The organism is Marininema mesophilum (assembly GCF_900106775.1).
Lineage (GTDB): Bacteria > Bacillota > Bacilli > Thermoactinomycetales > DSM-45169 > Marininema > Marininema mesophilum.
This window is the reverse complement of sequence record NZ_FNNQ01000020.1, coordinates 1-42834: the sequence shown is the minus strand read 5'-3', so window position 1 is coordinate 42834 and position 42834 is coordinate 1. Positions and strand designations below refer to the sequence as shown.

The 42834-nt window shown below is 42.6% G+C and carries 36 protein-coding genes and 2 pseudogenes; 30 read left to right on the top strand and 8 right to left on the bottom strand.

What is annotated here, in order from left to right; all coding sequences use genetic code 11:
- The coding region (locus BLV90_RS14945; protein ID WP_143035061.1) for a zinc ribbon domain-containing protein at positions 1–129 on the top strand (129 nt) is incomplete at its 5' end.
- Positions 130–306: 177 nt separating this feature from the next.
- On the opposite strand, the gene BLV90_RS14940 is transcribed toward BLV90_RS14945, so the two are convergent.
- Both BLV90_RS14940 and BLV90_RS14935 read right to left on the bottom strand, forming a co-directional pair.
- Positions 307–984 carry a 4'-phosphopantetheinyl transferase family protein gene (locus tag BLV90_RS14940; protein WP_091742794.1) on the bottom strand — a complete coding sequence of 226 codons (678 nt, stop codon included), beginning with the start codon at positions 982–984 and terminating at the stop codon, positions 307–309.
- Between the two features lie 238 nt (positions 985–1222).
- Positions 1223–2095, bottom strand: coding sequence for a Cof-type HAD-IIB family hydrolase (locus BLV90_RS14935; protein ID WP_177168114.1), 873 nt, complete (start codon positions 2093–2095; stop codon positions 1223–1225).
- A 232-nt stretch (positions 2096–2327) separates the two neighbouring features.
- On the opposite strand from BLV90_RS14935, the gene BLV90_RS14930 reads away from it, so the two are divergent.
- The 15 genes from BLV90_RS14930 to BLV90_RS14860 all read left to right on the top strand — a co-directional run bounded on the left by BLV90_RS14930 (position 2328) and on the right by BLV90_RS14860 (position 18538).
- Positions 2328–2894, top strand: a complete 567-nt coding sequence (locus BLV90_RS14930) for a uracil-DNA glycosylase (protein WP_245726383.1) — start codon at positions 2328–2330, stop codon at positions 2892–2894.
- Positions 2895–2943: 49 nt separating this feature from the next.
- The gene (locus BLV90_RS14925; protein WP_091742789.1) at positions 2944–4641 is read left to right on the top strand and encodes an ABC-ATPase domain-containing protein; all 1698 of its coding nucleotides are present in this window, start codon (positions 2944–2946) and stop codon (positions 4639–4641) included.
- A gap of 69 nt (positions 4642–4710) precedes the next feature.
- Positions 4711–5142 carry a ribonuclease HI gene (gene rnhA / locus BLV90_RS14920; protein ID WP_177168113.1) on the top strand — a complete coding sequence of 144 codons (432 nt, stop codon included), beginning with the start codon at positions 4711–4713 and terminating at the stop codon, positions 5140–5142.
- Between the two features lie 136 nt (positions 5143–5278).
- Positions 5279–6418, top strand: a complete 1140-nt coding sequence (gene queG / locus BLV90_RS14915) for a tRNA epoxyqueuosine(34) reductase QueG (RefSeq protein WP_091742785.1) — start codon at positions 5279–5281, stop codon at positions 6416–6418.
- A gap of 23 nt (positions 6419–6441) precedes the next feature.
- Positions 6442–6984, top strand: a complete 543-nt coding sequence (locus tag BLV90_RS14910; RefSeq protein ID WP_091742783.1) for a methylated-DNA--[protein]-cysteine S-methyltransferase — start codon at positions 6442–6444, stop codon at positions 6982–6984.
- Between the two features lie 217 nt (positions 6985–7201).
- Complete coding sequence (locus BLV90_RS14905; RefSeq protein WP_091742781.1) at positions 7202–8959, top strand: ABC transporter transmembrane domain-containing protein; 1758 nt, start codon at positions 7202–7204, stop codon at positions 8957–8959.
- On the top strand, positions 8956–10701 hold the full coding sequence (locus BLV90_RS14900; RefSeq protein ID WP_091742778.1) for an ABC transporter ATP-binding protein: 1746 nt from the start codon (positions 8956–8958) through the stop codon (positions 10699–10701). The genes BLV90_RS14905 and BLV90_RS14900 overlap by 4 nt, the downstream gene beginning before the upstream one ends.
- Positions 10702–10759: 58 nt before the next feature.
- Positions 10760–11308: a GNAT family N-acetyltransferase gene (locus BLV90_RS14895; RefSeq protein ID WP_177168112.1), complete on the top strand. Its 549-nt coding sequence runs from the start codon at positions 10760–10762 to the stop codon at positions 11306–11308.
- A gap of 155 nt (positions 11309–11463) precedes the next feature.
- Positions 11464–12069 (top strand): trimeric intracellular cation channel family protein, encoded by a 606-nt coding sequence (locus BLV90_RS14890; RefSeq protein WP_091742774.1) that lies wholly within the window; start codon positions 11464–11466, stop codon positions 12067–12069.
- Between the two features lie 120 nt (positions 12070–12189).
- On the top strand, positions 12190–13131 hold the full coding sequence (locus tag BLV90_RS14885; protein WP_245726382.1) for an amidase domain-containing protein: 942 nt from the start codon (positions 12190–12192) through the stop codon (positions 13129–13131).
- A gap of 128 nt (positions 13132–13259) precedes the next feature.
- On the top strand, positions 13260–14624 hold the full coding sequence (locus BLV90_RS14880; protein ID WP_091742798.1) for a cytochrome ubiquinol oxidase subunit I: 1365 nt from the start codon (positions 13260–13262) through the stop codon (positions 14622–14624).
- Positions 14621–15643, top strand: coding sequence for a cytochrome d ubiquinol oxidase subunit II (locus BLV90_RS14875; RefSeq protein ID WP_091742770.1), 1023 nt, complete (start codon positions 14621–14623; stop codon positions 15641–15643). Before BLV90_RS14880 ends, BLV90_RS14875 begins: the two co-directional genes overlap by 4 nt.
- A gap of 822 nt (positions 15644–16465) precedes the next feature.
- Entirely contained in the window at positions 16466–17149 is a 684-nt protein-coding gene (locus tag BLV90_RS14870; RefSeq protein ID WP_091742768.1) for an AzlC family ABC transporter permease, read from the top strand.
- A complete protein-coding gene (locus BLV90_RS14865; RefSeq protein ID WP_091742766.1) occupies positions 17146–17454 on the top strand; it encodes an AzlD domain-containing protein in 309 nt (102 codons plus the stop codon). The genes BLV90_RS14870 and BLV90_RS14865 overlap by 4 nt, the downstream gene beginning before the upstream one ends.
- 454 nt (positions 17455–17908) lie before the next feature.
- Positions 17909–18538, top strand: coding sequence for a DUF2238 domain-containing protein (locus tag BLV90_RS14860; RefSeq protein ID WP_091742764.1), 630 nt, complete (start codon positions 17909–17911; stop codon positions 18536–18538).
- Positions 18539–18741: 203 nt separating this feature from the next.
- Here the strand turns inward: BLV90_RS14860 and BLV90_RS14855 are convergent, their stop codons facing one another.
- Positions 18742–19536 (bottom strand): alpha/beta hydrolase family protein, encoded by a 795-nt coding sequence (locus tag BLV90_RS14855; RefSeq protein ID WP_245726381.1) that lies wholly within the window; start codon positions 19534–19536, stop codon positions 18742–18744.
- Positions 19537–20399: 863 nt separating this feature from the next.
- On the opposite strand from BLV90_RS14855, the gene BLV90_RS14845 reads away from it, so the two are divergent.
- Together BLV90_RS14845 and BLV90_RS16895 are read left to right on the top strand one after the other, a co-directional pair.
- Positions 20400–21908: an FG-GAP-like repeat-containing protein gene (locus tag BLV90_RS14845; RefSeq protein WP_091742762.1), complete on the top strand. Its 1509-nt coding sequence runs from the start codon at positions 20400–20402 to the stop codon at positions 21906–21908.
- Between the two features lie 148 nt (positions 21909–22056).
- Positions 22057–22269, top strand: a pseudogene (locus tag BLV90_RS16895) (P27 family phage terminase small subunit); the annotation flags it as partial.
- On the opposite strand, the gene BLV90_RS14835 reads toward BLV90_RS16895, so the two are convergent.
- Positions 22259–22762, bottom strand: a complete 504-nt coding sequence (locus tag BLV90_RS14835) for a hypothetical protein (protein ID WP_091742761.1) — start codon at positions 22760–22762, stop codon at positions 22259–22261. The pseudogene BLV90_RS16895 and the gene BLV90_RS14835 overlap by 11 nt on opposite strands.
- 318 nt (positions 22763–23080) lie before the next feature.
- Here BLV90_RS14835 and BLV90_RS14830 point away from each other — a divergent pair, with 318 nt between their 5' ends.
- Complete coding sequence (locus BLV90_RS14830) at positions 23081–23569, top strand: phage terminase small subunit P27 family (protein WP_091742760.1); 489 nt, start codon at positions 23081–23083, stop codon at positions 23567–23569.
- Between the two features lie 410 nt (positions 23570–23979).
- Positions 23980–24648 (top strand): hypothetical protein, encoded by a 669-nt coding sequence (locus BLV90_RS14825; RefSeq protein WP_091742759.1) that lies wholly within the window; start codon positions 23980–23982, stop codon positions 24646–24648.
- A gap of 359 nt (positions 24649–25007) precedes the next feature.
- Here BLV90_RS14825 and dacB read toward each other — a convergent pair whose 3' ends face one another.
- From dacB to BLV90_RS14805, 3 genes and pseudogenes are all read right to left on the bottom strand, one after another.
- The gene (gene dacB / locus BLV90_RS14820; RefSeq protein ID WP_177168111.1) at positions 25008–27968 is read right to left on the bottom strand and encodes a D-alanyl-D-alanine carboxypeptidase/D-alanyl-D-alanine endopeptidase; all 2961 of its coding nucleotides are present in this window, start codon (positions 27966–27968) and stop codon (positions 25008–25010) included.
- 930 nt (positions 27969–28898) lie between these two features.
- Entirely contained in the window at positions 28899–29264 is a 366-nt protein-coding gene (locus tag BLV90_RS14815; RefSeq protein WP_091742757.1) for a hypothetical protein, read from the bottom strand.
- Positions 29265–30112: 848 nt separating this feature from the next.
- Positions 30113–30616: pseudogene (locus BLV90_RS14805) on the bottom strand (DUF444 family protein); the annotation flags it as partial.
- Between the two features lie 207 nt (positions 30617–30823).
- Here BLV90_RS14805 and BLV90_RS16575 point away from each other — a divergent pair.
- From BLV90_RS16575 to BLV90_RS14755, 10 genes are all read left to right on the top strand, one after another.
- On the top strand, positions 30824–30997 hold the full coding sequence (locus tag BLV90_RS16575) for a hypothetical protein (protein WP_425433906.1): 174 nt from the start codon (positions 30824–30826) through the stop codon (positions 30995–30997).
- 824 nt (positions 30998–31821) lie between these two features.
- The gene (locus tag BLV90_RS14795; RefSeq protein WP_091742755.1) at positions 31822–33150 is read left to right on the top strand and encodes a SidA/IucD/PvdA family monooxygenase; all 1329 of its coding nucleotides are present in this window, start codon (positions 31822–31824) and stop codon (positions 33148–33150) included.
- Positions 33147–34460: an aspartate aminotransferase family protein gene (locus BLV90_RS14790; protein WP_091742754.1), complete on the top strand. Its 1314-nt coding sequence runs from the start codon at positions 33147–33149 to the stop codon at positions 34458–34460. The genes BLV90_RS14795 and BLV90_RS14790 overlap by 4 nt, the downstream gene beginning before the upstream one ends.
- The gene (locus tag BLV90_RS14785) at positions 34417–35607 is read left to right on the top strand and encodes an NAD(P)/FAD-dependent oxidoreductase (protein WP_177168110.1); all 1191 of its coding nucleotides are present in this window, start codon (positions 34417–34419) and stop codon (positions 35605–35607) included. The genes BLV90_RS14790 and BLV90_RS14785 overlap by 44 nt, the downstream gene beginning before the upstream one ends.
- 16 nt (positions 35608–35623) lie before the next feature.
- Entirely contained in the window at positions 35624–36703 is a 1080-nt protein-coding gene (locus BLV90_RS14780) for an SIS domain-containing protein (RefSeq protein ID WP_091742752.1), read from the top strand.
- Entirely contained in the window at positions 36696–37772 is a 1077-nt protein-coding gene (locus BLV90_RS14775; protein WP_091742750.1) for a branched-chain amino acid ABC transporter substrate-binding protein, read from the top strand. The genes BLV90_RS14780 and BLV90_RS14775 overlap by 8 nt, the downstream gene beginning before the upstream one ends.
- Before the next feature lie 16 nt (positions 37773–37788).
- On the top strand, positions 37789–38574 hold the full coding sequence (locus BLV90_RS14770; RefSeq protein WP_177168109.1) for a cupin domain-containing protein: 786 nt from the start codon (positions 37789–37791) through the stop codon (positions 38572–38574).
- A 22-nt stretch (positions 38575–38596) separates the two neighbouring features.
- Positions 38597–40210 (top strand): class I tRNA ligase family protein, encoded by a 1614-nt coding sequence (locus BLV90_RS14765; protein WP_177168108.1) that lies wholly within the window; start codon positions 38597–38599, stop codon positions 40208–40210.
- Between the two features lie 15 nt (positions 40211–40225).
- Positions 40226–41251 (top strand): amino acid kinase family protein, encoded by a 1026-nt coding sequence (locus BLV90_RS14760; RefSeq protein ID WP_091742744.1) that lies wholly within the window; start codon positions 40226–40228, stop codon positions 41249–41251.
- Between the two features lie 289 nt (positions 41252–41540).
- The gene (locus tag BLV90_RS14755) at positions 41541–41807 is read left to right on the top strand and encodes a LysR family transcriptional regulator (RefSeq protein ID WP_091742742.1); all 267 of its coding nucleotides are present in this window, start codon (positions 41541–41543) and stop codon (positions 41805–41807) included.
- A 132-nt stretch (positions 41808–41939) separates the two neighbouring features.
- On the opposite strand, the gene BLV90_RS14750 is transcribed toward BLV90_RS14755, so the two are convergent.
- The gene (locus tag BLV90_RS14750) at positions 41940–42491 is read right to left on the bottom strand and encodes a bifunctional transcriptional activator/DNA repair enzyme AdaA (protein ID WP_245726384.1); all 552 of its coding nucleotides are present in this window, start codon (positions 42489–42491) and stop codon (positions 41940–41942) included.
- Positions 42492–42834 lie beyond the last annotated feature (343 nt).

The window sequence follows — 42834 nt, the reverse complement described above, 5'->3', positions numbered from 1 at the left end:
GTGAAGAACCTGAATCTTCGCTCATGGATATGCCCTACGTGCCACTCTCACCATGACCGAGACATCAATGCATCCAAGAACATCTTGCAAGAAGGACTAAAGATTTTTGCGGTTGGGCAGACCGTTTAAGCTTGGAGTATATCCTGTCAGTAGACGGGAGTTCCCAAGAATCCCACTGCTTCAGCTGTGGGAGTGTCAACATGAAGGAACTATATATGAAGGGGATTTTCAAGAATGGCTATCTATCAATGGTACGTCAAATCCTGATGTGGCTTTTGAGAAAATGCTGAACATCACTGATGTCAATTAATCAAGTAATTCTCCCCACAAAACTTCTTGGATACACCAGTTCGGCTCAATAGCTGTTTCTTTGATTGCACAGGATAGTAGGAAGCCTTCCGTAGGTGTGTCTGTGAAATAGGTGAAGGCATTATCATGATTCCTATCCACGGGCACCGAGAAAGAGAGAGGTGGAAGGGAAAAACCCTTCCCAATCGCTTTCATCACGGCCTCCTTCCGTGTCCAAATCAGATAGAAGGCTTCTTTCTGATGCTGTAGGTCCTTCTGATTCTGTATATAGGAGATCTCTTGGTCAACAAATACCGTTTTCATCACCTCAAGATGGTCCTCTTCGGTACCTTCTACATCAATGCCCACTTCCACTCCTTTAGTGACAACACAAGCTAAGAGGCCTTTTGTGTGAGAGAGATTAAAGTGTATGGCTGGCTCGCTATTTTGTATGAGAAAAAGTTTACCATATTCGTTTTTACTAAAGGCTATTTCATGAGGGGAGACTCTTAATTTTTTAGCCAGTACACCTTTTAGCAATAAACGGCCTAGTAAAAACTCCACCTTCTTATGGTCCACTTTATATCGATGAAAAACGCACTTTTCTTCTTCATCTAAGATAGACAAATAGGGGGTAAGTCTAGGTATAGGTATCTGAGGGATCTTTACATAAAACACATGGATTGGATGTTCCATATCGTTGATCCTTTCATGGGAGGGTAGATGGATGAGTATTTCACCTATGTTCTATAGTATATTTGGTATTTTATCATGAAGGGAAGTGGTAGATCGTCCACACGCCACACTTTTTCGGCTAAACGATAGCTATAATATATGAAAATAAAAATTGAAGTAACTACTCACTTTTGCCCCATGTTTTTAAAAACACAAAAAGGAGAAGCGATATTCGCTTCTCCCTTCGTGTGCGAGGATATTATCGTTCGCTTGCAATGTTTACAGGTGTTGATAGGAGATGGTTGTTGATGAAATAGGATAGCCCTGCTTCATCGTTGCTCAATGTGATATGATCCGCCGCTTGGAGAAGGCTGGGGTGTGCATTAGCCATGGCTGCTGATGTGCCAGCAACCTTTGTCATGGAAAGATCATTCATATGATCGCCAATGACAGCTGCGGAACGAGGTGGGAGGCCGAGGGATTCGGCAAGTGCTACGACGGCTGCTCCTTTGGAGACGCCGACAGGCAAGATCTCAAAGAAATTATCAGAGGACTGAACCACTTCCAGAGAAAAGGGAGTAGAGTCTGCCCATTTGTGTAAGTCCTTCATCCAACGATTTTCTCCTACTACGCAGATCTTGATCCAAGGAACGGTAGGGAGATCGGCAAAGGATGCTAGATTTTCCAATGGCATGAGGTCCTCTGTATCAAAGTCAGATTGGAGCACTGCCTGGACGATAGGACTTAATCCAGTAGAGTAGATACGATCTGTCGTGTAAACAAGGAGATCCATGGACGGAACGATCGAAGTCAATTGAGAAATAATTTCTGTGACGACCGTTTGTTCAAGGGTGGCGACGGGTGTGAGCTGGTCGGTTTTTGGATGGTATAGCATCCCGCCATTACAAAGAATAACAGGTAGCTGGATATCCAAAAATTCGATAAGTCGCTTAGCTTCTGCATAACTCCGACCCGTCGCGAGGGTAAATAGCCCTCCTTGACGGCGAAATTCTTCAATGCTTTTTAGGTTCGCATCAGGAACCTTTAGATTTGCATCATGAATCAGTTGGTCTGATGAAATTAGTGTTCCATCAATATCGGAAACGAACAGTGGATATGTGAGTTGATTCATACGTATCATCTCCTTTGTCATTTCCATCTCCATGGTTGTTGAGTGCATTGAACGAGTAGAGTGATCTCTCAACAAGGGTTCACCATGATAGAAATATATCCACGCATAATAACATACTTTGCAGTATAAAATCAATAGAATTGAGAGCCTTAGTGGCAGTCATGGAAGGGGAGGCTCTGCTATGAGATAATAAAGTAAGCTGACAGGAATTGATAGAGAGGGGAGTTCCCAGTTGGAATTGGAAGTAGTGCATCGACGTCACCAGGATTGTACACGATGTGCTTTACATAAAGGGAGAAGCCGGATTGTCCTTGGTGAGGGGAATCCCCATTCACCATTGTTGTTCGTCGGAGAAGGACCAGGTGCAGACGAAGATCGGCAAGGAAGGCCCTTTGTCGGTAAAGCGGGTCAATTGTTAGATCGGATGCTCTCAGCTGCAGAGATTCCACGGGAAGAAATTTTCATTACCAATATTGTCAAATGTCGCCCTCCAGGGAATCGAACGCCACACGAGGAGGAAATGGAGACATGCAAAAGAATCCTCCGGGAGCAATTTGTCTCCATTCAGCCGCGATTGATTGTAACACTTGGTTCTGCACCAACACGGGCAATCATCGATCCCAAGGCCAGAATTACCCGGGTGCGAGGGCAGTGGTTTGAGCGGAAGGGAGTTCGTATGCTCCCTACCTTCCATCCAGCCTATTTATTGCGGAATCCTGCGGGTAAGCGAGAAGCTTGGGAGGACTTTAAGCGAATTCGAAATGCCTATTTGGAGGTCATGAGTAACATGAGAAATTAAGTGCTTAATTTTGTTAGCGAGAGAAGTTGATGATGGAGGAGGGTCCCTTGTGGATCAACTTAAAAAGACCATAAGTCGTATCGATGGGCGGGGATATAAGGCATATAAAGAGATCCAGGGTGAGTATGACTTTCCCGGATTTCGTTTATTTTTTGACTATGTGCAGGGGGATCCCTTTGCATCTCCTTCAAGAATCCGCGTGCGGGTTCCGCAATCACAAGTAGGGTACCCGGAAGCGTGGTTTAAAGAACCTCATCGACGGGTTGCCCTTGAGGATTGGATTGCGCGGGTTTGGGCTGAGAACACACGTCGATATTCTTTTTCTGGGTATAGTGGAACAGGGAAGAGTGGGCTGATTGCTGTCGACTCTCCAGGGCAGGAAATCCTGCCCCGTACAGCTGTGGTTGTAACGAAGAGTTTTGTAGAAGTACGGTTAACGATTGGCTTACCTGCGAGAGGGCGACAAGTTCTTGGTCAAAAGGCTGAGGAAATGCTGTGTCGCTTTATCCCCGAACTGGTGGAGGGTGGAATTCCCCTGCAAAAGTTAGATCCAGAGGCAGTAGAAGAGAGAATGCGTCTCGTGGATAATCAACAGGCTATTCGACAACATATCGAGAAAAACAATTGGGTTGCTTTTATAGCCGATGGGGCCGTACTTCCACGGGTGAGTGGAATTAGTGACCGACCTTTGAGAGAATCGGTGGTGCCCTTTTATGCTCCCGATTCGATGGCAATTACACTGGAAGTACCTCATGGCAGACCGATTCGCGGGATGGTCGTAGAGAGTGGAATCACGCTTATCGTTGGTGGTGGCTACCATGGGAAGAGTACATTGTTACAGGCCTTAGAGCGGGGGGTGTATGATCATGTAGCGGGAGATGGTCGGGAGTATGTGATCACGACAGCGAATGCGCTGAAAGTTCGTGCTGAGGATGGACGACGGGTAGAGAAGGTAAACATCTCCCCGTTTATTAACAATCTCCCCTTTCATAAAGATACGTTGCGCTTTTCAACAGAGGATGCTAGTGGTAGCACTTCTCAAGCAACCAATATCATAGAAGGGCTCGAGGGGAAAGCTACCTCTCTATTGATTGATGAGGATACGAGTGCGACCAATTTTATGATTCGGGATGGCCGAATGCAGAGGCTAGTAGCTAAAGGAAAAGAGCCGATCACACCCTTTATCGATAAAGTACGTCAATTATACGAGGAGTGGGAAGTTTCCTCGGTGCTTGTTCTCGGTGGGTCGGGAGATTATTTTGAAGTGGCTGATCGGGTAATTATGATGGATGAATATCGTCCTGTGGATGTTACCGAGGATGCAAAAAGGATCGCTGAACACCATATGAATGAGCGCATCGAAGAGGGCGGTACTTCCTTTGGTGAGCTGAGTTCTCGAGTTCCCCTTACCCAGGGGTTAGATCCTAGTAAAGGCAGGAGGGAAAAGGTAGATGCAAAGGGGCTATCAACCATCCTTTTTGGAACGACCACGGTGGATCTGTCTGGTTTAGAACAGTTGGTGGATTCTTCCCAGACACGGGCCTTAGCGGAATTACTGAGGAATTTGAGGAAAGAAGCAGATGGCCGAAAACTGATGGAGATCATTGATGTTCTTTATGATCAGATCGACTTGCATGGATTGGACATCCTCTCTTCCTTCAAGGGACACCCAGGGGATCTGGCTCTTCCACGGAAGTTGGAGCTAGTAGGAGCCATTAATCGGCTTCGTACCCTGCGAGTGAAATGAGGAGATTGGTAGATGGTAGATGGTAGATGGTAGATGGTACATACCCATTTTTTGAGAGGAAGTGAATCAGTGAAAGAGGTGACGATTTATACGGATGGAGCTTGTTCAGGGAATCCTGGTCCAGGAGGGTGGGCCGCTGTTTTGATGTATGGGGAATTAAAAAAGGAGATGACAGGTGGGGAGAAACATACGACGAATAACCGGATGGAGTTGCAAGCGGCCCTCTCCTCGTTACAAGCATTGAAAAGGCCATGTAAAGTGAAGCTTCACACGGACAGTGCCTACTTACAAAACTGTTTTAAACAACGTTGGTATGTGAACTGGGAGAAGAACGGATGGAAAAATAGTCGTAAAGAACCTGTAGAAAATAAAGATTTATGGCAACAACTGTTACAAGAAACTCGTCGGCATGATGTGGAGTTTATTAAAGTAAAAGGGCACGCCGATGATAAGTGGAATAATCGTTGTGATGAATTGGCGCGTGGTGCTGTACCACAATAAATCTACATTTGTCCATTCATGGGAAAGATGACAGAAGGATAACATGGAAATAACAATCCCGTGTCGATCTCAGCGGATGAGACGTGGGCATGTTATGATAGTAATCAACGGAATAGGTGGGAAGGGAGGTGAGAGAATGGCACCTGAATCATTGAAGGAGTTATTGATCGCAGAGGCACATAACATGGGGATTGATAAAATTGGATTTGCCTCAGCGGACCCTTTCACGGAACTAAAAGAACGTCTTATCAGGCACCGTGAGGCGGGTTATGAGTCAGGCTTTGAGGAACCCGATCTGGATAAACGGATTGATCCAGCAAAAAGTTTAGTTGGAGCAAAGACGATTATTGCCATTGCTCTCGCCTACCCATCCCAGATGGGAAATTTGCCAACGTCGAGTCCAGGGGAATACAGGGGATTGTTTTGTCGAGCTTCTTGGGGAGCCGACTATCATCTTGTGCTGAGACAGAGACTGGAGGCATTGAAAGCGAAGTTACTGGAAATGAAGCCGGAAGCGAATTGTGAGGTGATGGTGGATACTGGAGCGCTTTCAGATCGTGCTGTAGCAGAGCGTGCAGGGATCGGTTGGAGTGGGAAAAACACGTCGATTATCACTGAGGAGTATGGGTCCTGGGTTTATCTGGGAGAGATGATTACCGATGTATGGATTCCTCCAGATACCCCCGTAACAGCAGGATGTGGGGATTGCAATGCTTGTATTGACGCCTGTCCAACAGGGGCTTTAGTCGGTCCTGGACAGCTTAATTCCCAGGCATGTCTCGCCTACTTGACCCAGACCAAGGGCTTCCTGGCGAAGGAATATCGAGATCAATTGGGTACTTACCTATACGGATTTGAAACCTGTCAGGTGGTTTGTCCGTATAACCGTAATAAGCAACCATCCAAACATAAAGAATTCCAACCCGACCCTGAGCAGGTGAAACCCTTACTAAAACCCTTACTTACCATGAGTAATCGTCAATTTCGTGAACGATTTGGTACCATGGCGGGATCCTGGCGAGGGAAAAAGCCAATCCAGCGCAATGCGATTATTGCCCTAGGAAGGGTAAGGGATCATACAGCCGTTCCGGATCTCACTCATTTGTTGAAGAATGATCCACGGCCGGTAATTCGAGGAACGGCTGCCTGGGCTCTTGGGAGAATTGGTGGAGATGTTGTCTTAACGGCGTTAAAGCAGGCACTCTCGACGGAAACCGATGAAGCTGTGCGAGAGGAAATTCGGGATGCTTTGGCAGATCATGAGCAAGTCGTTTAGTTTGCTAACAGGGGGCGGCAGGGATGGTCTCAGAAGGTTCACGTGTACTCGCATGGAGTGAGATAGAAAGCCCAGTAGGTCCAATCCTGTTGACAGCAACAAAGAAGGGCCTATGCCGCTTGGATTTTTCCAGTGAGGAACAGGCCCGGCTAGGGATCGATCTTTGGGCGAGAAGATGGATTGGATCTGTACAGATTGAAAAAAATGATCTGGCACTCCTTTCTTTTGCGAAGCAGTTGCAGGAGTATTTTAAAGGAGGAAATCCTCACTTTGAGATTCCTTTAGATCTGTACGGAACGTCCTTTCAAAAACTAGTATGGGAACAGCTACAAACGATCCCTTATGGGGAGTTGCGCTCCTATAAAGATATGGCCGCGGCGATGGGTGCGCCTAAAGCCGTTCGTGCAGTGGGTGGAGCGAATAACAAAAATCCAGTATCCATCGTCGTGCCATGTCATCGAGTCATTGGCTCCAACGGGTCGTTAGTTGGATATGGTTCTGGCTTAAAAATTAAAGAATTCTTGCTCACACTTGAAGGTGCGTCACCTTTTAAAGCGGAGGCGTGAAGTGAGGTAGGTTTGCACTTTTTCATATTTTTTCGTTTTTTTAATCGTGGACAGCAGTAGGCTGTTCACTTTTTTTATGTAAAATTCATGAATGAAATTTTCCTTTTTAGGAGAATCGACATGATATCATGATATAATGTTAAAAATCTACAATATAGGGATGTAGACGCAAATACAGTGAGCATCCTTTTTTCCTGGGTGATGGAGGGGTGAATGAGTGAGCGTTTTTAAGGATTTATGGTGGTATTTTCGTCAAGAGAAGAAGAACTATATCGCAGGTGTTTTTTTTCTATTGGTTGTCGGATTGCTTGAACTTTATCCCCCCTATGTTGTGCGTCTGGTCGTGGATGAGATAAAACAACAAACCCTGACCTCAGAGAAGCTATTACAGTGGTTAGGGGTTTTGGCTCTGACAGCCTTGCTGCTTTATGTACTGCGCTTTGTTTGGCGGGTGTTTATCTTTGGTGCATCATACCGCCTTGCGCAATTATTACGCCGGCGTTTATTAAATCATTGGAGTCGAATGTCACCTCAGTTTTTCCATCGTCATCGCACAGGGGATTTGATGGCTCATGCTACCAATGATGTACAGGCGGTACAAGCAACTGCAGGTGAAGGTGTACTTACGCTTGTGGACTCGATCGTGTTTGGCGGCTTAGTGGTTGCTATGATGGCGATTTCTCTAAGTTGGAAACTAACCTTGATCGCTTTATTGCCAATGCCGATCTTGGCCTTGGCAATCACTTACTATGGAAAATGGATGCATGAACGATTTCGTACAGCCCAGGCGGCTTTTTCAGATATTAATGATAAAGTTCAGGAGAATATCTCTGGCGTACGCGTAGTCAAATCCTTTGGGCGGGAGGAGAGGGAGAAGGCTTCCTTTATGACTCTTTCAGAGGACGTCACGCGTAAGAACCTGGCTGTTGCCAAAGTACAGTCTCTATTCGGACCAACGATTTCTCTCATCGCAGGGATTGCTTTCTTTTTAGCCATCGTTTTTGGCAGTCGATATGTCATCCGTGGGGAGATGACGATTGGGCAGTTGACGCAGTTTACCATTTATTTAGGTTTGTTGATCTGGCCGATGCTCGCCTTTGGTTTTTTGTTTAACATCCTGCAACGGGGGCGTGCTTCCTATGCCCGTATTCGCACTCTTTTAGCAGTGAAAGAGGATGTCCAGGAAAATAAGGGGGCTATCTCCACCCCTGCAACCGGGGATATCCAATTGAATATCCACTCCTTTACCTACACAGAGGCGAATGTACCCGTGTTACGTGATGTGAATGTATTCGTGAAGAAGGGTGAAACCCTAGGCATCGTCGGGCGCACAGGGAGTGGGAAATCGACCCTTTTTAAATTGCTCATGCGAGAAATGGACATGGTGGATGGGGAGATTCAAATCGGAGGGAAGTCCCTTACAGACTACCAGCTATCTGCTCTACGTTTTGCCTTTGGGTATGTTCCCCAGGACCCCTTTCTCTTTTCAACCACGATTGCTAAAAATATTGCCTTTGCCGACCCGAAGGCAAGTCAGGAAGAAATCGAAGCCGCGGCCCGACTGGCATGTGTCCATGAGGATATTCTCGCTTTCGAAAAGGGATATGAGACGGTGGTCGGTGAACGGGGAGTCACCCTTTCAGGTGGGCAGAAGCAGCGGATCTCCATCGCACGTGCGTTATTGATGGATCCTGAGATTTTGATCCTTGATGATTCCCTCTCAGCCGTCGATGCACGTACAGAGGAAGCAATTCTAACGGAATTGCGTCGTGAAAGAGAAGGGAAAACAACCCTTATTGCCGCTCATCGGTTCTCAGGAGTCGAACATGCGGAGCAAATTATTGTATTGGAAGATGGTCAGATTCAGGAAAAGGGCACCCATAAGCAACTTTTGGCCAATTCAGGTTGGTATGCATGGATGTATCGGCAACAACAGCTGGAATCTTTGATCGTAAAAGGAGGTGGGGGAGGATGATCACAAGACGGTTACTACGGTACCTCATACCCCATCGTAAGGCCTTGATTGGTGCATTTTTTTTCCTTTTTATCGCAACAGCAGCGGAGATGACAGGCCCTTTATTAATTAAAGTATTTATTGATGACTATCTCGTTCCCGAACGATTTCCTTCCACTCCGTTGATTTTTCTTGGGGCAAGTTACCTGGGTCTTCATCTGATCGCAGTCGTTTTGCAATACTTACAACAATATTCTTTTTATCGCATTGCCCTTGCGGTGATTCAACAATTGCGCATGGATGTATTTGGAAAGGTGCAATACCTAGGCTTGGCTTTTTTTGATCGGGTTGCGGATGGTTCTCTCGTCTCTCGCATTACGAATGATACCGAAGCAATTAAAGAACTGTTTGTCAATGTGATGTCTACATTTATTAAGAATAGTGTACTGATCATAGGCGTAGTGATTGCAATGTTTTTACTCGATACAAAATTGGCAATGATTTCGTTCATTCTCTTGCCCCTCCTTTTTGGTTTGATGCAGGCGTATCGCTTTCTTAGTTTCAAAGTATATCGGGTGGTACGAGAAACCTTGAGCGAGATGAATGCAAGGCTGTCAGAATCGATCCAGGGAATGGGTGTTGTACAGGCATGGAGACAGGAGAAACGATTCGCAGATGAATTTGACGAGGTTAATGAACAACATGTTCAAGCCAATGTGAAAAATATGAAATTAAACAGTCTTCTATTGCGTCCTGCGGTGGACATTCTCAGTATTGCTACGCTGATCGTCATCCTTACCTATTTTGGTATTGGGGTAGGGGATAGTGCCGTACAGATCGGTGTCCTCTATGCCATGATCAATCTATTGGGCAGGTTGTTTGAGCCAGTCAATCAGATCATGATGCAGCTTTCGTTCTTACAACAGGCAATTGTTTCAGCAGGTAGAGTGTTTGAATTACTCGATGAAAAAGAGTTGGCTCCTAGTAAAGAAGGAGAGGGTAATCCTGAGATCCAAGAGGGTCGCATCACCTTTGAACATGTCACTTTTTCCTATGATGGAAAAACAAACGTATTAAAAGACATCTCCTTCGTTGTAGAACCAGGGCAGACCGTTGCCTTAGTTGGCCATACAGGGAGTGGGAAAAGTACGATCAATAATCTACTGATGCGCTTTTATTCCTTACAACAAGGGAGGATAACCATAGATGGCAACCCCCTTGAAACATTTGTAGATCAAGAATTACGGAAGCAAGTGGGATTAGTACCACAGGATCCTTTTCTCTTTGTTGGTACCATAAGAGACAATATTCGGCAGGGTAATGACGCACTCACAGATGAAGTGGTGCAGGGCGCGGCAGAACTTGTCCAAGCAGATAGTTTTATTGAAAAATTACCTGGGGGAATGAATGAGCCTGTGGTGGAGAGAGGGGCTACTTTTTCTAGCGGACAACGTCAACTGCTTGCCTTTGCGCGGACCATGGCACAATCCCCAAAGATCCTGATCCTCGATGAGGCGACAGCCCATGTAGATACCGAGACAGAGGAAAAGATCCAAGAAGCACTCTATCGTATGCGTCAGGGACGAACGACACTGGCAATCGCCCACCGTTTATCTACGATTCAGGATGCCGATCTGATTCTTGTCCTTCACCAAGGGGAGATTGTTGAACGAGGAACTCATCAGGAACTCCTTACCCGACAAGGTTTGTATCACAAAATGTATTTGCTTCAACAAGGATTGAAAGAAGAAGTCAACGTATAGTAGTCAAATCTGATGATTATATATGGAAAACGGAAGTCGGAAAAGAAGGAGTGAGGGAATGGAAGATCAAGCGATTCATCAGGAGTCAAAGCAACAATTTACGATTCGCAAGCTGAAACCTACGGATGCGGCTGCATACCGTGAGATTCGTCTACGTAGTCTACGGGAACACCCCGAAGCCTTTGCAAGTGATGTGGAAGATAGTGAGGCTTATAATGAAGATCTGAGCCGATTTGCTGATCAGTTACAAGAGAGACCCGGCCAGTTTCTACTAGGGGCCATTGCGCAGGATGGATTGCTTAAAGGTATCGCTGGATTGGTTCAGTATGACAAGAAAAAGCTGATGCATAAAGGGATGCTGTGGGGGATGTATGTGGCTCCAGAGATACGAGGGCATGGGATGGGCCGCCGTTTAGTAGATAGCGTAATAGAGGAAGCGCGGCAAATAGCTAATCTAGAGCAAATCTATCTATGTGTTGTATCAGACAATCATGTGGCGAAGGGGTTATATGAAAGGATTGGCTTTACCACTTTCGGGCGTGAACCCCATGCGATGAAGCTTGGGGGTCAGTACTTAGATGAAGAGCATATGGTGCTGTTTTTGTAAGGTGCAAAAAGGACCTATTTTACAATAGGTCCTTTTGATAATTATGGATATTAAAAATGCCTCGAGGGGCTTGGAAAGTGACCAAGATCCTTTTATAATGGAACGATATCTGGATAGATGACTGTTTTGTATGGATAGAGAAAGGGGGGAGCAGAATGGTTTGGGATTCCCTTAATGTGATTGGTGTGATTGCTTTTGCCGCCAGTGGAGCGTTAACCGCTCTGGAAGAAAAGTATGATTTATTTGGCGTATGGGTGTTGGGATTTGTGGCGGCTTTCGGCGGGGGCGTCATTCGTAATCTCCTGATCGGGGAGCCTATTCTCTCCCTTTGGGAGCAGAAGACACTCCTTTATACTGCTTTTGGAGTGAGTACGCTGTTATTTGTTTTGCCTACTTCCTGGTTGTTACGGGGAAAAGGCACATGGGTTCTTTTTGATGCCATTGGCCTTGGGGCTTTTTCAATACAAGGAGCATTGACTGCAGCAGAGAAGGGGCTACCTTTAATCGCTGTGGCAATCGCAGCGATTTTAACAGGAATCGGTGGTGGAGTGACGCGCGACGTTTTAGCAGGAAGGAAGCCACTCGTATTTCGTAAAGAGATCTATGCGACTTGGGCTTTACTGGCTGGAGTAGTTATTCAGGCAGGGGTATTGGTTCAAGAATGGCAATTGTACCTCCTGTTTACTCTTATCGTTATTTTGCGAATGGTCTCTTTGCGTTTTCACTGGCATTTTCCACAGCGCCCCTTTTTAAAAACATAAATAAACGCTTTCCCCCGATGGATAGTTTCGTCGGGGGTTTTCTTTAGGTGAATACACTGGCATTGTTCTTTCATATGATGTGAAAGAGACATGATCAGGGACGGGGGAGGTGTGCCCGCAGTGGATCGTCCTTGGAGACAACCAGTGCTTACTTGGTTTCGAGGCCAAAATCAGGTGTGGGTAGAGGGGGATTCCGATCGCCTATTTTCCTGGGTATTAGACGGGGACGCGGATTGGGTTGTGCGGGAGCGTAGGAGATGGCAACGGGTACGAGAACAACAGCACCTACGAAAGATTCGACCCATTAAAGGGGAAACGAGAGTTCGCATTTTAAGCGAAGGGCAAGAACAAGATGGGCATGTTGTAGTCAACGTGGCTGTTCATCAACGATTTTTTTATCTGATGAAGGATACAGTGTGCGATCAAGAGGAATTACAGGGCTATTGCCTTCATTTGTTGGAGGGGAACGATGGTTGGGCGATATTGGATTGCTCTCTGATCGAGGAAATGGATACGGAGCGCGATAAGGTCTGGTCGTGTTATCAGCCTCATCCAGAAGAGAATGTGGTGAGGGGAGGTTATAACCGAATGCAGGCCGTGCAATATGCAGAAACTTGGTGGAATGGAGCCAATCCTAGATATCGTAAGTTTGAGGACGATTGCACTAATTTTATTTCCCAATGTCTTCATGCAGGTGGCATCTCAATGGATTACGGTAGCCGCCGTGATTCGGGATGGTGGTATCGAGGAAGTAGAGAAAATTGGAGTTATAGTTGGGCAGTAGCCCATGGGTTGGTCAACTGGTTAAGTAGAAGTAGTCGATCACCAGCAGAAATAAAGCAAGATGCCATGCAATTAAGTCAAGGAGACATTATCTGCTATGACTGGGACGGAGACGGTCGCTGGTCGCATAATACCATTGTAACGGCGATAGACGCCTCAGGTATGCCTCTAGTCAATGCCCATACGGTGAATAGTCGTCAACGCTACTGGGATTATAGAGATTCTCACGCATGGACTCCCAAAATAAAGTACCGTTTCTTTCATATAGCAGGAAACTAATAGTCAACTAATTTTGAATAAATAGTGTTTAGCTTTGAAAAAGTGGGGTAGAGTCGTCAATAACCGTATAGTTTAGATGCTATTCGTCCATCTTAAAGTAGACATCCTGTATGGAAAAGGTGAATCCATTGGACGAACTGATGACGGCTCGCGCTCTATTTGGTAGCTCGTTAGGGTTTCATATTCTTTTTGCAACACTGGGTGTGGGAATCCCATTGATGATTTTTATGGCAGAGCTTCTCTTCCAAGTGACGAAAGATCCGGACTATACGTTGATGGCTAAACGGTGGACGAAAGCTCAGGCCATCTTGCTTGGCGTGGCGATTCCATCGGGTACTATTGTTGCTGTTCAACTATCTTTATTGTGGCCTAACTTTATGGAGTGGGTCGGTCAAATCATCGCTCTACCCTTTCAGGTAGAGTTATTTGCCTTCTTTTTAGAAGCGCTCTTTATGTCCATCTATGTTTACGCTGCGGATCGACTTTCTCCTTCCCTGCGAATTTTAAGTGTCTTCTTTGTTGCTTTGGGTGGTAGTCTATCTGGGGCATTGATTACCTCTGCCAATGCGTGGATGAACACTCCGACAGGCTTTGAACTAGCAAAGGATGGATCGATCATCAACGTGCGTCCTTGGGAAGCCTTCTTTAACCCAAGTTTTCCTGCGGCGGCGATTCATGTACTATTATCTGCCTATATGACAGGGGCCTTTGTTATAGCAAGTATAGCAGCCTTGCGGATGTTAAAAAGAAAAGAGAAGGACGCCCCCTATCGTTATCATCGTAAGGCATTGTTATTATCGCTTGCGATTGGCCTTGTGGTGTCGATAGGAACTGCCCTAAATGGGCATTGGGCAGCTCAAGTACTCCATGAAAAACAGCCTGAGAAATTAGCAGCGGCGGAGGGGCTTTTTGAAACGCAGTCCCGTGCACCACTCTCCATTGGGGGTGTAACGGATAACGAGGAGGGGAAGCTGAAAGGGGCTATTGAAATTCCTGGGATGCTCAGTTTTCTAGCGGGCAATCGTTTTGATACAGTCGTCAAAGGGCTCAACGATTTTCCGCGGGATACATGGCCACCTTTTTATACGCACACTCTTTTTAACTTAATGGTGGGAATCGGTACTCTTTTGATTCTTTTTGCAGGCCTAGCATGGCTTATTCGTTGGAGAAGAGGGAAGGACCATTTACCTCGTTGGTTACTTCGTTTGTTGATAGTAGGAGGGCCTCTCTCCTTGTTATCGATTGAGTTTGGCTGGGTATTTACCTGTAGTGGTAGACAACCTTGGACCGTGTACAATCTTCAACGTACATCCGAAGCAGTAACAGATGCAACGGGTATCATGACGTGGTTTGTCCTATTTATCGCCATCTATGTGTTCTTGCTTATTTCTACTGTTTGGATTATGCGTGGGTACTTTCGAAAACGTCCTTTGGAGCAGGAGATGTTAAATGCTCATGCTACCCAGAGTAAGAAAGGAGAGGGTCTTCATTGAATGACGCGCTCCTTGCTGCTTCGATTATCTGGTTGTTCGTTTTCATGTATGCGATTCTAGGGTCGGTAGACTTTGGGGCTGGATTTTGGGGGATGGTGTATAGTCAAAAGGATGATCGAGCAGGGGCATTAGCGAACCGTTTTCTTTCTCCAACGTGGGAGGTAACCAATGTATTTTTGGTCATGTTGGTGGTCACCTTGGTTGCTTTTTTCCCATCCGCATTAACAGGGTTGTCCCTAGCGCTTCTTATACCTGGCTCTTTGGTGTTACTCTTACTCATTATTCGAAGCACCTTTATGGTTTTTGCCTACTCTGCACAACGATTTCAGCGAGCATTGTCGGTGGTCTCAGGTGTTACAGGATTGCTAATCCCTGCACTGCTCGTATTGGTTCTCCCTGTGGTGGCAGGTGGATTTACCGATCCTAAAAATGGTCAGCTCCTCGCGGACAAGCTCTTAACTAGTCCGATAACCTATGCCTATCTAGCCTTTGGGCTAACTAGTGAGCTTTTTTTATCAGCGGCATTTCTCGCGGATTACTCCCGGGAAGCAGATGATGATGAGGCCTATGCAGTATTTCGCCGTTTTGCTCTTCTCTTTGGTCCGCTATCGTTATTAATTGGTGTCGTAGCAGTCCCCTTAATGGGGGCAGAGGCCAGTTGGTTACGATTAAATATTGAGGAGAACCGCTGGTGGTTTTTCGCCTCCGCTGTGATATTTTTCATTGGATACAGTGCATATTGGTGGCCCACGAAAAGGAAAGATCATAAAAAAGGAGTGCCACGGGCGGCTTTTACTGCGTTCATCCTCCAGTTTTTCCTTGCATCCGCCGCTTATGGGATGTCTCATCTACCCTACTTGTTGTATCCGACATACACGTTAGAGGAAAGCGTAACCAATCATAACACCTTTGTTTCACTCCTGTATTCATATGGAATTGGATTGGCTATCTTGGTACCGGGATTTTATCTTTTTTGGCGGTTATTCCTGAAGGATAAACGGTATTTGAGTCAGGAGTAAAAGAGCCTGGGTTTCTGAGATTATCCCCTTTGAGTAAACAGTGTTTAAGAAGAGCACTAAGTTTACTTGGAGGGGTTTTTTCATGGAAGATCATTTTGGGATCTCTTAAAAAAAGTAGCCCTTAAACAAGGGGCTACTTACAATTTAAAATTCCTTAAAGGTTGATACTATACTGTTTTAGACAATTTTCGCTAATTTGATTGTGGGATTTGTAATAGGATAGGCGGTGGGTGTGATGTAAATGGTTATTTTTGATGGACTAATATCATTGATTAATTAAATGGTTATTCATCGAATGGAGAAATGAATATCCGACGATTTTATTGTGATGGGTGATTGATAAGACTGTATTTGTTAACGCTAATGAATAATTAAATATGGTAAAGATAATTGACAGGCCATTGATATAGATGGCCAATTCCACCCCCCTTTGAAGTTAATTATAACTAAGTGAAATGGATGCTTGCCTCAGCCACAGTGTAATAGTATCACAATCCTTACAAAAAGTGTATTTTAAAAGTTCGACTTTTTACGACTTGTTTCGACATGCACAATCGACCAAAATGAGCCATTTCGATGGACATTTTTAAAAGTATGGGTATAGGTTTCTTTTTGCTGGACGGGATTGGGTATAGATGATAGGGTGGTAGGTTTCTTTGTTAAAGGGCGCATATAGTTCTGTCAATTTTCTATAGATCGATGGTTATAAAAAGAAAGCGGGTTGTTCCTATTGTCTTTCTTTTATTCCTGTATTATCATTCTTAAAATATATCAAAGCATGCAGGGGCGCATTTCTTTGCCTTTAAGAAAGGAGCTTAATAAGTGGAGTTAAAAAAACATTCATTTAAAACGGGAGTGCTGGCTGCTATCCCGATTGCAGTTGGTTATATTCCTGTAGCCGTGACATTTGGAGTCATTGCGCAACAATCAGGGGTAGCACTAATTCATTCCGTATTAATGTCTGGACTCGTGTTTGCAGGAGCGAGTCAATTTATGGCAATTAATATGATTATAGCAGGTACAGGGGCTCTTGAGATTATCTTAGCCAGTTTCATTTTGAATTTTAGAATGTTTGTGATGAGTATTTCTTTGCAAGATAAATTTCGTAGTGTACCGATTTTTCATAGGGTGATGTTGTCTTCTGGAATTACGGATGAAACCTTTGCTGTTGCTTCCTTACGAGAGGAAAAATCCGATCCATTTTTTTACTCAGGCCTATTTCTTACTGCTTATTTATCGTGGGTAACTGGAACGATTCTCGGTGGAGTCATGTCCAATGCCATTCCTGCAACGATTAGTGAGAGTATGTCTATTTCTCTTTATGCGATGTTTATCGGATTGCTCATTCCTGCTGTTCGTAGGTCTTGGAAATTATGCCTCGTTGCTCTTTTTGGTATGGGCTTGAATACTATTTTTAGTTCATTTTTTAGCAGTGGTTGGGCGATAGTTTTGGCAACCCTAGGGGGCGGATTGTTGGGTATCCCATTTACCAGGAGGACGTCATGACACAACAATTAATATTTCTTATCTTGGGGATATCTTTGGTTACGATGATTCCGCGATGGATACCTGTCTGGATTGTCGATCGATTCACTCCATCCAGCTGGGTAAAGGACTGGCTTGATAATGTACCATATGCCGCTTTAGGGGCCATGATATTCCCAGGGATTTTGTCTGTACAAAAGGGACAACCCTTCATTGGATTGATAGGGGGAATTGTTGCTGTAGGGATCGCCTATTTCCGGCTTCATATACTCTTTGTGATTCCAGGTGCTATCTTAACCGTTTTATTATTGAAAAACTTTTTGTGACTCAAAAACATGGCGATTCTATGCAAACTGATGAAAAGGAAAGATGGCCCAAAATTCTACCCCCTATAAATAAAGACCGCTGTCTAATAACTGGACAGTGGTCTTTATTTGGGGCAAAGGATGTGGTTTCCGCTTTCGGCAAATCGTTGCCATACGTATTTTAAAGGAACACCCCCCTTTCAATTACTAAAGAAAAGGGGGGTGTTAATGGTCTAGAAAGCCTCTGGAAAGGAGGTCTTTCCGTGAAAGTCATATTGCCTGTTTTTCGAAATTATTCAAGATGGGTACCTCGGATCATGTTGAAGTTATTACCTCATCACGTATAAGAGATTTCCCAAATACGAACAATAAACCTGTTCCGAATAATCCGGTGTAAAAAGAACGAAGTATATCAAAAAAATAATTTATTGCTGTGGTCGATCAAGTTTTATAAATATAGGTGAAGAGGGTATATATGATGAAAGAAAAAAGGTGGATGGTACTATATATTATTATGTTAGTTGTTTTCATTATCGTATTTATTTGGTCTGGAATCCATCCAAAGAGTCGTGCGACTTGGTATGTTGAATCAGGTCCAGCGGTCTTGGGATTTGTGATCCTTTGTTGGACATTTAAACGCTTTTCTTTTACACCACTATTCTATATCCTTGCTTTTATTAGCGGGTTGATCATGCTTATTGCCAGCCATTATACCTATGAAAGTGCACCACTATTTAATAATATTAAAGGTTTATTTAACCTATCTCGAAATTACTGTGATCGATTTGGACATGTTTTTCAAGGTGTAGTTGCTGGTGCTTTCTTTAGAGAAATATTCATCCGATTAGATGTTGTGAAGAAAAAGTTCTTACCATATATCGTCATTGGTTTAAGCTTAGCAGGTTCGGCCACTTATGAGATTATGGAGTTTCTTGTTGGTTATTTTCAGCAAGCTAGGAGCATGGAAGACATGTTGGGATATCAAGGAGATCAGTGGGATACACAATGGGATATGATTTGTGCTTTGAGCGGCAGTATCCTGTTTCTTTTATTCTTTCACAACATCCATGACAATCAAATTAAACAAATAACCAGGCAAAAATAAGTTTCCATCTAATAACAAACATGCCCCTTAAATTGCGGTAGACTATATCGCCCAGAAAAATGGCGCAACGACCCCGAGCTTATGGCAAGTGGTCAGGTTATTCAACCAGATGCACAGATGCGAAAAATGGGGGAAAGCTTCCTAAAGCTGATGATCGTAAAGTTATGACTAATACGCAAATTCCTTTATGCAATTATATATATTTAAACATCTAATAAAGATTCCAGTGAATCAATCACTGATTTCCATGATGATGCCTCTGGATCAATAATCTTAAAATGTTCCATATCGGGAAGTAGTAATAAACGAACGTTATCATCCTGCTCAATAGCCCTTCGATGATATTCAACACTCAATTCGACTGGTACATGGTCATCTAGCTCACCATGAATTAAAATTTGATTGACATTCATGGGTAACAGTTCAATTGGCGATGCCAATTTATACCGATCAGGTACTTCTTGAGGAGCTCCGCCAATAAAAGATGCTACTAGACTACGATCCATCCCCCTTTCAGAATGAATCTCCCACATCCTTTTCAAGTCCGAAACCCCTGCCAAACTTATTACATTCTTTATTGGTACAAGTAGAGTTTTTTTGAACTCATCACTTTGAGCTTTGTTTCGGGAAGCCAACCAAAGAGCCAAGTGGCCTCCTGCGGAATTTCCAAGAACAACTAAACGAGAAAGGTCTAATTGATAGCGATCCTCAAGTTTAGATAAGTGATTTATGGCATCTATCACATCGTCAAATGTTCCTGTCCACCCCCCTCCACTTTCTCCGACTCGACGATATTCAATATTCCAAGTAGCATAGCCACGACGAGTTAGTGCTATAGCCAGAGGATCAGTTAATTCAAGCCCATATTTTGATTGCCAAAAACCACCATGAATCATAATAATTATTGGACTTCGTCCAAACGACTTTGGAATACGCAGGACTCCAAATTGTGACGGGTGATCTCCATAAGGTAGACGGAATGAAGAAATATCTTTCAATGTAAAATCTCCTTTTCTTACTTATCTTTATCAAAGGATATCATTTGTTTTACACATATATATTATTACCCCAAAGCTGTTAGACATAGTCCCTCTTCAAATTATCGTCTGTTTAACATATGGGCGGCCATTTGCTTCTTTTATAATGCCAAGGTTGTTAACTGCGCTAGCCCCTGTAATCACCCTGGATGCCCTAGGTTAGCGCAGCGGCATTATTGTGAGGAGCATCCGAAACAGGAAGCTCACAGATACGAGCAGAGTAGTGGTCTTGCTGTACAAAGAGGATATGGATCTAGGTGGAGGAAGGTCAGGGCTACATATTTCAAGCGTAGTCCATTGTGCAAGGGCGTGCGAGAAGGATGGGCGTGATACCAGCTTCAGTGGTGGATCATATTACACCGCATAAGAGTGATGCTGGCCTACTCTGGGATACAGATAACTGGCAAGAGGTGCCATGATCGGAAAACAGCAAAAGAGGATGGACGATGGGGAAGAGTTTGAGAGAGGGGGGATCGAATCTCTGGGAGGGACGGCCCATAGACCGGTGGGAATCTTCTGCTTATAAAATTCGTTTTATTTCATAAAGGGGGGTGACAATCCTCCTACCTGGCTTTCATAAGTAGAATCTACTTACGGCAATGGAAGCTGCGTCACGTATTTAAACTCGTTGCCATAAGATAGGCATAGTTCACAAAGTCTAGATCAAAACCAACTGAATGAAACCCCGAACTTTGGACAGGAGACAGTCCAGTACGAAGAATGAATCATAACTAATCTCCACATTTTTAGTCTCCTCATGTCCAAAGTCTGAAGGGGTTTAATAATAAGAATCACGCACAAATTAGCCAATAGGAGGTAGGGAAATGGTATGTCCATCCTTTAGTGCTCAAACTACCTTTGCTGTGGGAAATGGTCCGGAAGGGATAACTAGCGCAGATTTTAATGGAGATGGGTTTCCTGATTTGGCGGTTGCCAACCTGGCCGATGATACGGTTAGTGTTTTATTAGGCACTGGAACCGGATCCTTTGGAGCTCAAACCACCTTTGCTGCGGGAGATGTTTCGAGAGGGATTACTAGCGCAGATTTTAATGGTAATGGGACCCCTGATTTGGCAGTGGTTAATTCTAATGATAATACGGTTAGTGTATTATTAGGCACTGGAACCGGATCCTTTGGAGCTCAAACCACCTTTGCTGTGGGAGTTGATCCAAGAGGGATAACTAGCGCAGATTTTGATGGTAATGGGACTCTTGATTTGGCGGTTACCAATCGGGTTGATAATACGGTTAGTGTATTATTAGGCACTGGAACCGGATCCTTTGGGGCTCAAACCACCTTTGCTGTGGGAGGTACACCGCAAGCGGTAACTAGCGCAGATTTTAATGGAGATGGGTTCCCTGATTTGGCGGTTACCAATTTTGCTGATAATACGGTTAGTGTTTTATTAAATAATGGGCTTGGTTCCTTTCAGCCCCAAGTCACTTTTGCAGTGGGAGTTCTTCCAGAAGAGATAACCAGCGCAGATATTAATGGAGATGGGTTTCCTGATTTGGCGGTTACCAATCTTGTCGATAATACAGTGTCTGTATTATTAAATGATGGACTTGGTTCCTTTCAGCCCCAAGCCACCTTTCCTGTGGGAACTACACCATTCGGAATAAATAGCGCAGATTTTAACTGCGATGGGTTCCCTGATTTGGCGGTTACCAGTATTGTTGATAGTACAGTGTCTGTATTATTAAATGATGGACTTGGTTCCTTTCAGCCTCAAGCCACCTTTCCTGTGGGAACTGCACCAATAGGGATTACTAGCGCTGATTTTAATCAAGATGGCATCCCCGATTTAGCTGTCACCAATATAGCCAATGGTAACGTATCTATTCTATTGGACAGCTGTGTTACTGCACTTACCTGCACGGATATTACCCTTGACAATGATCCAGGAACCTGCGGGGCCACCGTGCCCTTCCCTACGCCACAATGTTCCAACGTCTCCACAGTAAGTGACCCAGCGACAGTCCCTGTTGGAACGCCCACCTTAGTCACGAGTACCGCAACCAGCAATGTGGATCCCACCAATATCGAAGCTTGTACCTTTACCGTTACCGTCAATGACACCGAACCCCCTGTCATCTCGGGGTTGAGAGATATCGACGTTGAAGCCAACAACGCTATCGGCACGATTGTTACCTATCCAGACCCTACGGTGACAGATAACTGTCCTGGCACGATCACAATTTCCTGCAATCCTGCCTCCGGATCCTTCTTTCCCATTGGGTCGACCCTGGTTACCTGTACCGCTATTGACTCCAATGGCAATTCAGCTACGGGTACCTTTACCGTTACGGTGTTCCCCTTTGAAGAAGAATAGAGAGTTAGCCAAAAAAACGAGCCTAGTCGGGGTATTACACTGCCCCGACTTTTTCTTGTACTTATCTAGATAGCTATAGGAGGTGATGAGCATGGGGAGAAAAGCCAAGCCTATCGGGCTCCATATTGTTGAAGGGAATGGATCTCGCCTCACTAAAAAGAAGCAGCTCCACGAGCAAATGAAGTCGCTCGCGGTGGAGTTTGGCTTAACTCCCAGCTCCCGAGCTCGTCTTGCCATGCCGCAGAAGAAAAAATGGAAAGGATTAAAAAAACAGGCTGTCGAGTTTTCTCGACAGCCTGAGTGGATGATGCTACTAACTCGTTACTATGAATTTATTTCTTGGCAACGGTTCATTTGCTAACAGGTTTAAGAGTGGTTCCTGTGTGGTTTCTATCACTTTTTTTAATGATTGCATTGCCATTTTTATCTTTAGTAATGTCTACAGCTTTTTTGCTACCGGGTTTAGCAGGTTTAGCAGGTTTAGTAGGTTTAACAGGTTTAGCAGGGGTTCCTGTGTGGTTTCTATCACTTTTTTTAATGGTTGCATTGCCATTTTTATCTTTAGTAATGTCTACAGCTTTTTTGCTAACAGGTTTAACAGAGGTTCCTGTGTGGCTTTTATCATGTTTAATGGTTACATTGCCATTTTTATCTTTAGCAATGGCTACAGGTTTTTTGCTACCTGATTTAGCAGGGGTACTGTTGCTTGGTGCTTTAACAGCGTGTTTAGTAGGGAGACTTTTGTCTGCTTTAGTAGCATCATTTCCATCACTTGCAAAGGCTGCTGAGGTAGAGACAGTGACAACGAGCGCAAAGGCAGCTGCAAAGGGTAGAACACGGCGTAATTTTTGCATGAACAATCACTCCTTAGTTGTTGTATAGCTTCATTGTAAGAGAACGAATGGTTGAGAAACAGAGACAGAAGAAAGGGGAATGTCCAGTTTTCTGATTGCTAGTCGATCTTCAATCTCCCTCTCTGTTAGCTAGTTCTCCCATCAATGATGGCTGCTGACTGAGTGTTAGCCTAAAAATCGGGCGGAGAGAATAATGAATGTCACAATACAATCAAAGCCATGATCAGGAATAGCTCATTGCGGTTTCGTGACTTAGAACCCAATGAGTTTATCATAATATCCTCTCCTGCCATTTATACAGTATGGGGGGTGACAAGCATGGGGAGAAAAGCCAAGCCTATTGGGCTTCATATCGTTGAAGGGAATGGGTCGCGCCTCACTAAAAAGGAGATCCAATCCCGTCAGGAAGCAGAAGAAGCACTGTCTCCTGGCACGGATCACATCCGACCACCCCCTTGGCTGGGGAAGGTCGGTAAGAAAGAGTTTAAGCGACTGGCTGAGGAGCTTAAAAAACTCAACCTCATGACGAATGTGGACGTCAATGCGCTAGCCGCTTATTGTGACGCTTATGCCGATTACATGGGTTGCACGAAATTGATTGAAGAAGAGGGGCTCATGGTGGAGTACACGAACAACTCCGCCGAAACGAATCGAGTCCCTCACCCTCTCCTCACCAAAAAGAAGCAACTCCACGAGCAAATGAAGTCACTCGCGGTGGAGTTCGGCTTAACTCCTAGCTCTCGAGCTCGTCTTGCCATGCCGCAGAAGAAAAAAGAGGTGGATTCGTTTGGGGAGATGTTTGACTAATGGATGCGGTGACTCAATATGCCAACCAAGTGGTAGCGAAGGAGATTGTAGCAGGGAAATGAGTTAGACTGGCCTGCGAGCGGCACCTTAGGGATCTGGATCGGCAAGATACGGATGATGATTTCCCCTATCTATTCGACGAATCCCGCGCTGAGCGAGTTTTTTCGTTCATCCGCTTCTGCAAATACACAAAAGGGAAGTTGGCTGGTACAGGAGTATTTTTGGCTGGGTACATCAAGAAACAGGGCCACGCGATTTCCGAAAAGCTTATGTTCAAGACTGCCTCATTAATGGGTAATTAACCCTTTTATTGTGTAAACATGGACAATCAGCCCCCCTCCTGTCACTTTTTAGAAGTAATTCAACGCACTATAATAAGCACATACCAACATTTTAGGAGTGAATATTACATGAAGAGTTTTCGTCGTTTTTTACCTTATGCGACCGCCTTTGCGCTCTTTTTCACAGTCGCGACCCCGGCAGCCTTTGCAAGTGGAAATGACCATGTCGGAACAGCCAAAGCAAAGGAGGCTACCCGCGTAGTCCAAACAGAAAGAACTTTTCAAGTCGATAGAACAACTCAAGCACAAAGAGATTGGCAAGTTGACCGAACAACTCAAGCACAAAGAGATTGGCAAGTTGACCGAACAACTCAAGCACAAAGAGATTGGCAAGTTGACCGAACAACCCAAACGCAAAGAGATTGGCAAGTTCATAGAACAGTTCCAGCAAAAAGAGCTTTCCACATAACTCCGGCTAAAAGAGCTGCCTCCATCGACGGAACAGCCCAAGGAAAAGGAACTTTCAACCTTGCTTTCAAGAATCCTGGACAAAAAGCAAAGGGAAAATGGACAATTAATATAGCCAAAAAGCCTTACAAACCAGCCCTTTATCAGCACACTTCCAAAAGAGTGATTGGTAATGAGTATTATCATTTCGCTTCTACAAAGCAACTATCTCCTGGAAAATACACGGTATACGGAGGATTCCATGGAACCGTTGATGGAAAGAAGACTAGCACAGGAGTCGTATTTAAGATCCTAGTGACTAAAGATCACAAAGTAAAGAGAATAAATTAACGTGCTTCTTACTAACTAACTAAGATCGATAGATAACAAAAAAGCTCCCTTCAATAATGGTTTTCCTTCAGAAAATAAAAAGTTAGTAATATCCAGTTAGGACGTTTAGGGTGTGGAGAAAGGACCTTCGAAAAGGTCCTTTCTCTTATTTTAATGTGGAACACAATTCGATCTATAGGAGTGATGAGAGGAAAATAGAGCGAAGAGCATTTCCCTTTCTCGTCTTGAAGGAAGTGAGATGGACAAGCAAAAACGCCCACCGGTGGCATCCGGTGAGCGCAAAATAACGCTAAGCCTCGCAAAACTAGCACAAAGATTACACCATAACCTGGTTCGAGCGTTATCCCGAAGACTGGGGATCATGACTCTAAAAGAGAAGGATAAAACTTCAATTTGCACGTTGATCGCAATAGCTCAGAGGTTGATAATAGAGACGAATCGTTGAATGGCGTTCCTACTTTTTTTGGATATGAATCTCCGTTCTTAGAGTAACTTGCCAACGCTGCCCCAATCTTATCCTGAAGAGATGTCAATGACTCGGAAGTGTATCCGTTCATCAGGATGGAATAGGCAAGCCATTCATTGTCCTTGGTACGCACATATCCCGAAAGGCCACTGAGATGGGTAAGTGTACCCGTTTTCCCACGTAGGTTGTTAGCAGCAGGCGTATCATTCATGCGATAAGTGAGAGAGCCATCCTTTCCAGCTATAGGCAAGTTTTGATAAAACGTATCAAAATAAGGTGTCTTCTTTTGTGCCGCAAGTAGAGAAACTATTTGCTCAGGTGAGATAAAGTCATAGCGGCTCAGCCCATTTCCATCTTCAAGTCGATATGTTCCTGGAAGTTGGATACGCTGAAGATAGCTCTTTACAACAGCCAATCCAGCAGCCGCCGACCCTTTTCCTCGTTTCTCCAAGCCAAGGGTTTTTAAAATCATCTGTGCATAAAAATTATCACTCTTCTTAAGGAGGTGTCTGGCCACCTCAGACAGTGGAGGTGACTGATAAACAGCTAATGCTTTTTTTCCTTGAGGGGCTTCCTTTTCGACAACAGGAGAAGAATCAGTCACTTCGATTCCTTCTCGGGCAAGGGTTTCTTTTAACACCGTCCCCGCATAGAGTTGAGGTTTTTCCACTGGGATATTAGTGTAATCCCCTTTGAAATCAAGCGGGACACTGCCACTGAGACGGTAGTTGTTTGTTCCGCGCTCGCGTTCAATATTAAAGGTATTTACTGAACCAGCGGCTCCCGTCGTTACATCCGATTTCACTTGGATACTCTTTGTTTTTGGAGTGACGGTCCAGCGTGCAGGGTCCCCTTCCTTTTTTCCTGGTAAATAATCAAAACGAACGATACCACGGTTTAAACTGAGAGCTGTGATCTGAGGTTGAAATTCATCATTTTCACTGTCCTGTGGCCATCCTTTACCATATACCTCATCCGAGAAAGCCGTAGAATCAACGGCGACATTCCCTTCAATCCGCTTAATCCCCTTTTCTTTGAGATCTTTGACCATTCCTTCAATCGTAGGACCAGCTTGTTCTTTTAACGACCCCCCTGTCGTTAGCGTGGGGTCCCCATATCCTTTGAGGGTGAGATCTCCGTTTAGCGTACCATTGCCCACATCACCCTTTGCCAGTAATTCCGTACGAAAACGATAATCTACCCCTAAAGCATCAAAGGCTGTAGTTGACGTTAAGAGTTTGGTATTGGAAGCAGGTGTTAAGTTTGTCGATCCATCCTTTGCATACATCTTTTCCCCTGTATCGAGAGAGCGAACAACCATGCTTGTCTGTACCCCTTCATATCCTTTACTCTCCACCAAGGGGTCCAATATTCCAGAGAGCGGATATGTTTTCTTTTCAGGCGGAGATTTGGAATCTGGTACATTGGGATAAGAGGCGATGGCTGCTGCCATTTGATCCTCCAGGACATCAGCAACCGACTGGTTTTTCACTCCATTCACCATAACGGAAAAAGCAACTTTGTCTTTCACAATTCCTGTCAGTCCACTAATACCCGACTCATCCACTGGGTAGGCTTGCAATCGCCCCTCTGCGGGTGTGTCATTCATACGACCCTTTAATGCTCCTTCTCCTGCTGTTGCTAACAGAGGAGTCACTTGTTTCTGAGCCTGTTGCATCAAGCTCGCCAAGTGCTCTGGAGACATCACACTCATTCGAGAGAGTCCCGATCCATCCTTCGGCTGAAAGGTACTGATATTCTCGACTTTCGCTTTTTCATCCGCATATTTGCTTAGGACCTCGAGTCCATTTGTATCACTTCCAACCTCCCCTGCCTCGACTGCTAATTGTCTAAGAAGCATCTCGGATATAAAGCTACTTTTCTTATTCTTCATTTTCGATACTATATTATTAATAGGAGGGGATTTCTGCTCCAGAAGCGGTTTCTCCTTAGGTGCATCGCCTCTTTTAACTTGGGAACCGGATGCAAACTGAATGCCAACGTGTTTCATCCGCTCTTGAAAAACATCTCCCGCGAACAATGAGGGATCATTTACCGTGCGCTTGAAATGAATTGGTGATTGCCCTGTTTTGATCTTCCCTTTGACGACGAGTTCATTTTTAGCTCTTGTACGGCTAACAGTCAACGACCCACCATCTGCTGAAGTAGATGCTTGATTAATGACCTTGAATTCTTGCGAAGCAGGAGAAACTTTCACTTTAGGCTGTTCACCCAATTGACCTGGCTCCACCGTGACATCTACTGTATTACCATTAACGGACAGAGCTCCGATAGGTGCAAAAGCCGGATAGGATTCTCGATCCCACATCCAATTAGTCCCGAGACGCTTTGGGTCAAATCGTGTGTCATCTACGAGGACATCCCCTTTAACACTCCGAATACCCTTCTTTTTAAGATCACGAGTCAGCTTGTCCACATCAGCTAAAGCTAGAGTAGGATCTCCTCCGCCTTTTATTATCACATCGCCTTGCAAAACTCCCTGCTCAACTTTTCCACGGGCATGTAATTCCGTAGAAAAACGGTGAGTGCTCGGCCACTTGTCTAGAGAAGCGCTAGCAGTCCACAGCTGGGATACTGAACCGGGTACCAATGTTTTCTTAGGGTGATAAGAGGCTAACTCAGTCCCATTTTGCAGTGAACTCACGTTATAAGCAACAGACATCCCTGCGGCATTCTTTTTTTCTTTATACTCATTCATAATCTCCTGTAAGCGCTGTTCCAGTGCTCTCTCTTGAGAAGGATCACCTTCTGCTTTTGTTGTAGGAGCAGGAAAAAGCCCCATCATTAACCCTACGATCACCAACAAAGAACACCAAGTTTTCCATTTTAACATAAGCAACCCCCTCTGAATCAGTTGATTAGAGATGGACGGATACTTTTTCATTGCATAAAAGTGTAAGCCACTTCTTCACTATATTAAAGTGAATATCAATGGTATTATTGTAAAATATAGGATATCAATGAGCGGAATTAGGAAATAGATATCGCAAATCCGCCATGAAACCAATAAAAAAGAGATCTCCTTTTTGATCGATCAAGGCACAAGGGGATCTACTATCCTTTACCTCTGTAATAATAAACTTCCAAGCTGGCCTTCCTTAGGGAGAGTGGTGTCTGCAATACTTTTACGATTACATAAACGGTGAGCAAGAAGGAGTGAGGGACTCTAGAGAACGCTGTTCAAACAGGGATGTTGCTGAGCTGATGCAAATAGGGATACAGAAAAAAATCGAGGATAACTGAAGAAATCCGAAGAGGTATACGTGAATGAAGTGATTAAAGGGGCGGCCTAAAACTGAGTAAGGTGGTAGTGGTTTCTCTGATGAAGGGGGCTATGTAGCGTATCGGGATATTAAAAAGAAGTAACCCGCTCCCCAGGAAAGGTGTGCGGGTTACTTCTCGCAAGCTGTGGCCGTTCGTTTAAGGTAGTACCACTGGCGGTAGGGGTGCCTCTCTGCCGCCTTACTGTTTCTATCCAAAGGATACTATGGATATGTGCCCAGCAAGAAAGGGTACATGCCGGATAATGGGGACGTTTTTAATATATAATGGAAAAAGTACATACCAGAAAAATAAACCTGACTAAGAGTCGGGTGTATTTTTGTTCCATAGAATATCTCTAATGGTTCCATCTGCTGCTTCCTTTGTAAATACTTAGACTGTACTATAGAGAAGTCGATATGCCATTTTCATTTATTCACACTTAAACGCTCGATCCAGGAAAAAGGGATACCACGAATGGATACCTCCTATATCAAGGACATTAGTATACATTATGATATGCAATAACGGTAAATTTCCCTATAACTTGATCACCAGCAGTAACAGCATGAACGTTAATACAGTTAACAGCGGGTATTACGAAACTTTTTGTTGTTCCTGCGATAATTTCGCTACCAGGAGGCGTTAAAATTACGTTTCCGGCTGGAGTCATGGCAGCTACAACAACAGGTGTGGATTCCGTAAGAGCATAGACACTCAAGGTTATCGGTACAAACAGTCCGAGTGAACCCGTATTGGTAAGGGTTTTCCATATGAAATTATCTGTGTTGAGGGTAGTGGAGTAATTACCGCATACCTCTTCTTGAAACCTAACCGGATCTGGACAGGTTGCTTGTGAACAACACATCATGAATTCCTCCTTTGATATTAACGAATCATAATTTGAAAGAGAAGAGGTTATCAAACATGATTGTTGTGGCAGTATTTTCGTTACCGAAAATAATCAAAGTGATCCTTTGGAGATCCTCGCTGGTTATCCCTCCAACAGGAGCAAACAGTGTTTACAATGAGAGTGCAAGTAGCGATTTCTTAACCGATCGGATGATGCACATGAACGGGCAAATAACACTTTCGATCCCCCTGGACTCACCTATTCCTAGACTGGTTCGGGATACAAAATCCAGCTTGTAACTACAGGAGTTTCTGGTGGGAGATACACCATGGTCATTTCCTTCACTCTCTTTGTGATCCATGTGAAGAGTAATTACATAATAACTTTATGAAGATGATTAAACTTTGACCGGGCAAATGGATAGATTTTAGCATATTTTCTTCTATATGAGTCATCCGACATAGTCATCAAGATAAAGTAGGCAAACAAAAGAAGCCCGGTTCTAAGGTTGTACCCTAACCGGGCTTCTTTGCCAAAAATTAAGAGGTCGATAGTTAGAAGGTAGAATGATAAATGCCCATTTATCAGCCCTTATCTAATCTATGATTTAGTCAAGGTGGTATGGAAGGCTGATAGGTTGATAGTATGCTAATTTAATAGAGTTGCTGGATCCTTCGTTTTTGCGAAGTAACTCAGACTAAAAAGCAACCTTCTAGTCGCAATGGCTCTCCAGTTTTCTCACTGAACTTCTTGCTGCCTAAATAACAAAGATGCCCCCTTAAATTATGGTGGATTATCCCTAAGGAGTTACCACAGTTAAGAGGGCACTTTCTATCATTTTATACTATATTTTTGTAATAGATTCATTTTCCTACTGCTTCCGATTCGCGTTTAGAGAAGAAATGTTTCAATGAATCATAGACCTGACCTTTTTCTCTGATGACGTAGTGCATAAACTTGGGATTATCGATGTTCTTGTAGGCGGTCATGAGGGTAGAATGGCGATTATACTGGTTCACTTCACCATATCCAAATAAATTGGAACGTTTCATCAATTCATTTACCAGTTTGACACAGCGTTCATTGTCTGAGGTGAGATTATCGCCATCGGAGAAGTGAAAGGGATAGATGTTAAAGCGACTTGGTGGATAGCGGCTATCGATAATTTCAAGGGCTTTTCGATAGGCGGAGGAGCAGATGGTGCCGCCAGACTCGCCCTTACTGAAAAAATGATCCTCTGATACTTCCTTCGCTTCGGTGTGGTGAGCGATGAAGACGATGTCCACGTGATCGTATTTGGTATGGAGGAAACGGGTCATCCAAAAGAAGAAGCTACGGGCGATATACTTTTCGAAAATGCCCATAGACCTACATAACTCATAATTAACTAAAAAACTTCTCTACAAAAGGCAACTGCTAATTACCTTATTGAGGAGAGATTAGATTAAGTAAAGGAGGTCTATGTTTAATAATAAAACCCTACGGGATGGTATTGTCCCCTAAAGGCAGACAGTGAAAAAAGTCCATCTGTTAAGTTGGACAGAAGTCATTGTTTATCCGAGGGGGATTTTCTTATGGCTAAAAAGGGACAGACATTTAATCGCTATACACCAGAGACGAAAGCAGAAGCTGTTCGTCTACGGTTGGAAGAGGGATTGTCCTATCGTGTGATCCAGGAGAGATTGGGCATCCAAAACAAAACCCAGGTTTCTGAGTGGGAGACAGGCCCAACGAGGAGAGTCGTTTGAGGATCATCGCGGGATGGGGAACCGCAAACATTTTGATAGTCTCGAGGAAGAGAACGCCTATTTAAAGGCTCAGGTCGATTTTCTAAAAAAGCGATATCCCAATCTCTTGAAGGAGGAATAATCCCCAAACGAATCCGTCTTGCCATCATTCATTAGACGAAGAACATTACTAACGTTTCTACCTAAATTAATTGCCTGAGATAAAGATTCCTTATTCTGTATACTCAAGCACTTTAACTAAATCACTTCTAAAAAAATAGAAACAACGTGCCAATTCATTAAGCATGCTGCTTTAATGTTGGTGTTCAAGTTTAGGTTGACGTTGTGAACACGAAAACGATGTTACAGAAGTGTTGGTAAATCAAGTTTTTTCACTTAATACCACGCTAATCAAAAACCGGTACCAAAATGTTTTCAACCATTAAGTATTCTAAAAGCTGAAATAATTGAATAAATACAGGATCCATTCGAATGAGATAAAGCATACATCGCAGACGGCCACCACAATTATTATTGCTAACGAAATCGTTAAGACGAAGGCAAGAAATGTGGAGGAACACCCGAAGGGTATCATGGATAATATGCTTGTACCATTTAGATAATTGATCTATTAACTTGATGAAGAATTATGTTTTATCATCTAAGATTTCAGGCAACCTATTTTTTATTTTTTTCACCAATACCTCAATTTATTATCCTGTTCTACTACTTCTATTTCGCCTTAATGTTATGAAAATAAGGAATAATAACTTTTCGTTATTGGAAATTATTATACGAGAAATGTTATATTTGCGGTGAGTTATTTTTGAAGGAGGCGTTGATATATGAAAAATAAAGTGTATGACATCATCGGGCTTGGGTTCGGCCCAGCAGGCATTGCTTTGGCGACAGCAATAAAAGATGATGAAGAACTCAATGGTGCACCCATCGGTAAGTGGAGTACAATGTTTCTTGAGAAACAACTAAACTCTGATTGGCAACCGGAGATGCTTTTACCAAATACCGATATTCAGCACCATTTTTTTCGTGATTTTGCTACACCACGAAATCCACGTAGTCGGTTTACTTTTGCAAATTATTTAAAAGAAAAGGATCGGATATTCTCATTTGGTTTGATTGGAGGAAATCCTGGGAGGATTGAGTGGTCTGACTATGTTCGCTGGGTAGCAGAACAAGTATCGGAAAACACTTTATATAGTTCTGAAATACTAAGTGTTGAGCCCATATATGAAAGTGGGCAAGTTGATAGAGTTAAAGTTTTAGCCAAAGATTTAATTAGTAACCAAAACAAAGAATTTGAAGCAAAAAATATTGTACTCAGCACTGGTAGACGAGCAAATGTTCCTCCACTTTTTCAAGATCAGTTGTGCTCAGACATATTTCATTCAAGTAAATTTAAAAGCAACATGAAAAAACTGGATAAAGAAAAAAATCACACATTTACAGTGGTTGGATCTGGACAAAATGCAATCGAAATTATTTTAAAAATATCAGAAGAGTATCCTGATTCTAAAATTTACTCGATAAACAGAAACACAGGGTTTAGACAATATGATCTTGGTCATTTCAGTAATGAAGTATTTTTCCCTAAATTTACAAGTTACTATTATTCCCTCCCTAAAAGTGGTCGGATGAACTTGTTGAAGGAAATGGCATTTACTAATTACTCATCAGTTGATGCGGATGTTAGCCATGCTCTTTATTGGAAAGTGTATGAGGAAAATATTTTAGGTAAAAATCGAATTCATGTCACTAAATGCTCAGAAATAACAGGTGTGAAAAGAGATAACGATGGATATCGCTTAAATATCACCGATAAATACAGCTCTAGCTCACAAGAAATTTATACGGATAAAATAATTCTTTGCACTGGATTTAAAGAAGAAAAACTGCCTTATATGTTGGAACCACTGCGGTCCCATCTGTTGACAGATGAAGAAGGCGATCTGGTAGTTACTCGTAACTATCAGTTGGAAACAAGAGAAGACTTTCTCCCTAATATTTTCGTGAATGGGCTAACGGAAAAAACCCATGGAATTGGGGATTCTGCATCATTTACTATGATGGCCGTAAAAGCTCAAAAAATCTTGGATAAACTAAATAAAATACATGAAGGCGAGTCATACATGTTAAAGGAGACGATCAAAAAGTGACTCCGTATCGTGATTTAATAAGTAATAAGCATAAACTATCTCCAGTATGGCCCCATTTTACGCAAATAGAGGTTGAAAAAGCTAGCAACTGTTATCTATACGATACAAAAGGTCGAGAATATATCGACTTTACATCAGGGATCGGTGTCGCCAATATAGGGCATAACCACCCTAGAGTGGTGACAGCTATTCAAGCACAGGCGGAAAAATTAATTCATGGCCAAGCAACGATCGTGTATCATCAGCCCATGCTAAAACTTGTTGAGAAACTTGCACGTGTTTTACCCACTTCTCTAGATAATTTCTTTTTTACCAATAGTGGTAGCGAAGCTGTAGAAAGTGCAATAAAACTTGCGCGACACGCTACTGGTAAACCAAACATCATTGCTTTTCAAGGAGGCTATCATGGAAGAACAGTAGGAGCCATGACATTAACCACTGCAAAAACAATTTACCGTTCTAATTATCAACCATTGATGCCAGGGGTGCATATAGCCCCCTTCCCCTATTCATTTCGTTATAAAAACATGTCACCAGAGATGTTAAGTAAGTGGTGCATTCATGAGTTGCAGCATCTTCTAAAAACACAAACCTCTCCTGAGGAAACAGCTGCCATGATAATTGAACCTGTACTAGGGGAAGGCGGGTATGTTGTTCCACCCAAACACTTTCTTGCTAATCTTCGTGAAATTTGCAGTCAAAAAGGCATTCTTCTTATTTTCGATGAAATACAGACCGGGTTTGGTCGCACGGGTGAATTATTTGGATACGAGCATTTTAATGTGAAACCTGATATCTTGCTCATAGCAAAAGGATTAGCATCAGGAATGCCCCTCAGTGGATTAGTAGCCAATCACAAGTTGATGGAACACTGGAAAGCAGGTTCACATGGTGGCACCTATGGTGGAAATGCGCTTGCTTGTGCTGCAAGCATTGAGACATTACGAGTTATTCATGATGAAAGCCTGCTGGACAACGCCAGAAAATCAGGACATCATCTAATATCTCGTCTGCAATCGTTATCAGAGGACTACTCATGTATTGGGGAAGTACGTGGGTTAGGACTTATGGTAGGCTGCGAATTTATTGATGATAAAAAACTGACGCGGTCATCTATTGCTACAAAAATTAGAAAATACTGCCTCGATAAGGGGTTGATTCTATTAACATGTGGGACCGAGGACCATGTCATCCGTTGGGTTCCCCCATTAACGGTAACGATCGATCAATTAGAACAAGCACTTGCTATTTTTGAAGATGCATTGTTTGAAGTCACAAACAGAGAAGAATTATATGACAGTCACAGCTGATTATTTAATTATTGGTGGAGGAATTATCGGGAGTTCAATAGCCTATCATCTTTCTCAGTCTGGAAACCATCATGTAGTCCTCTGTGAAAAAACTAAACCACCAGGTAGGGGATCCACCTTCATGTCAGGTGGTTTGGTAAGAATGCATCACACCAGTACACATCAAGCCAAGCTTGCTTGGTCTAGTTATTCATATTTTCGTAACTGGAAAGGGATTATCGGAGGCGACTGTGGTTTTGTGGAAACGGGATTTTATCAGTTGGTTGGAGAACCTTTCAGGAGCTCAATGAAACAAAATTTAACAATGTTAAAAAATATCGGAATACCAACTGAAGAAATATCCTCTGCTGATTTTTTAAAAAACCAACCATTTTGTTCTCTAAAAGGTGTTGGTATGATTGCGTACGAGCCACTGGGGGGTTATGCAGACCCTGCACAGACCACTATCAGTTTTTTACAACGAGCAACACATAATGGACTTGAAATTTTGGAAGGTGTTCAGGCGCTTTCTTTAAAATTGAAAAAAAATCGTATCGTTGGAATTCACTCGAATATGGGAGATATTGAAGCTGGGGAGGTGATTCTGTGTAACAATTTTGGAGCTTACTCATTGATTGACTCGATAGGTATTCAGCTACCATTGCACACAAAGCATATCGGCATTTGTTTTTTCGGTTGTGACGATGAGGTCGGAAAAAATATGGGAACGATTCTCGATGATACGATGGGCACGTATTACCGTAGGACAAAAGATGGAAAATTGTTAGTAGGTATTACAAAACATCCACATGTGGATCCTACAACCCTTCCTCCTATTCATCTGGATGATCTTAAAAAAGCCGCTCATCTCTTAAAAGACCGCATTCCTCAAATAAATGACTCAATCGCTTTTTACGGAGGTCGCTCCAGCTTTGATAGCTATACACCCGATAAGCATGCAGTTATTGGTCGTGTAGAAAACATGTTGGGTCTATATGTAGCTACAGGGTTTAGCGGTGGAGGATTCAAAATCGCACCTGCAGTTGGAAGTCTTGTCGCCGATGAATTAATGAGTGGACAAGAGCAAGAGGAATTGAATGCCTTTAGGTATCATCGTTTTAGAAAAAACCGGCTAAATAAACCTGCTTATCCTTACGAAAATATGTGAGAAAGGTGGTACGCACATGTGTGCCAGTACAAGATATTCGCATCCTTTCTATATGTATGAGGAGATTAACCTACAACCAGACTATATCAATAAATTAAATAGAAATTCTCATTTTAAGACGGTTGTAGAAAGGGTAGCCACACAAATAACAAGCAAAAATCGTGTTATTTTAACGGGATGTGGTACTTCTTTCTATGTTTGTATGGCAGGAGAAGCTATAGGACACCAAATTTCTGATGGAGATTGGAATATACGTGCTGTTCCTTCTTTTGAACTGCTTCATCATTGGGATATACGCAAAACAGATATTGTAATTGGGGTTAGTCATTCCGGAAAAACACACCTCACATTAAAAACCTTAGCAATGGCAAAAGAAAAAGGAGCCCTGACAGTAGGCATCTGCGGATTTAATGAGAGCCCTTTGAATGAACATGTCGATTTTTTGCTGGATACGGGATATCCATTTGAGAAATCCTTTGCACACACAATCAGCTATACCCTGAGTGTCACAACATTACTTCATGTTTTTCAAAATATTAATCTGAACAATTACGAGTTAGATGATACTTGGGTGGATTCACTTCCAGGATTACTAAGCGCTGCTTTGGATTTGGACGAGCAAGTTTTGTATTGGGCTAATAAGCTCTCCGGTGTGAAAAATTGTATAGTTACAGGTTCAGGATGCACTATCCCATTGGCAATGGAAGCTGCCCTAAAAGTAGCTGAAACAAACCATATCTTCTCGATGGGTCTCGATATGGAGCAATTATTACACGGATATATGGTTATGTGTGATCAAGAAAGTTTTGTGATGATGATTGACCCACCCACTAACAGTAGTCAGCGTACAAAAGAGACACTAAGTGCCATCGATGCCGTAGGGTCCCAAAGTCTAGTTCTTACTTCCAATCCCCACCTCTATGGTAATCCAAATGTGCTCACAACCCCTTTGTGCAGTACTTTTTTAAAGCCCATCGTTCAGGCTATACCCGTGCAATTATTCGCATACTACTCTGCTGTAGAGAGAACATTGAACCCTGATTTAATTCGAAGGGATCAAAATCCATATCAAAAGGCACGGCAACTCTATGTATAAGCAGACAACAGACTTCAACCCTCTTTCCTTATTGAAGCATAACCACAAGTACAATCCATCTCAATCCCAAACTATTAAACTGGGTGTTAGTGGTAATTTAGGAGGGCATACAAGAGAGCTATGTACAGGTGTGTATCTTGCGATAGAGGATTGGTCAGTAACATCTCCCTTGTATTCCTTAGAAATAGTATGGGCAGAAGATGTTTTGGAGGAATCTACAGTAAGTGAAGCAGCCAATTATTTAGTGCAACAAGGTGTACAGGCAGTCATTGGACACTTAGCTAGTACAGAAGCTTTAAAAGCTGCTCCACTCTACGAAAAAAATAAGATTTTATATTTGGCTCCAGCAACATCTCATCCTGATATTACACAACAGAATTATAAGCATGTATTGCGGTTTTTTGGTCAAGATCATCACTTAGCAAATAAAATGGTAGAATTTTCTTTAAAGTCATTAAAATCGAAAAATGTAACAATTATAAAACAGCATAATAAACATGGCAATAGTCTATCTCAACTATTGAAGTGCGAACTTAGAAAAAATGATGTATCTGATATAACTGAGATTACATGGGAGGAAGGAGATACCCGCATTCCTGACTATTGCGAAGCGATTCTTTTTGCGGGAACTTATCAAGTGGGAAGTAAAGTTATCAAAGAATTATATAGAAGGGGCAACAAATCTCCGATCGTGATGGCAGATGATGCATATATAAGTGAATTTCCATTTTTAGGAGGTGATGCTGCAGAAGGAGTATACGTTGTGTCGACAGGTCATGATCCTACTCATCCTCAATATCCCGCTTTTTTGGAACGTTATCATAAACATTCAGGCTCACAACCAGGTGCATACTCGATAACTAGTTATATAGCAACAAAATTGCTACTTTCATCATTATCTGAGAGAGATGTTGGTTGTACTGACTCGCTATTAAAATGGTTTTATTCTAAGTCTCAGCTTAATAACCATCTGATGGGTAGCCTTCTATTCGATGATCAAAATAATCTAGCCAATTTCCCTTGGGCCATCTATCAAGTGCAAAATGGCTATTTTAAAAAATTAAGGTAAAGAGAGGGGAATGAGTATGCCTTGGATTTTTACCTATGGCATTAGTACGGACACCAATGAAATGAAGAGAGACATTGGAGAATTTCATTCATATGTATGCGCAACACTACGGGACTATATCTATGCTTTCACTGGTGAACACCCTGAGTTTGGAAATAAGGGAACATCAACCATCCTTCCGCTAACAGGTGGCCATGTTCTAGGCGTAGCTTACCAAGTGAACCAAAACAAACTTGAAGACCTTGTCACGAATGGACATGGTTATGAATTTAAAAAAAACACAGCTACAATTGAAGGAAAAGAAGTTGAAGTATTTACATTGCAGCCTAAAGAAATTAAACAACTCAATCCTCCTACTGACGAATACTTGAAAATGGTTGAAAGCGGATTGAAAAGTCATTACCACGAAGAAATAGTGGATCTGTATTTGAGCAGAGCTTTAAAAAGAACAGTTGAATCAGAGTATTCATCCATTGATCGACAGTCTAACGCAAAATTCAAATCTGAGTATGGAACCGATTTTCGAAGAGTCTTTCCAATAAAAGCTTCTAATAGCTCTCCTTTTGGTTCTGGATGGGCCATTCTGCCCCCTAGTGAACGTACGACACCCCATAACCATGATGAGGAGGAAGCGTTTATCTTTTTGAAAGGTGAAGGCACAATGTCTGTTGACGGAAAAGAATTTCCTGTTTCAAGGGGAGATATCGTTTACTTAGAGCCTTTTTCAGTTCATACAGTTACTAATAATGGAAGTGGAAATATGGAAATTCTCTGCATTTGGTGGGGAGAAGTTTCATCATAAAAATGATGAAGAGGTGAAGGTTGTGAAGAACTACCTGGTAACTGCTACACCACCAACAACAAATGGTGACCTACATGTTGGACACTTATCTGGCCCTTATCTCGCAGGGGATGTTTTCACTCGCTTTCAAAAAATGCTTGGACACCAAGTTACCTTTCAAAGTAGTGGAGATGATCATCAAAGCTACATTGTTACTACGAGCAACAAACTAGGTACCACACCAAATCAATTAGTGAAAGAGAAGACGAAAGGAATTTTGTCAACGTTACAGGCCGTCAACATCGAGATGGATATTTTTACAAACTCACTTGGCAATCGTGATCATATCCGCTTTGTTCAAAATCTATTTTTAATAATGTATGAAAAAGGTCTATTTCAAGAAAAAAAAGAGCCAATATACTGTTGTGATCACTGCGATAAACTTCTGTTTGAATCACATATTAAGGGCAAGTGTCCCTATTGTTTCGAAAACGCTTCTGGTAATTTATGTGAGGCGTGTGGCCGAATAAACAGACCGGTAGATCTCTATGATCCTAAATGCAGTACTTGCGACTCAACACCACGTCTAACACAATACACAGGGCTATTTTTTCCCATTGACAAATATCGCTCTGCACTCAAATCCTTTTACTCTTCGAGAAAAAGTTGGCGCCCCCACCTAAAAGCTCTTTGCAATTGGCTTACCTCACATCCAATACCTGACTATCCAGTAACATATCCTTCGGATTGGGGAATCCAAGTTCCTGTACCAAAATTTGAAGATCAAACGATTAATGTATGGTTTGAAATGTACCCCGGCCACCTCCGTACTGCAATGAATTACGCTCAAGACGAGCAGATAGATTTAAAACTAACCAACAGTCACACTACATTTGTTCAATTCTTGGGTTACGATAACAGTTTTTTTAATGCCGTACTTCATTTAACAACCGCCTTGGCTCTTGATGGGGAATACCTCTATCCTGATCACATCATTACTAATGAGTTTTACCTGCTAGAAAACGAAAAATTCTCTACAAGTAGAAGTCATGCTATTTGGGGCCAAGATATAGTAAAAGAAATACAACCAGATTACTTACGTTATCATCTCTGTCGTACTAATCCGGAAGTCATGCAGACAAACTTTTCTTACAAGGAACTTGAGCTAACCATTTCATATGAGCTTGAACCAATAGTGTCTACGATCAAAAATTTCATCAGCATCTTACAAGTAGACAAATATCATAAATTGATATTAGAAAAAGAAAGTATCGACCTGCATGCGATTGGCTACTACCAATCATGCAAGCAAGGTCTAGAGTCTAACTGTCATATTGATAACTTTAGTTTACAAAGAGCAAGTGCTGCTCTTCATAATTATCTAAAGTCGGTTGTATATTATTTTGAACGGTCTGTTCTTCCGATGCGGAATATCGACCAAAAAACTTACAAAAATCGCCTAACCTCAATTGGATATCTTTTTTATGGTCTAGTATATTTTTCGGCGCCCATCATGCCGGATTTTTCAAAAGAGTTATCTAAAATTTTTGGAGTTGATGAAACAGAACTATACTGGTCAGACCTTGAGGAATTTAATCATGTTTTATTAGATTGTGACAATACTTGCTTGTACGTAACATCGAATGAAATGATCTGAAGAGGATGGGATTACGTGTCCATTCAAATACTAAAGTTCGGTGGTACCGCTCTCCTAAATCAACAACGTAGAAGTAATGCAATATCTCAGGTGAAAAGAGCTTTGAGCATGGGAATCACACCGGTTATTGTCGTCTCAGCCATGGGTCGCTATGGAAATCCTTATTCCACTGACTCACTAGTTCAACTTCTAAATCAACCATCTGATGCAAATTACACATTGATTGCTTCTTGCGGCGAAGTTATTTCCGCATCTTTATTTTCCAACCTACTAGAGCAGGAGGGTATTCCATCTAAATGTATCACTGGATTGGATAGTGGCGTATACACAACAAACTCCAAAACTGCTTCTTCTATTCTCTATGTTGATCCTTCACATATCCAATATCACATACAACAAGGAATGATTCCTGTAGTAGCTGGATTTCAAGGAAGCAGTGTTTATGGAGAAATCACTACCTTAAGCCGGGGTGGTAGCGATACAACTGCCGCTGCCCTCGGTCATGCTTTACATGCTCAAGAGATCATACTATACACAGATGTCCCAGGAATTATGACTGCTGATCCAGACATCGTAAAGGATGCAAAAATCGTTACTCACCTCTCTTATGAAGCTGCGTTATTACTTGCGTCAAAAGGAGCTCGGGTCCTTCATCCTGAAGCTGTTAACTGGGCTTCAAAATATCAAACACCTATAAAAGTTACATCATTTGATAATCAAACTACAGATGAAGGAACTTTCATTGGTACATTAACCAATCCGTGCGATAAAAAAATCACATATTCTTTAACGAGTAAACCATTTAACAAAGAGAGCTCTACTGTATCTATAGTAATAGATCCGCTAAGTGAATCTGTTTTTTTTAGCAACTTTTTGAAGAAAGTTTTACATCAAAATCATATCTACTCCTTGAGTTGCACCCACGGTTCGATAGAATTTCAAATCCTAACAAGATTGGAAAAATCCATCGTTTCCTTCCTTCACGAAATAATAGACAAAGAATGTATTTATCATAGCCATCAACATCCTTTGTATATTTGATGATTCCGCTCAGAATTGTTGATTATCTAAAAAGGTGGTGGAAAGGAAGTACGTGAGGGACAAGGAGATTTGCTATTTAACTCGGTGGAGGGGAGAAGCGAATTTGAACGTTTAAGTTAAGAAACATATTCGTCAGTACTCCACAGGATTTACTCCTGCCCCTCATCGGTTAATTTTGTTCGTCCTTAGCGGAATGACAAGACTCGTTTGTCCCCACTCGCTCTTCACTTTCTGAACTTAAGTTAATCAATACGTTGACTCTGCGGTATCAAAAAAGGAGAAGAACTAGATGGAGATATTTCAACTACGCTACTTTATTATGGTAGTTAAGTTTGGGAACTTTACAAAAGCTGCAAAAGAACTCCATATCACCCAACCTGCCTTAAGCAAGCAAATAAAGTGCCTAGAGGAAGAAACAAAAGTAAAATTATTGAAGCGCACCAAAAGAGGCGTTGAGATTACAGAAGAAGGAAAGCAACTGAAGAAACATGCGGATAATATATTGATAGAAGTTGAGAAAATAAACCATGCTATCCATAGTAAACAAACAATATAGTTGAAGAAAGTACACGAACCTGGGGTGAATCTGGCTAATAACCAGTAACAGGATCGTGTTTTTTTATGGTTCACACGGTTCTAATAGCTCAAATCCACTTTCGGTAAATCAATTCGCTTGAGAAATAGTACATTATTGACTCCGCTTAAAATTCAATGGTGAAGAGCCCGTTTCCTTGCGAAAAGCAGCATAAAACTGATTGGGTTCTCTAAATCCTACCGCATAGCATATCTCCACATTGTTCATTTTTCCATTTAGAAGCAATCGCTTTGCTCGCTGTATACGAATTCGATTGAGATACTGTCGAGGACTAAGTCCCGTCTTGTTCTTGAATAGTCGTTGCAAATGACAAGCACTGATGCCCACATGGTTGGAAAGCTTCTCCAATGTCCACGATTGATCATACTTACTTTCCAACAATTGTTGAACTTGACCAACCGCTTCTTGAGTAGGTTCATAGTTAGCTTGGAAAAGATCGGGACGGCATCGTTTACAAGGCCGATAATTGGAACGAAGTGCATCCTCGATTCGAAAAAAGTATGCCACGTTCTCTTCCTTGGGCGTCTTTGATCTACATGAGGGACGGCAAAATATCTTAGTAGTTTTTACTGCATAATAGAAGCATCTATCGTACGTTCCATCGCATTGAACAACTGCCTGCCATAACTTTTCGGATTGGGAAATGTTAATTTTTCACACCTCCAAGTTCAATCGAGTTCATGTGGGATTAGAGCCCCTTCTAGGAATAATTAACAGGTTTTTGCATTAGATCTTTCCTACTTCTTGATTTCTTGTATGTGAAATAAAGACTACTAACCAAGACAGGCACGATGAGGTGTAATCCAAGGAAAGGACTAAACAGTACAAGCACTATAAGCGAAATCAATCCGCTAACCCAAACCATGGATTTCTTTTTGTATAATTTCATTGCGGCCATCATGGAAAGGATGTAAACAACTATGCCTAGGGAGTTCGGTATAAAGAGTAACTTCGTGAAATGTATCCCTAATCCTGTGGTGATCATTAC

Coding starts and splice junctions, on each gene's coding strand:
- BLV90_RS14795 (WP_091742755.1), top strand. CDS start 31,822: ATGAAAAATAAAGTGTATGACATCATCGGGCTTGGGTTCGGCCCAGCA.
- BLV90_RS14770 (WP_177168109.1), top strand. CDS start 37,789: ATGCCTTGGATTTTTACCTATGGCATTAGTACGGACACCAATGAAATG.
- BLV90_RS14845 (WP_091742762.1), top strand. CDS start 20,400: ATGGTATGTCCATCCTTTAGTGCTCAAACTACCTTTGCTGTGGGAAAT.
- BLV90_RS14900 (WP_091742778.1), top strand. CDS start 8,956: ATGATCACAAGACGGTTACTACGGTACCTCATACCCCATCGTAAGGCC.
- dacB (WP_177168111.1), bottom strand. CDS start 27,968: ATGTTAAAATGGAAAACTTGGTGTTCTTTGTTGGTGATCGTAGGGTTA.
- BLV90_RS16575 (WP_425433906.1), top strand. CDS start 30,824: ATGGCTAAAAAGGGACAGACATTTAATCGCTATACACCAGAGACGAAA.
- BLV90_RS14825 (WP_091742759.1), top strand. CDS start 23,980: ATGAAGAGTTTTCGTCGTTTTTTACCTTATGCGACCGCCTTTGCGCTC.
- BLV90_RS14815 (WP_091742757.1), bottom strand. CDS start 29,264: ATGTGTTGTTCACAAGCAACCTGTCCAGATCCGGTTAGGTTTCAAGAA.
- BLV90_RS14935 (WP_177168114.1), bottom strand. CDS start 2,095: ATGAATCAACTCACATATCCACTGTTCGTTTCCGATATTGATGGAACA.
- BLV90_RS14890 (WP_091742774.1), top strand. CDS start 11,464: ATGGTTTGGGATTCCCTTAATGTGATTGGTGTGATTGCTTTTGCCGCC.
- BLV90_RS14865 (WP_091742766.1), top strand. CDS start 17,146: ATGACACAACAATTAATATTTCTTATCTTGGGGATATCTTTGGTTACG.
- BLV90_RS14910 (WP_091742783.1), top strand. CDS start 6,442: ATGGTCTCAGAAGGTTCACGTGTACTCGCATGGAGTGAGATAGAAAGC.
- BLV90_RS14830 (WP_091742760.1), top strand. CDS start 23,081: ATGGGGAGAAAAGCCAAGCCTATTGGGCTTCATATCGTTGAAGGGAAT.
- BLV90_RS14835 (WP_091742761.1), bottom strand. CDS start 22,762: ATGCAAAAATTACGCCGTGTTCTACCCTTTGCAGCTGCCTTTGCGCTC.
- queG (WP_091742785.1), top strand. CDS start 5,279: ATGGCACCTGAATCATTGAAGGAGTTATTGATCGCAGAGGCACATAAC.
- BLV90_RS14940 (WP_091742794.1), bottom strand. CDS start 984: ATGGAACATCCAATCCATGTGTTTTATGTAAAGATCCCTCAGATACCT.
- BLV90_RS14755 (WP_091742742.1), top strand. CDS start 41,541: ATGGAGATATTTCAACTACGCTACTTTATTATGGTAGTTAAGTTTGGG.
- BLV90_RS14860 (WP_091742764.1), top strand. CDS start 17,909: ATGATGAAAGAAAAAAGGTGGATGGTACTATATATTATTATGTTAGTT.
- BLV90_RS14895 (WP_177168112.1), top strand. CDS start 10,760: ATGGAAGATCAAGCGATTCATCAGGAGTCAAAGCAACAATTTACGATT.
- BLV90_RS14775 (WP_091742750.1), top strand. CDS start 36,696: ATGTATAAGCAGACAACAGACTTCAACCCTCTTTCCTTATTGAAGCAT.
- BLV90_RS14780 (WP_091742752.1), top strand. CDS start 35,624: ATGTGTGCCAGTACAAGATATTCGCATCCTTTCTATATGTATGAGGAG.